The sequence below is a fragment of the Actinophytocola sp. genome, assembly GCF_009379765.1.
Lineage (GTDB): Bacteria > Actinomycetota > Actinomycetes > Mycobacteriales > Pseudonocardiaceae > Actinophytocola.
Map to the genome: position 1 here is coordinate 1 of NZ_WHTD01000007.1, position 56,726 is coordinate 56,726.

Annotated in this window: 53 protein-coding genes and 1 riboswitch (1 of these 54 running past the window's edge); of the genes, 27 read left to right on the forward strand and 26 right to left on the reverse strand. The window is 71.2% G+C overall.

The features are described 5' to 3' along the window. Positions 1-640 (reverse strand): DUF6542 domain-containing protein (locus GEV28_RS03220; RefSeq protein ID WP_291408400.1); only part of this gene is annotated, 640 nt, incomplete at its 3' end. A 444-nt stretch (positions 641-1,084) separates the two neighbouring features. Then, positions 1,085-2,086, reverse strand: a complete 1,002-nt coding sequence (locus GEV28_RS03225) for a DNA recombination protein RmuC (RefSeq protein WP_291408402.1) — start codon at positions 2,084-2,086, stop codon at positions 1,085-1,087. A gap of 78 nt (positions 2,087-2,164) precedes the next feature. On the opposite strand from GEV28_RS03225, the gene GEV28_RS03230 reads away from it, so the two are divergent. From GEV28_RS03230 to GEV28_RS03240, 3 genes are all read left to right on the forward strand, one after another. Further along, complete coding sequence (locus GEV28_RS03230) at positions 2,165-2,764, forward strand: class I SAM-dependent methyltransferase (protein WP_291408404.1); 600 nt, start codon at positions 2,165-2,167, stop codon at positions 2,762-2,764. A gap of 48 nt (positions 2,765-2,812) precedes the next feature. Continuing rightward, positions 2,813-3,994 carry an exonuclease SbcCD subunit D gene (locus GEV28_RS03235; protein ID WP_291408406.1) on the forward strand — a complete coding sequence of 394 codons (1,182 nt, stop codon included), beginning with the start codon at positions 2,813-2,815 and terminating at the stop codon, positions 3,992-3,994. Between the two features lie 115 nt (positions 3,995-4,109). Next, positions 4,110-7,037 (forward strand): SMC family ATPase, encoded by a 2,928-nt coding sequence (locus tag GEV28_RS03240; protein WP_291408408.1) that lies wholly within the window; start codon positions 4,110-4,112, stop codon positions 7,035-7,037. Here the strand turns inward: GEV28_RS03240 and GEV28_RS03245 are convergent. The 3 genes from GEV28_RS03245 to GEV28_RS03255 are packed head-to-tail and all read right to left on the reverse strand — an operon-like array spanning position 7,024 to position 9,403. Then, a complete protein-coding gene (locus GEV28_RS03245) occupies positions 7,024-7,644 on the reverse strand; it encodes a nucleoside/nucleotide kinase family protein (protein ID WP_291408410.1) in 621 nt (206 codons plus the stop codon). The two genes, GEV28_RS03240 and GEV28_RS03245, sit on opposite strands and share 14 nt — an antisense overlap. Further along, positions 7,641-8,492, reverse strand: coding sequence for a PfkB family carbohydrate kinase (locus tag GEV28_RS03250; protein WP_291408412.1), 852 nt, complete (start codon positions 8,490-8,492; stop codon positions 7,641-7,643). The genes GEV28_RS03245 and GEV28_RS03250 overlap by 4 nt, the downstream gene beginning before the upstream one ends. Beyond that, positions 8,489-9,403, reverse strand: coding sequence for an ABC transporter permease (locus GEV28_RS03255; RefSeq protein WP_291408414.1), 915 nt, complete (start codon positions 9,401-9,403; stop codon positions 8,489-8,491). Before GEV28_RS03255 ends, GEV28_RS03250 begins: the two co-directional genes overlap by 4 nt. A gap of 114 nt (positions 9,404-9,517) precedes the next feature. Here GEV28_RS03255 and GEV28_RS03260 point away from each other — a divergent pair, with 114 nt between their 5' ends. Next, positions 9,518-10,531, forward strand: a complete 1,014-nt coding sequence (locus tag GEV28_RS03260; RefSeq protein ID WP_291408573.1) for a LacI family DNA-binding transcriptional regulator — start codon at positions 9,518-9,520, stop codon at positions 10,529-10,531. Here the strand turns inward: GEV28_RS03260 and GEV28_RS03265 are convergent. Then, on the reverse strand, positions 10,528-11,397 hold the full coding sequence (locus GEV28_RS03265; protein WP_291408417.1) for an SDR family oxidoreductase: 870 nt from the start codon (positions 11,395-11,397) through the stop codon (positions 10,528-10,530). The genes GEV28_RS03260 and GEV28_RS03265 overlap by 4 nt on opposite strands. Positions 11,398-11,460: 63 nt before the next feature. Here GEV28_RS03265 and GEV28_RS03270 point away from each other — a divergent pair, with 63 nt between their 5' ends. Next, on the forward strand, positions 11,461-11,844 hold the full coding sequence (locus tag GEV28_RS03270; protein ID WP_291408418.1) for a helix-turn-helix domain-containing protein: 384 nt from the start codon (positions 11,461-11,463) through the stop codon (positions 11,842-11,844). A 108-nt stretch (positions 11,845-11,952) separates the two neighbouring features. Here the strand turns inward: GEV28_RS03270 and GEV28_RS03275 are convergent, their stop codons facing one another. Both GEV28_RS03275 and GEV28_RS03280 read right to left on the reverse strand, forming a co-directional pair. Then, the gene (locus GEV28_RS03275) at positions 11,953-13,401 is read right to left on the reverse strand and encodes a DNA-3-methyladenine glycosylase 2 (protein ID WP_291408420.1); all 1,449 of its coding nucleotides are present in this window, start codon (positions 13,399-13,401) and stop codon (positions 11,953-11,955) included. A 189-nt stretch (positions 13,402-13,590) separates the two neighbouring features. Then, positions 13,591-16,806 carry a S8 family serine peptidase gene (locus GEV28_RS03280; protein ID WP_291408422.1) on the reverse strand — a complete coding sequence of 1,072 codons (3,216 nt, stop codon included), beginning with the start codon at positions 16,804-16,806 and terminating at the stop codon, positions 13,591-13,593. Between the two features lie 236 nt (positions 16,807-17,042). Here GEV28_RS03280 and ychF point away from each other — a divergent pair, with 236 nt between their 5' ends. The 3 genes from ychF (at position 17,043) to GEV28_RS03295 (ending at position 20,340) form a co-directional block, all read left to right on the forward strand. Beyond that, entirely contained in the window at positions 17,043-18,125 is a 1,083-nt protein-coding gene (gene ychF / locus GEV28_RS03285; RefSeq protein ID WP_291408424.1) for a redox-regulated ATPase YchF, read from the forward strand. Between the two features lie 297 nt (positions 18,126-18,422). Continuing rightward, positions 18,423-19,628, forward strand: coding sequence for a Fic/DOC family N-terminal domain-containing protein (locus GEV28_RS03290; RefSeq protein WP_291408426.1), 1,206 nt, complete (start codon positions 18,423-18,425; stop codon positions 19,626-19,628). Between the two features lie 37 nt (positions 19,629-19,665). Next, complete coding sequence (locus GEV28_RS03295) at positions 19,666-20,340, forward strand: hypothetical protein (RefSeq protein ID WP_291408428.1); 675 nt, start codon at positions 19,666-19,668, stop codon at positions 20,338-20,340. Between the two features lie 25 nt (positions 20,341-20,365). Here the strand turns inward: GEV28_RS03295 and GEV28_RS03300 are convergent, their stop codons facing one another. The 3 genes from GEV28_RS03300 to GEV28_RS03310 all read right to left on the reverse strand — a co-directional run bounded on the left by GEV28_RS03300 (position 20,366) and on the right by GEV28_RS03310 (position 23,450). Next, a complete protein-coding gene (locus GEV28_RS03300; RefSeq protein ID WP_291408430.1) occupies positions 20,366-20,584 on the reverse strand; it encodes a hypothetical protein in 219 nt (72 codons plus the stop codon). Positions 20,585-20,696: 112 nt separating this feature from the next. Further along, complete coding sequence (locus GEV28_RS03305; RefSeq protein ID WP_291408432.1) at positions 20,697-21,404, reverse strand: NIPSNAP family protein; 708 nt, start codon at positions 21,402-21,404, stop codon at positions 20,697-20,699. A gap of 84 nt (positions 21,405-21,488) precedes the next feature. After that, positions 21,489-23,450, reverse strand: coding sequence for a hypothetical protein (locus tag GEV28_RS03310; RefSeq protein WP_291408434.1), 1,962 nt, complete (start codon positions 23,448-23,450; stop codon positions 21,489-21,491). A 175-nt stretch (positions 23,451-23,625) separates the two neighbouring features. Here GEV28_RS03310 and GEV28_RS03315 point away from each other — a divergent pair, with 175 nt between their 5' ends. The 4 genes from GEV28_RS03315 to GEV28_RS03330 all read left to right on the forward strand — a co-directional run bounded on the left by GEV28_RS03315 (position 23,626) and on the right by GEV28_RS03330 (position 26,046). Then, complete coding sequence (locus GEV28_RS03315; RefSeq protein WP_291408436.1) at positions 23,626-23,967, forward strand: hypothetical protein; 342 nt, start codon at positions 23,626-23,628, stop codon at positions 23,965-23,967. Beyond that, a complete protein-coding gene (locus GEV28_RS03320; protein WP_291408438.1) occupies positions 23,951-24,418 on the forward strand; it encodes a hypothetical protein in 468 nt (155 codons plus the stop codon). The genes GEV28_RS03315 and GEV28_RS03320 overlap by 17 nt, the downstream gene beginning before the upstream one ends. 4 nt (positions 24,419-24,422) lie before the next feature. Continuing rightward, positions 24,423-24,830, forward strand: a complete 408-nt coding sequence (locus GEV28_RS03325) for a hypothetical protein (RefSeq protein ID WP_291408439.1) — start codon at positions 24,423-24,425, stop codon at positions 24,828-24,830. Positions 24,831-24,903: 73 nt separating this feature from the next. Then, positions 24,904-26,046 carry an alkaline phosphatase PhoX gene (locus GEV28_RS03330; protein WP_291408441.1) on the forward strand — a complete coding sequence of 381 codons (1,143 nt, stop codon included), beginning with the start codon at positions 24,904-24,906 and terminating at the stop codon, positions 26,044-26,046. A gap of 13 nt (positions 26,047-26,059) precedes the next feature. Here the strand turns inward: GEV28_RS03330 and GEV28_RS03335 are convergent, their stop codons facing one another. Next, on the reverse strand, positions 26,060-26,365 hold the full coding sequence (locus tag GEV28_RS03335) for a 4a-hydroxytetrahydrobiopterin dehydratase (protein ID WP_291408443.1): 306 nt from the start codon (positions 26,363-26,365) through the stop codon (positions 26,060-26,062). Between the two features lie 44 nt (positions 26,366-26,409). Further along, a riboswitch (TPP riboswitch) is annotated at positions 26,410-26,521 on the forward strand. Here GEV28_RS03335 and GEV28_RS03340 point away from each other — a divergent pair. From GEV28_RS03340 to GEV28_RS03350, 3 genes are all read left to right on the forward strand, one after another. Next, a complete protein-coding gene (locus GEV28_RS03340; protein WP_291408445.1) occupies positions 26,515-27,561 on the forward strand; it encodes a thiamine ABC transporter substrate binding subunit in 1,047 nt (348 codons plus the stop codon). Its footprint overlaps the riboswitch before it by 7 nt. A gap of 189 nt (positions 27,562-27,750) precedes the next feature. Continuing rightward, a complete protein-coding gene (locus tag GEV28_RS03345; protein ID WP_291408575.1) occupies positions 27,751-29,304 on the forward strand; it encodes an iron ABC transporter permease in 1,554 nt (517 codons plus the stop codon). Continuing rightward, complete coding sequence (locus GEV28_RS03350; RefSeq protein WP_291408448.1) at positions 29,304-30,320, forward strand: ABC transporter ATP-binding protein; 1,017 nt, start codon at positions 29,304-29,306, stop codon at positions 30,318-30,320. Before GEV28_RS03345 ends, GEV28_RS03350 begins: the two co-directional genes overlap by 1 nt. Here GEV28_RS03350 and GEV28_RS03355 read toward each other — a convergent pair whose 3' ends face one another. The 3 genes from GEV28_RS03355 to GEV28_RS03365 are packed head-to-tail and all read right to left on the reverse strand — an operon-like array spanning position 30,321 to position 33,288. Continuing rightward, positions 30,321-31,190, reverse strand: coding sequence for an ABC transporter permease subunit (locus tag GEV28_RS03355; RefSeq protein ID WP_291408450.1), 870 nt, complete (start codon positions 31,188-31,190; stop codon positions 30,321-30,323). Beyond that, complete coding sequence (locus tag GEV28_RS03360) at positions 31,187-32,209, reverse strand: ABC transporter ATP-binding protein (protein ID WP_291408451.1); 1,023 nt, start codon at positions 32,207-32,209, stop codon at positions 31,187-31,189. Before GEV28_RS03360 ends, GEV28_RS03355 begins: the two co-directional genes overlap by 4 nt. Positions 32,210-32,223: 14 nt before the next feature. Beyond that, the gene (locus GEV28_RS03365) at positions 32,224-33,288 is read right to left on the reverse strand and encodes an outer membrane lipoprotein carrier protein LolA (RefSeq protein WP_291408453.1); all 1,065 of its coding nucleotides are present in this window, start codon (positions 33,286-33,288) and stop codon (positions 32,224-32,226) included. Between the two features lie 270 nt (positions 33,289-33,558). Here GEV28_RS03365 and GEV28_RS03370 point away from each other — a divergent pair, with 270 nt between their 5' ends. From GEV28_RS03370 to GEV28_RS03380, 3 genes are read left to right on the forward strand one after another with little or no spacing between them, the layout of a single operon-like run. Then, a complete protein-coding gene (locus GEV28_RS03370) occupies positions 33,559-34,275 on the forward strand; it encodes a response regulator transcription factor (protein ID WP_291408455.1) in 717 nt (238 codons plus the stop codon). Then, the gene (locus GEV28_RS03375) at positions 34,272-35,621 is read left to right on the forward strand and encodes a HAMP domain-containing sensor histidine kinase (protein ID WP_291408457.1); all 1,350 of its coding nucleotides are present in this window, start codon (positions 34,272-34,274) and stop codon (positions 35,619-35,621) included. Before GEV28_RS03370 ends, GEV28_RS03375 begins: the two co-directional genes overlap by 4 nt. After that, the gene (locus GEV28_RS03380) at positions 35,603-36,412 is read left to right on the forward strand and encodes an NUDIX domain-containing protein (protein ID WP_291408459.1); all 810 of its coding nucleotides are present in this window, start codon (positions 35,603-35,605) and stop codon (positions 36,410-36,412) included. Before GEV28_RS03375 ends, GEV28_RS03380 begins: the two co-directional genes overlap by 19 nt. On the opposite strand, the gene trpS is transcribed toward GEV28_RS03380, so the two are convergent. From trpS to GEV28_RS03415, 7 genes are all read right to left on the reverse strand, one after another. Then, the gene (gene trpS / locus GEV28_RS03385; protein WP_291408461.1) at positions 36,389-37,366 is read right to left on the reverse strand and encodes a tryptophan--tRNA ligase; all 978 of its coding nucleotides are present in this window, start codon (positions 37,364-37,366) and stop codon (positions 36,389-36,391) included. The genes GEV28_RS03380 and trpS overlap by 24 nt on opposite strands. Before the next feature lie 624 nt (positions 37,367-37,990). Beyond that, entirely contained in the window at positions 37,991-39,337 is a 1,347-nt protein-coding gene (locus GEV28_RS03390; RefSeq protein WP_291408462.1) for a phosphomannomutase/phosphoglucomutase, read from the reverse strand. 28 nt (positions 39,338-39,365) lie between these two features. Then, positions 39,366-40,100, reverse strand: a complete 735-nt coding sequence (locus GEV28_RS03395; RefSeq protein ID WP_291408463.1) for a hypothetical protein — start codon at positions 40,098-40,100, stop codon at positions 39,366-39,368. 364 nt (positions 40,101-40,464) lie between these two features. Beyond that, on the reverse strand, positions 40,465-40,677 hold the full coding sequence (locus tag GEV28_RS03400; protein WP_291408464.1) for a hypothetical protein: 213 nt from the start codon (positions 40,675-40,677) through the stop codon (positions 40,465-40,467). Positions 40,678-41,485: 808 nt separating this feature from the next. Then, positions 41,486-41,830 (reverse strand): hypothetical protein, encoded by a 345-nt coding sequence (locus GEV28_RS03405; RefSeq protein ID WP_291408466.1) that lies wholly within the window; start codon positions 41,828-41,830, stop codon positions 41,486-41,488. A gap of 143 nt (positions 41,831-41,973) precedes the next feature. Then, positions 41,974-42,270 (reverse strand): hypothetical protein, encoded by a 297-nt coding sequence (locus GEV28_RS03410; protein ID WP_291408468.1) that lies wholly within the window; start codon positions 42,268-42,270, stop codon positions 41,974-41,976. A 121-nt stretch (positions 42,271-42,391) separates the two neighbouring features. Further along, complete coding sequence (locus GEV28_RS03415; RefSeq protein ID WP_291408470.1) at positions 42,392-42,784, reverse strand: hypothetical protein; 393 nt, start codon at positions 42,782-42,784, stop codon at positions 42,392-42,394. Between the two features lie 180 nt (positions 42,785-42,964). Between GEV28_RS03415 and GEV28_RS03420 the strand changes: the two genes are divergently transcribed. The 3 genes from GEV28_RS03420 (at position 42,965) to GEV28_RS03430 (ending at position 44,441) form a co-directional block, all read left to right on the forward strand. Beyond that, positions 42,965-43,801 (forward strand): helix-turn-helix transcriptional regulator, encoded by an 837-nt coding sequence (locus GEV28_RS03420; protein WP_291408472.1) that lies wholly within the window; start codon positions 42,965-42,967, stop codon positions 43,799-43,801. Between the two features lie 12 nt (positions 43,802-43,813). Further along, positions 43,814-44,014, forward strand: coding sequence for a DUF397 domain-containing protein (locus GEV28_RS03425; protein WP_291408474.1), 201 nt, complete (start codon positions 43,814-43,816; stop codon positions 44,012-44,014). A 121-nt stretch (positions 44,015-44,135) separates the two neighbouring features. Continuing rightward, positions 44,136-44,441 (forward strand): YciI family protein, encoded by a 306-nt coding sequence (locus GEV28_RS03430; protein ID WP_291408476.1) that lies wholly within the window; start codon positions 44,136-44,138, stop codon positions 44,439-44,441. 182 nt (positions 44,442-44,623) lie between these two features. Here GEV28_RS03430 and GEV28_RS03435 read toward each other — a convergent pair whose 3' ends face one another. From GEV28_RS03435 to GEV28_RS03450, 4 genes are all read right to left on the reverse strand, one after another. Beyond that, positions 44,624-45,748, reverse strand: coding sequence for a methyltransferase domain-containing protein (locus tag GEV28_RS03435; RefSeq protein ID WP_291408478.1), 1,125 nt, complete (start codon positions 45,746-45,748; stop codon positions 44,624-44,626). Then, positions 45,745-46,695: an ATP-grasp ribosomal peptide maturase gene (gene tgmB, locus GEV28_RS03440; protein ID WP_291408480.1), complete on the reverse strand. Its 951-nt coding sequence runs from the start codon at positions 46,693-46,695 to the stop codon at positions 45,745-45,747. Before tgmB ends, GEV28_RS03435 begins: the two co-directional genes overlap by 4 nt. Beyond that, the gene (gene tgmA / locus GEV28_RS03445) at positions 46,695-47,003 is read right to left on the reverse strand and encodes a putative ATP-grasp-modified RiPP (protein ID WP_291408482.1); all 309 of its coding nucleotides are present in this window, start codon (positions 47,001-47,003) and stop codon (positions 46,695-46,697) included. The genes tgmB and tgmA overlap by 1 nt, the downstream gene beginning before the upstream one ends. A gap of 299 nt (positions 47,004-47,302) precedes the next feature. Next, complete coding sequence (locus GEV28_RS03450; RefSeq protein WP_291408484.1) at positions 47,303-47,548, reverse strand: hypothetical protein; 246 nt, start codon at positions 47,546-47,548, stop codon at positions 47,303-47,305. Positions 47,549-48,048: 500 nt separating this feature from the next. Between GEV28_RS03450 and typA the strand changes: the two genes are divergently transcribed. The 6 genes from typA to GEV28_RS03480 form a co-directional block, all read left to right on the forward strand. Beyond that, positions 48,049-49,953 carry a translational GTPase TypA gene (gene typA, locus GEV28_RS03455; protein WP_291408486.1) on the forward strand — a complete coding sequence of 635 codons (1,905 nt, stop codon included), beginning with the start codon at positions 48,049-48,051 and terminating at the stop codon, positions 49,951-49,953. Between the two features lie 93 nt (positions 49,954-50,046). Beyond that, on the forward strand, positions 50,047-51,753 hold the full coding sequence (locus GEV28_RS03460; protein ID WP_291408488.1) for an ABC transporter family substrate-binding protein: 1,707 nt from the start codon (positions 50,047-50,049) through the stop codon (positions 51,751-51,753). Positions 51,754-52,213: 460 nt separating this feature from the next. Continuing rightward, the gene (locus GEV28_RS03465) at positions 52,214-53,932 is read left to right on the forward strand and encodes an ABC transporter substrate-binding protein (RefSeq protein WP_291408490.1); all 1,719 of its coding nucleotides are present in this window, start codon (positions 52,214-52,216) and stop codon (positions 53,930-53,932) included. Positions 53,933-54,029: 97 nt separating this feature from the next. After that, the gene (locus GEV28_RS03470) at positions 54,030-54,962 is read left to right on the forward strand and encodes an ABC transporter permease (RefSeq protein WP_291408493.1); all 933 of its coding nucleotides are present in this window, start codon (positions 54,030-54,032) and stop codon (positions 54,960-54,962) included. 15 nt (positions 54,963-54,977) lie between these two features. Then, entirely contained in the window at positions 54,978-55,934 is a 957-nt protein-coding gene (locus tag GEV28_RS03475) for an ABC transporter permease (protein ID WP_291408495.1), read from the forward strand. A 16-nt stretch (positions 55,935-55,950) separates the two neighbouring features. After that, positions 55,951-56,726, forward strand: partial view of an ABC transporter ATP-binding protein gene (locus GEV28_RS03480; RefSeq protein ID WP_291408497.1) — the 5' portion only. It continues 268 nt past the right edge of the window; 776 of the gene's 1,044 nt are visible here — the first part of the coding sequence; the start codon lies at positions 55,951-55,953; the stop codon falls past the right edge of the window.

Here is a 56,726-nt window from a genome sequence, read left to right on the forward strand (position 1 = left end):
CCCCGGCGGGGCTCCGCGCGGCGGCGTCCGGGTCGGCCTCGGCGCGGCCGCGGGCGTCGGCTCGGGGGTCGGCTCGGGGGTCGGGCTCACCTCGGCCGCGGCGGGCGGGCGGGACGCGGTCCTTGCTCGGACGCTCGCGGCGGCCGGCCGGGGGCTCGCCGCCTCGGGAGCCGCGGGCCGGTCGGTCCGCACCGAGGATGTCGTCGTCGCGGGACGGGCGGTCGGACTTGGCAGCCCGGTTCGCGCGGACCTCCGGGTCGGGATTGCGCTCGTGCCACAGGCGGAAGACACCGATGGCCACCGTTACTCCGGTGGTGAACGCCATCGTCGGAAAGTTGCTCGTCAGCGGCAGCGCCACGGTGAACACGAGCTGCTTGAGCCCACCGCCGGCACCGGTGTCCGGGGCCAGCGCGACGACGGCGCCGATGGCCGTGACCGCGAACACCAGCGGCGGCTGCACCATCGGTCCGAACAGGCTCCGGCGGCGCACCCAGCAGATCGCCGCGACACATCCGACGACGTACGCGCCTTGGTAGATCTTGCCGAGCGAGCCCTGCCGCTGCATGTCGATGATCGCGGCGATCGCCGCCAAACCGAAGGCGAGCAGCACAGCACCCCACCAGGGCAGTCCACGAGACATGCCAAGGATCGGGCGGTCATCCCACGCCGGCTCGGCGTCTTGTGCAGGATCGCTCCGGCGATCGCGGGTCGCGGTCACGGGTGCACACGTTAGTAGGTCGGCGGACCGCGTCGGTCGCCGTTCTCCAAACGACGGCGCCGACTCCACACCAAGATGTGAACCGAGACACAACCCGCCTACTGTCCGCTGCCAAGGACTCAAGACGGCATCAATTGAGTTATGTGAGGTTAACGGTCAGATGACACCTCCGCTCCGGACGTATCGACACTCGTCAGGCCGTTGGGCGATCACACGGAGTACGCGCGGGGTTCGGAAAAATCTCACGGCCTCGGGACTGCGCTGACCGAAGGATCGGCGCCGAACAGCGGCCCCCCGATCGGCCGAACGGACGAACCTTCACAACGGGACCGTGCGCCGCCGCGGTCCGTCGTCGGATCAATCGGCTCAGAACGGCGGCTCCTCGGGGTCGGACGGCTCGACGAACGGCTCGATGGACGACTCCGCCGGCACCAGCTCGCGCGGTGCCGCCGAGCCGTTGAGGACGACCTCCTCGGACCGGCGCACGGCCGCGATCGGCGTGGGGCTCCCCGCGGCGTCGGACAGCGGACCCACGGCGGTGGCGAACTGGGTGAGCGCGTCGAGCTCCCGCCGCCGCGCCTGCAGGAACCGCTGCAGATGCGTGCTCGACACGTTGACCGCGTCGACCGCGCCCTCGGCCGCCCGGTGCGCGGCCGCCGCGTGCGCCCGCACCGCCTCGATGTCCTCGACCAGCACCCGCTCGCTCGCGGCGAGCATGGCCGCCGACGCGATGACCGCGAAGCCCGTCGGGCCGCACACGAACACCCGGCGGTCGAGCAGCCAGCGCAGCAGGTCGGGGTCGGTGTCCATGGCCGCGACGACGGCCGCGTCCGACGGCACGAACATGACCGTGCCGTAGATCGCGTCGGCCCAGCGCTGGTAGCCCTTGCCGGCGAGTTCGGTGGCGCGCGAGCGGATGTTGCGCACGTGCACCCGCAGCGCGTCGAACCGCTCGTCGGCGTCGTCGGTCTCGACCGCCTCGACCCACGCGCCGATGCTCATCTTGGCGTCGACCGGCACCCGGCGGCCGTCGCCGACGAGCAACAGCATGTCCGGGCGGACCGAGCCGCCGCCCGCGACATCGGTCTGGACGGTGAAGTGCAGGCCCTCGCGTAAGCCGAGCGATCGCGCGCTCTCCACCAGCACCTGTTCGCCCAGCTCGCCGCGGCCGTGGATGGACGCGAACGTGACCTCGTAGCGGCGCAGCGCCGCGGCGTGTGCGTCGGTGCGGTCGCGCTCCTGCTGCACGGCTGAGACCGCCTCGTCCAGCCGGCGCTGGCTGTCGGCGTAGAGCCGCCGGAACAGGGTGAGGCCGGCGACGATCACCAGCACCAGAACGACGGCGACGGTGCCGAACACAGCGGCCACCGGATGTCCCCTCTCTCGCAGCGAAACGCGGTCGGGAGAATCATGGGCCAGCCCACCGACAGTTTCGGGGAGGACGCCGTGACCAGCTGGGACGTCGCCGGTTTCGAGGAGCTGTACGCGTCGGTCGGTGAAGATCTGGACCAGGTGCCGTGGGCGCGGATGGGCCCGAACCCGACCCTCGTCGAGTGGCTGGACACCCGACCAGCCCCGCCCGGCCGGGCACTCGTGATCGCGTGCGGGCTCGGTGACGACGCCGAGGAGCTGGCCAGGCGCGGCCACCGGGTCACCGCGTTCGACCTCTCCGAGACCGCGATCGGCTGGTGCCGCAAGCGGTTTCCGCAGTCCGATGTGGACTACCAGGTGGCCGACCTGCTCGACCCGCCGGCGCAGTGGGCCGGCGCGTTCGACCTGGTGGTGGAGCTCTACACGATCCAGTCGCTCCCGCTGGGGACGCGCCCGCAGGCGGTGGCCGCGGTCGCGGCGCCGGTGGCCGCGGGCGGCGCGCTGTTCGTCCGGTGCTTCGCCCGACCCGACGACGCGCCCGTCGACGTGCGACCGTGGCCGGTGAGCCGGGCAGAGCTGGGCTGGTTCACCGGGGAGGGGCTGACCGAGGTGTCGCTCGCGGAGGACGTCACCGAGTCCGGCACGCGCTTCTTCGTCGGGGTCTACCGGCGGTAGCCGCGTGGCTCCCCCATTTCGCCGGCCGGCGGCCCTAGCTTGGCGGGCATGCGGGTGCTGCACACCTCCGACTGGCACGTGGGGCGCATGTTCCACGGCCGCGATCTGCTTGCCGACCAGGAGTCCGTGCTCGGTGGCATGGCCGATCTGGTCGAGGACGAGCGGATCGACGTCGTCGTGGTGTCCGGCGACCTCTACGACCGCGCGGTGCCCTCCGGTGAGGCGGTACTGGCGTGCACCCGGATCCTCGACCGGATCCGCACCGCCGGCGCCCGGCTGGTGATCACCCCGGGCAACCACGACTCGGCACCGCGGCTCGGGGTGTACGCCGACTTCGCCGCGGTCGGCGGGTTGCACCTGCGCACCCGGATCGCCGAGCTCGACCGGCCGGTGCTGCTCGACGACGAGCACGGGCCCGTCGCGCTGTACGGGATCCCCTACCTCGAGCCGGAGCCGGCGCGGCACTCGATGGGCGTCGACGCACCCGGGCACGCGGGCGTGCTCACCGAGGCGATGCACCGGATCAGGGCCGACCTCACCGGGCGGGGCGAGGGCGTGCGGTCGGTGGTGCTGGCGCACGCGTTCGTGACCGGCGGGGCGCCGAGCGCGTCGGAGCGGACCATCGCGGTCGGTGGCGTGGAGCAGGTGTCGAGCGCGGTGTTCGACGGTGTCGACTATGTGGCGCTGGGGCATCTGCACGGGCCGCAGCGGCTGGCCGAGCACCTGCGGTACTCGGGGAGCCCGGTGGCGTACTCGTTCTCCGAGGCGCGGCACCACAAGTCGGTGTGGCTGCTGGAGCTGGACGCGCACGGCCTCGCCGGCGTCGAGCGGCGGACGCTGCCGGTGCCGCGCGCGCTGGCGGCGGTCTCCGGCACGTTGGAGTCGTTGCTGGTCGCGCCGGAGCACGCGGGGTTGGCCGACCACTACCTGTCGGTGGAGCTGACCGACCGGGTGCGGCCGACGGACGCGCTGCGCCGGCTGCAGGCGCGGTTCCCGCACGCGGTGCACCTGGACTGGCGGCCGGACGGTGGCGTGGCCGGGGCGTCGTTGCGGTACGCGAGGACCGTGCGCGGACACTCGGACCACGACGTGGCCTGCCAGTTCGTCGACGACTGCCGCGGCTCGCAGCCGTCCGACGGCGAGCGCGCCCTGCTGCGCGAGGCGCTCGCCGCGGTGGCCAACGAGGAGCGCGCCGAGCTCGCCAACCAGCGCGGGAGCTCCGCCGCGTGAGCGGGAGCGACGGAGCGTGCGCCGTCCGGACTGACGAGCGGCGCAGCGAGCGAGTGAGCAGCGCAGGAGGGAACACGGCGGGTAGCGGAGGAGCGGATCGAACCGTGGGCACAGCGTGAGACTGCATCGGTTGGAGCTCACCGCTTTCGGGCCGTACCCCGATCATGAGGTCGTCGACTTCGACGCGCTCGGGGCGGCCGGGCTCTTCCTTCTGCACGGCGATACCGGGGCCGGCAAGACCACGTTGCTCGACGCCGTGGCGTTCGCGTTGTTCGGCGCCGTGCCGGGGGTGCGGGACCAGGCCAAGCGGCTGCGGTGCGACTACGCCGACTCGGCTGTGCTGACCGAGGTGCGGTTGGAGCTTTCCGTGCGTGGGCACCGCTTGCGGCTCGTGCGCGGCCCGGAGTACTCGCGGCCCAAGAAGCGGGGCGGCGGCGAGACGAAGCAGCAGGCGAGGGCGTCGCTCACCTGGGTGGGCACGGCGCCGAGCGGGTCCGCGCCGGACGGGTTGACCAGGATCGACGAGGTCGGTCGCACGATCGAGCGGCTGCTCGGGATGAGCAAGGACCAGTTCTTCCAGGTGGTGCTGCTGCCGCAGGGCGAGTTCGCCAAGTTCCTGTGCGCGGACACGGGCGACCGGGAGAAGCTGCTCGAGAAGCTCTTCGGCACGCAGCACTTCGCGTTGGTTGAGCAGTGGTTCCGGGACCGTCGGGTCGAGGCCGGCCGGGTGCTGGACGGCAAGCGGCGCGCCGAGGTCGAGCTGCTGGCCCGGCTCGCGCAGGTCGTCGGGTCGGACGCCCCCGACGCTCCGGACGAGGCCTGGCTGGCCGGGCTGGTGGCGCGAACCGCTCGCGACGCGGGCGACGCGGTGACCCGGGAGTTGGAGGTTTCCACGGCCAGGGACCGTTGCGAGAGCGGGTATCTGGCGCTGCGGACGCTGGCCGAGCGGGTCCGCCGGGCGCGGTCCGCGCGCGAGGGGCTGGCCGCGCTCGATGCCGAGGCGCGGATACGGGACGCGTGGGCGAAGGAGCTGGCGGCGGCCCGGCGTGCGGCGGTCGTGGTGCCGGCGGGGCGGGAGCTGGACCGGGTCGTCGGGTTGGCGCGGCAGGCCGAGCACGCGGTGGCGGTGCGGCTCGCGGAGGTGCCCGACGAGTACCGGGACGCGGCCGCGGGACCGTTGCGTGAGGAGGCCGGGGCGCTCGCGGGGCTCGTCGACGAGGCGGTGCGGCAGGAGTCCGATCGGGACCTCGCCGCCGAGCTGACGCGGCGCGGCACCGGGGCCGAGCGGGACGTGCTGGCGTTGACGGAGCGGCTTTCCGTGCTGCCGCGGGAGATCGAGGACGCTCGGGCGCGGGTCGCGGACGCGGCCCGGGCCGTCGCCGAGCTGCCGGCGCTGCTGTCCACGAGGGATGAGCTGGCCGCGCTCGCGAAGGACGCGGGCAAGCTGCCCGCGGCCGCCGTGGCCGTGCGGACGCTCACCGAGCGGCACGCGGCCGCGGTCGACACGCATCAGACGGCCCGGGAGGAGCTGCTCGACACCCGGCAGCGGCGCCTGGACGGCATGGCCGCCGAGCTCGCCACCGCGCTCGAGGACGGCGCGCCCTGCCCGGTGTGCGGGTCGGCCGAGCACCCCGCGCCGGCCCGCGGCACACCCACGCGGGTCACCGCCGGGGACGAGCGAGCGGCGGTGCGGCGGGAGCAGGACGCGCAGACCGCGCGCGACTCGGCCAAGGACGAGCTGACGATGGCCGAGCGGTTCCTGGCCGCACTCGAGGACCGGCTCGGCGACGCCGGCGACGTGCGCGCGGCGCTCGCCGAGGCACGCGTCGCGTACGACGACGCACGGGAGCGAACCGAGGCGCACGGTCGGCTGCGGGACGGGGTGCGTGCGCTCGAAGCCGAGGCCGAGCAAGCGCGGGACCGGTTGCGTGAGGCGGAGAGGAAGGCCGGCGGGTACGAGCACGAGCGGACCGCGCTCGAGGCGCGGATCGCCGAGCGGGCCGACCGGCTCGAAGCCGCCCGCGGCGCGCATCCCGATGTCGCGGCCCGGCGGCGGCACCTGCTCGAGGTCGCCGACGCGCTCGAGTCGCTCGCGTCGGCCGGCACGCGGTGGGAGGCCGCCGCCACCCGGGTCGAGGAGCAGCGCGCGACGCTCGCCGAAGCCGTTGGGAGCGCCGGGTTCGAGGACATCGAGGAGGCTCGGGAGGCGGCCAGGGACGACCGGACGATCGCCCGGTTGGAGCAGCGGTTGTCCGACGCGCAAGCCCGGGAGGCCGGGTTGCGGCAGGTGCTCGCGGACCCCGAGCTCGACGGCATCGACCCGGGTCAGGACGTCGAGCTGAGGGCCGCTGCCGACGCGTTCACGTCGGTGCAGGACGAGGTCGAGGAGGCGGTCGCGCGGTCCCGCGCGGCCGGCCAGGTGCGCAAGGCCGTCGCGGAGCTGGCCGAGCGGTTGCGCGCGGTGTGGCTGGAGCTCGCGCCGGCGGCGGCCGAGTACGCGGAGCTCGACGCGCTCACCGACGTCGTCAACGGGCGCGGGCAGAACTCCCGGAAGATGTCGCTGCGCGCGTACGTGCTGGCCGCGCGGCTGGAGGAGGTCGCGGTCGCGGGCACCGCCCGGCTGCGGCGGATGAGCGGGGACCGGTTCTCGTTCGTGCACAGCGATGCCGCCGGGCAGCGGGGCAAGCGCGGCGGGCTCTGGCTCGACGTGCTCGACGACTACTCCGGCCAGGTCCGCTCCGCCAAGACCCTGTCCGGTGGCGAGACCTTCCTCGCGTCGCTGGCGTTGGCACTCGGGCTCGCGGACGTGGTCGCGGCCGAGACCGGCGGGGCGCTGCTCGACACGCTGTTCGTCGACGAGGGCTTCGGCATGCTCGACGCCGACACGCTCGACGAGGTGATGAACACCCTCGACGAGCTGCGCGCGGGCGGCCGGGTCGTCGGCCTCGTGTCGCATGTGGAGGAACTGCGGCAGCGCATCCCGACCCGGCTGCGGGTGCACAAGTCCCGCACCGGGTCGACCGTCGAGCTCATCTCGGCGTGACGGGGACGACGAGGTCGGCGGCGGCACTGGTGGCGTTGATCAGGACCGCGTTGCGCTCGTCGGAGCCGAAGGTCCGCTCCCGGGCCTGCTCGAGCGTGCGGCCGAACGCGCGGTGCCGGTCGATCAGCCACTGGTGGCGATCGTCCTCGGGTGCGGCCAGGAACCACACCTCGTCGAGCAGGTCACGCACGGAGCTCCAGGGCGGGTCCGGCAGCAGCAGGTAGTTCCCCTCGGTCACGACCAGCCGGATCTCCGGCGGCACGGGCGCCGCGCCGGCGATCGGTTCCTCCAGGTCACGGCGGAAGCTCGGGGCGTAGACGGTCTCGCCGGGCGGCCGAGATCGCAGGCGGCGCAACAGGTTCACGTAGCCGGCCGCGTCGAAGGTGTCCGGGGCGCCCTTGCGTTCGGTACGCCCCAGCCGGGTCAGCTCGACCTGTGCCAGGTGGAACCCGTCCATGCCGATGTGGATCGACGCCGGCCCGAGCGCGGCCACCAACTCCTCGGCCAGCGTCGACTTGCCGGCGGCCGGCGCACCGCAGATGCCCAGCAACGCCCGGTCCCGGTCCATGAGCGCGGCCGCCCGCGCCACCAGGTCGGCAAAGATCATGAGACCAGCCGGCGCATCGGGATCACCCAGGACCGCACGCCCTCGTGGCTGATGCGCACCGCCGCCGCCCGGTTCGCGAACTCGATCACCGCCGGCACGTCCGCCGCCGTCGGCACGCGGCCCAGCCGCGCCACCGCGAGTGCCGCCGCGCCGTGCCACACGTCGCCCGCGCCCACCGTGTCGCGGGCCTCGGCCCGCGGCACCACGACCTCGCCGCTCTCCGACCCGACGGTCCAGCGCACCGGATCGGGCCCGGCCGTGCGGATCACGACCGGGTTGGTCAGCTCGCGGGGCGACCGGAACGCCGACGAGCACGCGCAGACGTCCACAAGGGACAGCAGGTCGGCCAGCACCGGCTTCCAGCTCCCCGCGTCCAGCACCACCGGGATGCCCAGCGCACGAGCGGCGGCGGCGGCGCGCTTCGCCAGCTCCGGGTGGTGGCCGTCGAGCAGCACAGCACCCGCGCCGGTGAGGTCGACGTCGGCCACCGCCGCCACGCCCGCCGCGTTGTGCGACACCACGGTCCGCTCGCCGTCGGACTCACGCACGGACACCGCGCTCACCGCGGGCGGCGCCACCCGGTACGGCAGCACGTCGGTGACCTCGACCCCGCAGGCCGTCAGGTCGCCGAACGCCAGCCGGGCCAACGGATGCGAGCCGAGCACGGTGGCCAGCCGGGCCACCCCGCCGAGCGCGGCGACGGCCACCGCCGCGTTGGCCGCGGGCCCGCCGGCCGCGAGCTCCACCGAGCCGGACTGCACCTTCTCGCCGGGCGCCGGCAACGACTCGACCCGCTGCACCAGGTCCACCGTGCACAGTCCGACCGCGACGACGGCCGTCCCACTCATCGTTGCCTCCCCTGGGAGAACCGGTCCACCGCGACCGCGGCGAGCAGCAGCACGCCGATGGCCACGTCCTGGTAGAGGGTGTCGACGCCCACCTGGGTCAGACCGGTCCGCAGTACCGCGACGACGAGCGCGCCCACCACCGTGCCGAGAACGCTGACCCGGCCGCCGAACGGGCTCGTGCCGCCGATGACGACCGCGACGATCGAGTCGAGGTTGCCGAGCTGGAAGGCGTTCGGGTCGGCGATGGGCACCCGGCCGAGAGCCTGCCACGCGGCGATCCCGTAGATCACCCCGGCCACCACGTACCGCGAGAGCACCCGTTGACCGGTCCCCCACGCCGTTCTGGTCAGCGCGAACCAGAGGCCGACGGCCAGCGCGAGCAGCACGCCCATGCCGTAGGTGAGCTCGACCCGGCCGAGCAGGTACTTCGTCGTACCGAGGAAGCCGAGCGCGTCGTCGACGACCGGGAACGTCCGGCCCTGCGCGTAGATCCGGCTCACCGCGGTGACGATCACGAGCATGCCGAACGTGACGACGAACGGTGGCAGCCGCGGCCACGTGACGAGCCCGCCGGCCACCGCACCGACCGCGGCCGCGGCGAGGACGCCGACCAGCAACGCCAGCACGCCGGGCGTGCCGGTGAGCGCGAGCTCGGCGATGAGGAGCGTGCCGAGCACCGCGACGGCCGCGTTGGCCAGGTCGATGCCGCCCGCGCGGACGATCAGCAGCTGACCGAGCGCGAGCGTCCCGGTCACCAGCGACTGCTGGACCACCACGGACAGGTTGTCGATGTCGAGGAACGAGCCGATCGCGAGCCCGAACGCCAGCACGAGGACGACCAGCGCGACCACCGGGCCGAATGCCCGGTATGCCGAGAACGGGGCCCGGGCCGACGAGTCACGTCGTCCCATGTGGACCTCCACGGCGCGGCGGTTTGCGGGGAAGCTATTGATCTCTGTACCGTGACGCAACCGTTTGCGCAAACGCTTGCGTCCGTACCGATTCAGGAGCTTTTCGTGATCACCATGCGGGACGTCGCCCGGCTGGCGGGCGTGTCCATCACGACGGTCTCGCACGTCGTCAACTCGACGAGGTCGGTCGCGCCGGAGACCAAGGCGAAGGTGCTGGGCGCGATCGAGCACACCGGTTACACGGGCGACGCTATCGCGCGGTCACTGGTGACCGGTGGGACCCGGTCCCTCGGCGTGGCGATCTCCCTCGGCGCCAACCCGTACTCCGCCGAGCTGCTGCGGGCCATCGAGCACGAGACCACGCGTGCGGGCTACGCGCTGGTGCTCGCGGACACGCACGACGAGCCGGATGCCGAGCAGTCGGCGGTCCGCACGCTCCGGTCGAGGCGGGTCGACGGCCTGGTGCTCACGCCGTCGCCGCGGGTGTCCGGGACGGTGCTGCCGCGGCTGCGCGACCTGGGGATCCCGATCGTGCTGCTGGACCGGCTGACGACGAGCCAGGACATCGACCAGGTGGGGCCGGAGAACGTGTACGCGACCTCCGGGCTGGTGCGGCATCTCGCCGACCTCGGGCACCGGCGGATCGGCATGATCAGCGGCGCGCCCGGCCTCGCGACGACATCCGAACGGGTGCTCGGCTACCGGCTCGGCCTGGGCCGGTCGCGGCTCACCTGGGACGAGTCGCTCGTCGTGTCCGGTGAGGGCGCGCTCCGCGGGCTGCTGGCGGTCGAGTCGCCGCCGACGGCGGTGATCGCCGGCGACAACACGGTGCTGACCGGCGTGCTGCACGAGTGCCGCCGGCGCGGGCTGCGGGTCGGGACGGACCTCGCGGTCGTGGGCTACGACGAGGTCGAGTGGGCGGACCTGCTGGACCCGCCGGTCACGACGGTGGCACAACCGGTCGCGGAGATGGGGCGGACGGCGGTGCGGATGCTGCTGGACCGGATCGCCGACCCGGCGCGGCCGCCGGTGACCAAGCGCCTGCCGACGACGTTCATCCACCGCGGCTCGTGCGGCTGCCCGCCGGCCGGCCACCCCGGTGTCGGGGCGGCCGGCGAGGCGTCCTAGGACGCGAGGGTCGCGGCGATCGTGTCGGCGAGCGGGGTCGTCGGGCGGCCGAGCAGCCGGGAGAGGTCGCCCGGCGTGCCGGCCAGCTTGCCCCGGCTGATGGCGTCGTCGACGTCCACGAGGATGTCGGCGAAACCCTCCGGCACCCCGGCACCCACCAGGATCCGCTTGTGCTGGGCGGGCGAGACGGAGGTGTGGACGACCTCCTTGCCGGCCTGCCGGGACACCTCGGCGGCGAACTCGTCGTGGGTCCACGCCTGGTCCCCGCCCAGCTCGTAGGCCTTGTTCACATGGCCGTCCGCGCGCAGGACCACGGCGGCCGCGGCGGCGAAGTCGGTGCGCGGCGCGGTGGCGAGCCGGCTCCCCGGCGCGACGCTGGTGAGGACGGCGCCGCGCTCGAGGATGCCGTCGAGGTCCGCGGTGAGCCCGGGCGCGTCGGTGTACCAGTTGTTGCGCAGAAACGTGTGGGGCAGGCCGGAGTCGAGGATCAGCCGCTCGGTCGCGCGGTGGTCGTCGGCGAGCCGGAAGTCGGCCTCGGGCCCGCCGAACACACCGGTGTAGGCGAGCTGTGCCACGCCGGCGGTCTTGGCCGCGTCGATCACCGCGGCGTGCTGGGCGGCGCGCCGGCCGATGTCGGTGCCGGAGATCAGCAGCACCCGGTCCTCGGGCGCGAACGCCCCGGCGAACGTGTCGGGCCGGTCGTAGTCGGCGACCTGCAGCCCCACCCCCTGCTCGGCGAGGTCGGCGGCCTTCTCCTTGCTGCGCGCGACGGCCGTGATGTCGCCCGCGGGCACGCCGGCGGCCAGCAGGTCCGCGATGACCAAGCGGCCGAGCTGCCCGGTTGCCCCTGTGATGACGATGCTCATGAGCTCACGCTATGACTAGTACATCCAATTCCGTAAGTACCCACTTCGAAGTAAGGTACTGGCATGGACGTCAGGTCTGCGGCCAAGTCGCCGGATGTCAACCGCGCGGAGTGCCCGTCCCGGCTGGTGCTCGAGCACGTCACCAGCCGCTGGGGCGTGCTCGTGCTGGCCGCGCTGCTGGGGCGCTCGTTCCGGTTCAGCGAGCTGCGTCGCCACGTCGGGGGCGTGAGCGAGAAGATGCTCGCGCAGACCCTCCAGACCCTGGAACGCGACGGCATCGTCCACCGCGACGCCAAGCCGGTCATCCCGCCGCGGGTCGACTACTCGCTCACGCCCATGGGCGAGGAGGTCGCCGAGCAGGTCTGGGCCCTCACCAAGTGGGTCGAGAAGAGGCTGGACGACGTCTTCGCGGCCCGCGACGCCTACGACGAGGCCCGCGCCTCCTGACCCCGGGGCGAAGTCGCGGGTTCCGGGCGTTGGACTCGCGGGTCCTCAGCGTTGGACTCGCGGGTTCCGGGCGTTGGACTCGCGGGTCCTGAGCGTTGGACTCGCGGGTCAGCCGGCGCGCCACAGGTGCAGGCCGGCGTAGGAGCGCCACGGTCGCCAGGCGTCGGCGTGCGCGAGCAGCTCGTCCGGTGTGGACGGTAGGCCGAGCGCCTCGGCGCCCTTGCGCATTGCGACGTCCCCGGTCAGCAGCACGTCCGGCGCGCCGAGCACACGCATCAGGACGTAGCCGGCCGTCCACGGCCCGACCCCGGCGAACTCCTGCAGCGTGAGGGAGAGCTCGTCCGGGTCGGACCCCACGTGGACGTCCAGCTCACCCGCGGCCAGCGCGGCGTTGACGGTGAGCATCGTGTCGATGCGCCTGCGCGGCCCGGTGAGCACCTCGGCACCGCGTTCGGCGATCGCCGCTGGGGTCGGGAACAGCGTGGTGAGCGCGCCGTCCGGGGTGGGCAGCGGATCGCCGAGCGCCGCGGCCAGCGAGCCGAGGGCGGTCCGCGCGGCGGCCACGGTGATCTGCTGCCCGACCAACGCCCGGGTGACGATCTCCGCGCCGTCGACGCTGCCCGGCAGCCGGATCCCGGGCGTCGCGGCGACCGAGGCCGCCAGCGCCGGGTCCGCGCCGAGCACCTCCGACACCGCGTTCGGGTCGGCGTCGAGGTCGAACAGCCGGCGCAGCCTGGAGACCGCGCTGCCGAGGTCCCGCATGTCGGTGAGCTCGAGCGTGCAGTCGATGTGCCCGTCGGCCGGCCGCAACCGTGCGATGCCGGTGCCGTGCGGCAACCGCAACGTCCGCGCGTAGTGACCGTCCTCGACGGTCTCGACCCCAGGAACTGCCCGGGCGGCCAGGAACGCGAACAGCCCGTCGGCGTCGAACGGCGTCCGGTACGGCAGCCGCAGCGTCACCTTCCCCGCCGCGGGCCCGGGCGGGCGGGACCGTCGCTTGGCCGCCACCCGCAGCCCCGACGGCGTGGTGGCGAACACCGCGCGGATCGTGTCGTTGAACTGCCGCACGCTCGCGAAGCCCGCCGCGAACGCGATGTCGGCGAACCCGAGGTCGGTCGTCTCGATGAGCAACCGAGCGGAGTGCGCGCGGTGCGCCCTGGCGAGCGCCAGCGGCCCGGCACCGAGCTCGGCGGTGAGCACCCGGGTCAGATGCCGCTCCGAGTAACCCACCCGGCGGGCGAGCCCCGGCACCCCCTCGCGCTCCACCACGCCGTCGGTGATCAGCCGCATCGCCCGGCCGGCGAGGTCGGCCCGCAGGTTCCACTCCGGCGAGCCCGGCACCGAGTCCGGCAGGCACCGCCGGCACGCCCGGAAACCGGCCTGCTGCGCGGCCGCCGCGGTGGGGAAGAACAGCATGTTCTGCCGCTTGGGTGTGATGGCGGGGCAGGACGGCCGGCAGTAGATCCGCGTGGTCCGCACGGCCACGATGAACTGGCCGTCGAACCGGGCGTCCCGGGACGCGGACGCCCGGTAGCCCTGCTCCTCGTCGATTCGCACGTAACCCATGCTGCCAGCGCCGACGGCGACCGGCTCGCGGAATTCGGACGCGGCGATGCCCGCGGGTTCTGGGCGTTGGACTCGCGAGTCGCGAGCGTTGGACTCGCGGGTTCTGGGCGTTGGACTCGCGGGGTGGGGCATGGAAAGGCCGCCCTCGGCGGACCGGGGACGGCCTTTTCCGTACCGGAGTTACGAGGTGACCGACTGGACCACGACGTCACCGCTGCCGACGAGCGCACCGGTGTTCGTCCGGACCTGCACGTTGCCGTACAGCACGCGACCGGCCGCCGGCACCACGCCCGGCGTGACCGTGCCGGGGACCGTCCAGGTCGCACCGGCCGGGCGCTCCTGGTCGGTGTCCGTCAGCTCGATCGAGCCGAACGACGGGCCGCCGAACACGTCCACGTACTCGTAGGTGGTCGTGCCGGCCGGCACCGCGAACGCGTCGACCAGGGCGACCCAGGTGCCCGCGGCCGGGTTGGCCACGGCGACCTCTTCCTCCGAGTCGCCGTCCGCGCTGACCGCCGCCAGGACACAGGTCCCGCTCGTGCAGTTGAACAGGACCAGGTCGAGGTCCGCACCGAGGTCGGACGTGCTACCGATCTTGACCCGCAACGAGGTCGCGCTGGCCGTCACCGCGATCGGGAACTGCTGCTGCGCCCCGTCCTCGATGGACGGCGTGTCGATCCTGGCGCTGCCCAGCGGGGTGCCGACCGCGTGGCCGGTGAACGGACCGAACGCGTTGGTCAGCGTGTACTCGCGCGCGATCGGCTGACCGACCGTGCCCGACGCGATCGTGTCCGGGTTCGGCGACACCGTGGCACCCAGCACCGACGCGGTCAGGGTGTACGGCGCGAACGCCGTGTCCGACGTACGCCGCGCCTCGACCACGATCTCCCACACGCCGGGCAGCGGGTTGGTGACCGTGCGGCTGAGCGGGTCGCCCGTCGGGCAGCCGTTGCCGGGAACCGGCGGGTTGTAGCAGCTGATCGTCTGGCTGTCGTCGATCGCGGCGCCGTACGGGTGGTACCGCAGGAACCGGACCTGCCCGGCGCCCGGGGTGGTGCCGCCGCCCTGCAGGTCGACGAGCAGCGCCGGGGTGTTGGCCGGCACCCGCAGGAAGTAGCTCACCGTGTCGTTGCGCCCGACCTTGCCGCCGTGCCGGATCTGGTAGCCGTTGGCCGCGGTGAAGTCCTCGGCCGCGATCACCGTGTTCATCGTCTGGAACTCGATGCCCGTGGACATCGGGCTGTCGAAGTTCAGGATCGCCGAGTGGATCCCGGCGGTCCGCGCGTTCACCCCCACCCGGAGCTTGACCGCGCTGCCCTTGCGCAGCGTGATCCGGTTCGTCGAGCCGGTGAACGTGCCGTCGTTGCCCATCCAGCTCAGGTTGTAGGTGATCGGGTGGTCCGGGCCGCTGGTCCGGGTGAACGTGTACTCGCGGGTGTAGCGGTCGCCCTTCTGCACGCCCTCCCGGTCGAAGATGCCGACGCCGACGCCCGGGGTGGCGAGGAAGTCCGACAGGACCGTGTGGACCTCGACCGAGGAGGTGATGTCGACCGTCGCGATGTTCGCCTTCAGCGCCTTCCAGGCCTTCTTCGTGTCGATGAGGCCGTTGCCCTGCTCGTAGGCCTGGTAGTCGCGGAGGAACCGGGCCGTCGAGTTGAGCGCGGAGCGCAGCTGCGCCGGGGTGTGCGACACGCCCTTCTGGATCGCGGCGCTCACCAGCAGCGTGGCGGCGCCGGCGGCCTGCGGCGAGGCCATCGAGGTGCCCTGCAGCATGGCGTAGCCCGGCGGGAGGTCGTAGGTGCCGGCGACCGGCGCACCCGCCAACCAGGTCGGGATCGACGAGATCGCCGAGCCAGGCGCGACGATGTTCGGCTTGAACCCGCCGTCCTCGCGCGGGCCACGCGCCGAGAACGGGTGCAGGTTGTCCCACTCTGCGGTGTTCGAGCCGTAGTTGACCTGCCACGACTCCTTGGTGATGTAGGACCCGACGCTCATCACCTTGTCGGCGTTCGTCGGCTGGCTCACCGTGTTGACGCCGGTGCCGTCGTTGCCCGCGGAGATGAACAACTGCACGCCGTAGGTGTCGATCAGCTCGTTGTAGAGGTGCTCGCGGACGGTGTTGCCGTCGTTGACGAGGTCCAGGCCGCCGATCGACATGTTGACCACGTCGACGCCCGCGTCGCGGACGGCGTAGATCATGCCCTCGTCCAGGGCGTGTGCGGTACAGCCGGCGACGAACAGGCACCCGCGGACCGACACCAGCTTGGCGCCGGGGGCGGCGCCGCTCATCTTGCCGCCGAACAGCTTGTTGCCCGCGACGATGCCGGCGACGTGCGAGCCGTGCTCACCGGAGACGATGCCGATGTTGACCGACTCGGTCGACGGGCTCGTCTGGACGACGAACGGCATCGACTCGGCGACCGGGGTGGCCGGGTCGTCCGTGCCGAACGTGCCGATGTCCTGCTTGACCTTGTAGTCGGTCATCGGCTCGTCGTCGGCGAAGGTCTTGTTCTGGTTCGTGTCCACCCAGACGGTGCTGGTGGCCGGGTCCCACAGCACGCCGAACGTGCCGATGCTGCCGGCCGGGTTGCCGTCCCGGTTCACGTCGTTGCCGAGCTCGCCACCCAGACGCGGGTCGCGCTCGTCGAACAAGCCGTAGCGGTAGCCGCTCGGCTGGCCCGGTGCGGGGCTCGACATGTCGATCCACGTCGGGTCGTCGTCGTTGTTGACGCCGTCGGTGAACCCGGGGTCGGTGTAGGTGACCCAGTCGACGATCTTGCGCTCACCGGTGCTGGTGGTGTTCAGCGACGGGTGGTTGAGGTCGATGCCGGTGTCGACGATGCCCACGGTCACCCCGCGACCGTCGAACTTCGGGTTGTCGTTGACGAAGTCCGCGGCGTTGGTGTCGCCCGTCGGCAGGTACGGGTTGATGCGCGGGGTGTTCTTGCCCGGCGCAGGCTGCGGCGACGGGTCCTGGATGCCCTCCGGACGCGGGTTGTCCAGCTTGATCGTGCGGTCGACGTTGAGCGCGTCGACGCCGGACAGCTTCGCCATCTTGTCGACCTTGGCGATCGGCACCTCGGCCCGGACGTAGCCCAGGTCGTCGGCGCGGTACTTGATCTTCGCGCCCTCCGCCTCGAGCTTGTCGACGGTGCCCGCGTCGGCCATCACCTGGATCTCGACGGTGCTCTTGCCGTCGCGCGCGGCCTGGACGAGCAGGTCCCGGTCCTGCTTTCCGAGCTCCGTGCCGATGGTCGGCGCCTTCGGCGGTGCCGCCGCCGGGGCGGCACCCGCGCTCGCCGGCAGCGCGGCCAGCGAGATGCCGACCACCGCCGCGGTGAACGCCGCGCCGAGGCCGGTCCTTCTGCTTCGCCGGCGCGAGTCACGTTGGGTCATCCCACGTCCTTCTTCGTAGAGCGGAGCGAGCGTGCACAAGTCCAGAGGTGCTCACGGAGTGTTGTTGAGGCAAGCCAAAGAAACTAGCGTCCGAACGGGCTAATCCTGCCCTCTGGCGTGCAACAACAGGACATTCCGTGTTGTATGTCGCTCCGCGTAGCCCGTTCGCTACCCACAATCGGGGTAGAGCGTTGGTGCGCGCAGGTGGTCGAACGGCGGTCCGTAGACTTACCCCAGTGAGTTTGACCCTCGGGATCGTCGGATTGCCCAACGTCGGCAAGTCCACCCTCTTCAACGCCCTGACCAGTAACAACGTGCTCGCGGCAAACTACCCGTTCGCCACGATCGAACCCAATGTCGGGGTCGTCGCGCTGCCCGAGCCGCGGCTCGGCGTGCTGTCCACGATGTTCGAGAGCGCCCGCGTGGTCCCCGCCACGGTGTCCTTCGTGGACATCGCGGGGCTGGTCCGCGGCGCCTCGGAGGGGCAGGGGCGAGGCAACAAGTTCCTCGCCAACATCCGCGAGGCGGACGCGATCTGCCAGGTGATCCGCGTGTTCGACGATCCCAACGTGGTGCATGTGGACGGACGGGTCGACCCGTCCGGCGACATCGAGACGATCAACACCGAGCTGATCCTCGCCGACCTGCAGACGCTGGAGAAGGCGTTGCCGCGGCTGGAGAAGGATGCGCGCACCCGCAAGGAGGCGCGCCCGGCGCTGGAGGCGGCCAAGCAGGCCGCGGCGGTGCTCGACGCGGGACGGACGCTCTTCGCCGCACAGTCCGAAGTGGATGGTGGGCTGCTGCGCGAGCTCAGCCTGCTGACGACCAAGCCGTTCCTGTACGTCTTCAACTGCGACGAGGCCGTCCTGTCCGACGCCGGCCGCCGCGCCGCGCTGGCCGAGCTCGTCGCACCGGCCGACGCGGTGTTCCTCGACGCCAAGGTCGAGGAGGAGCTGCTGGAGCTGGACGACGAGGAGTCGGTCCGCGAGCTGCTGGAGTCGATCGGCCAGGAGGAGCCCGGCCTGCACTCGCTGGCCAGGGCCGGCTTCCACACGCTGGGCCTGCAGACCTACCTGACCGCGGGCCCCAAGGAGTCCCGCGCCTGGACGATCTACAAAGGATGGACCGCCCCGCAGGCCGCTGGCGTCATCCACACCGACTTCGAGCGCGGCTTCATCAAGGCCGAGGTGGTCTCCTACACCGACCTGGTCGACGCGGGCTCGATGGCCGCGGCGAAGGCGGCGGGCAAGGTCCGCATCGAGGGCAAGGACTACCTGATGGCCGACGGCGACGTGGTCGACTTCCGCTTCAACGTCTGAGTCGGGCCGTCCGCGCAGGTCAGCCGCCGTCTCGGCACTCGTGTGACATGCGGGCCATGGCCGGTTCAACAAAGTGACATGGTCCGGACCGTCATCGCAAGGAACCTTCGGATGACAGACATGCGCCCAAAGTCAACAGTCCGCACGCACCCAGGTCGCGATGTCAGTCATCTGGTACTTGTGTGACATGCAAGCCACGAGAGGCCCCCGGCTCAGGCCGGCAGGACTGCATCTCACTGAGGTCGATGATGTCAGTCAAGCAGCCAGTAACTAACAACGTGCGCTACAGTGCAACGCATGGACCTCGCGTCGTTTACCGACGACTCGCCCGGATCGCTCGTTCCGGTCAGCGGCACCGACTTACGACGAGGAGAGTGGGAACACTTCGCGTTTGTTCCATACCCGCTGCCGGCTGAGTCGCCCAACTTGACCGGAGCGACTTATCGCGCCGTCGCCGACGCCCGGGCAGCCCTGGCCGCATTGGACAGCACCGCGCGGCGCTTGCCAAACCCTCGCCTTTTCCGCCGGCCGTCACTGCAGGCCGAGGCACAGAGCACCTCTGCTCTGGAAGGAACTTACGCCCCCTTGGCCGAAGTTCTGATAGCCGACCGGGAAAAACCTCCGAATATCGAGATGCGAGAGATTCTGAACTATGTCTCGATGGCCGACAGTGCATTTCGGTGGATTGAAGAAGGGCGACCGCTCACGGTAAGCATGCTGAGCGAACTGCAGGCAACCCTGGTTCGCGGAACGCACAGCGAGAACTCGTCGTCCGGCACCGTGCGGGACCATCTGGTTGTCGTCGGACAAAGAGCGGGCGCAAGTCCACCCGAATTTCCTGTTCAGTCCGCACGGTTTGTCCCTCCGCCAGCCGGAAACGATCTTCGTGCCAACCTCCAGGATCTCCTCGACTGGATGGGCCGCAAGGAGACCGGCCAGGAGATCGACCCGGTCGTCGCCGCCGCACTCGCACACTATCAGTTCGAAACGCTTCATCCATTCAACGACGGAAACGGTCGAATTGGTCGCCTCCTGATTGTCATGCACCTTCAACAGAAAGGAGTGCTACTGGAGCCGACCTTGACGGTTTCACCTTGGTTCGAATCGCGGCGAAGTGACTACTACGACCGACTCCTCTCGGTTAGCACGAGGGGCGACTGGGACGCCTACGTTCGCTTCTTCGCGAGAGGCCTGGAAGCATCCGCTCAGACAACCCATGATCGCATGATCGCCCTGGTAGATGTCCAGTCTTCGATGAAAGACACGGTGCGTGAATCCGCGCTCAGAGCCGACACCGCTCATGCCCTGGTCGACTTTGCTGTTGCCAATGTCTCTTTTACTGTTCGGCAGGTTGAGCGAGATCTGGGCGTGTCGTACGGTCGGGCCAACGGACTGGTCAACCAGTTGGTGCAACTTGGCATAATCGAGCATCTCGGGGCGAGCGGCGGTGGGTCGAGGCGCTTCTTCGCACCCGCCGTGTACCGAGTTCTGGTAGGGGACTAGACCGGGCTGGGCCGTCGGGCATCGGGTGGGAGACGTCGTGGTTGGTCTGGTGTCGTTCCTCTCGGCGATGGTGCCGGCGGTCGTCCTGCTGGTGCTCGGGATCCCGTTCCCGATCGTGGTGGTGGCGCTGGTCGCCGGCGGTGTCACCGGGCTGCTCATCGCGGGCTCCACCCGCGCCGGCGAGCGGCGGGACACCGACCGGATCCAGATCGCGGCCGTGACCCTGGCCGACTGGGCGCATCGCAACGACGGCCGGTCGGAGACCGACCCGGACGCGCTGCGGGACGGCGCGTGGGAGCTGCCGGCCACATCGTGGTTCTACGGCACGGTGCTGGCCGTCGGGCGCCGGGAGGGCTTCGAGGTGGGCGTCACGTGTTTCCTCGAGGCCACCAGCGAGGGCGCGCCCACCCGGCACACCGGACACCTCGTGCACCTGCCGGAGCCGGTGCCGGAGCTGCGGCTGAGCCGAGCCCAGCTGCGCCGGATCCGCCGTGGAAGGACCGGCGAACCGATCCCCGACCTGGTCCGCGAGCGGCTGGCCGCGGTGCCGCCGGACACGGAGTCGCTGGACGTCGCCGACCAGGTCCTGTTCCTCGTCCGGCCCCGCTGGCCCGAGTTCGCCCCACCCGACGAGCACGTCGACGCGGCGGTGGCCGTCGCGGCCGCGCTCGGGCATGAACGCGGCCGCGACGCCAGCACCACGCGACGGTGACGACTGCCCCGGTCGGCGTCCTTCCTCAGTGGACGGCGCGGACGGGCTCCGTCGGGGTCGGGGCCATGCCGGCGGCGACGAGCGCGGCGGCCCGGATCGCGTCGTGCAGCTGCCAGATCGACTGCGGTGGCAGGTAGAAGCCCTCGCCGGGGGGCGGAAGCACCGCGACACGTCCGTCGGAGACGGTGACCACCAGGCTGCGCTGCCGGTCCAGGCCATCGACCACCGGAACATCCCAGATCATTTGCGGCTCCATTGTGCCACCTCCGAAGTGCGCTGTGACGCTCTGAGGGTCGCCGGGAGGCCGGTCAGTGTTACGGGTCGCCGGCACGCGTCACTCTGCGTCCGGCGGTCACTCAGCGCAGGAGGGAGCGTGCGGTGGGCGCCAGGTGGAGCTGCTCGGGCCCGCGCGCGAGGTGCTTGGTGAGCAGCGGCAGCAGGTCGTGCGTCCACCGGGTCGACCGGCCGAGCGTGCGGATGTGCTCGTGGTGCGCGTCCTGGTCGGCGAACGCGGCGACCCACGCGAACACGTTCTCGCCGGTGCGGATCGGCAGCGCGGGGAAGTTGTTCTCGGCCGGGTCGGTGCGCAGGCACGCGAGCGGCGGGGCGCCGGTGTCGGCGAGCAGCGGCGCCACCTCGCGGACGAAGAGGCCGGCGAACTCGTCCCCCGCGTGCGGGGACAGGTGGTAGAGCGTGACGGTCACGAGCGAGGACGGCTCGGCGTCCGACCGGGTCGCGGGCAGGTCGAAGCCGGTCTCCGGAGTGGCCGGGCGCAGCAGCAGGACGTCGTCCGAGTCGATCATCGTGGCGTTGGCCGTGTTCCGGTGCTCCTGCCAGACCGGTCCGCCGTAGAAGGCGCCGAGGGCCTCGGCCCGGGTCGCCATGTCGGGGAATCCCCTGAACCACACGAACCGGTCGCCGTCGTCCAGGTCCCGGAACTGCCCGTACACCCGCATGCCGACGGCTTCCTGCGGCTCGACGAGCTCGCGGTCGAAGAGGTCGATCAGCACGTCCCGCCGGCCCGGACGCAGCGTGTACTGCCGGAGCTCGAGAACCTCGGTCATCGCGGCGCCGCTCCTCTTCTGCGGTGGGAGACTCGGGTGAGCGACACCCTATTCGGGGAGACCGACAAGAACGCGTGCGGAGGGTCAGCCCGTCGGGATGGCCACGCAGGGCGCGCGGCCGCAGACGTCGACCACCTCGCCGGTCTCCAGGAAGTGCGCGGCCTGCGCGCGGGCGGCCGGCGTGTTGCCGGTGTCGCCGTGCGGGTCGTGGCCCTGGGTCGGCGGCAGGTTGCCCTGCGGCGGGGTCGGCGTGCCGCTGTCCCAGACCACCAGCGCCGAGCCGCGGAACGGGAAGCGCGGCACCGCGCGCAGGTCCCACTGCGGCTCGACGGCCGGGTCACGGCCCGGCGCGAGGGTCGGCCGCATGACGTGAATCCCCAGCGTGCGGGCCTCGACCTCGGTCGCGATGTTGGCCACCTGGTGGTCGCCGAACGCTTGGTGCAGCAGCACGCGCTTCACCGGTGTGCCGGGCAGCGGGTCGCGGGTGATGTGCCGGACGTAGCCGTTGCCCTCGCCGCGGTCCCACAGCATCTGCATCAGCGCGAAGCCGAGCTGCTGGTCGAGCCGGTCCGGGTAGGACGCGTCCATGATCGGCGCCAGCAGCTGGAACGGCGCGGCCCGGTTGAGCAGCGTCGAGAAGTTGGTCGCCGGCACGATCAGCACCGACCGGGTGAAGTCCTGCGCCAGCGCGGTGAGCGCGGTGCCCTGGATCCCGCCGAGACTCGCGCCCGCGTAGCCCAGTCCCGCGCCCGCGTCGAGCAGGCCGGCGAACTCGGGCAGCGCCGCGAACCCGTCCGGATGGATCATGGCGCGGCCCAGGAACATCATGTTCAGGTACGCCTGCTGCATCCGGTCCGGCAGCGACGGGAAGCCGGACAGCTCGCCGAGCACGCTCACGACGTACGGCACGTCCTCGGTCGACATGCCGAGCCAGCTCGCCCCGCACGGCAGCGAGTTGCTCTCGTTCGCCACCGCGCCGAGCCCGTCGACCGCCGTGTGGTTGCCGAAGAGGCCGTGCCCCCACAGCAGCGGCCTCGCCGGGCCGCCGGTCGCCGTACTGCGCGGGATGTCGCACTGGAACGTGGCCTGGTAGGTCCCGGTCGGCTCGGGCAGGCCGTCCGGCCCGTAGGTCATCCGCGAGCCGGGTCCGCCGTCCGGGCGGTCGAGGTACTTCGGCACCTCGATCGTGCCGACGATCTTGCGCGTGAACGCGGGGTCCTGCTCCGGCGTCGGGTTCGTCACGCTGCCGATCGTGATCTTCGGCGGCGCGTCGCCGAGCGCGCCGAACGCCTCGTCCCGCACGTGCAGCGCGCGACCGGTGATGTTCTCCGTGCTGGCGACGGTGAAGTCCCAGGCGAGGTTCAGGTCGTCGAGCCGGACGCCGGAGAGCCACAGCTGGACGAGCGCGGGCCGCAGCGTCAGCCACCGGTGGAACAGGGCGGGGTCGCGCGGCGGCAGCCAGCGGAGCATCGACCGGAACGCCGGCGACGCGGCGACCTTCTGGCCGTCCGAGTCCCGCAGATCGCGCAGACCCACGATGTACCGGTGGCCCTCGACGAGGTTGCGAGCCGGCCGGATGATCAGCGCCTGCCGGTCGGGGTCGGTGGCTCGTGAGTCCAGCTCGACCCAGTACGGGTGCCGCTTGCCGGTGTTCGCGTCGATCAGCACGACCGGCGCGTCGCGGCGCAGCGAGCGGCCGATGTCGGTGATCGGCGCGGCGCCGGTCCGGCCGAGATCGATGCCGGGCACCGACGCGAGCAGCATCGAGCCGGGCGAGAAGCCGTCGTTGCGGTTCCACTCGGCCGGGTCGATCGGGACGCCGGCGACGTTGCGCGGCATCATCTCCGGCGTGAGGTTCACCCGGCGGCCGGTCGGCATCGACCGGTCGGGCACGGTGAAGTAGTCGTTGGGGAAGGGCAGCAGGCACTCGGCCGTGCCGATCGGGTCGCACCCGGCCCGCGGTGGCGCGGCGGCGTGCGCGGACGGCACCGCGACGAGCGCGCAGAGCAACACGACGACCAGCGCGGGCACCATCGATCGCTTCATGGCTCTCCCCAGATCAGCGCAAAACGGGCTACCGCCGAACGTGGCACGCGTCACGTTCACCCGCTAGATCCGAACGGGCCAATCGGTGCCGCGCCACCCGCACGCGCGTCCGGGACCTCGGGGCCGAACGGAGCAACCCGTTGGGCCGGAAGGAACGTCGCGCTGTGCGGGTGCCGTGCGGATGTTTGGATTCGAGGAGTACACCCGGCTCTACCCCGAGTCGTGGTCCACGCCGCTGGTCCGCTGGCTGATGTCGACCGTGCCGACGTCGATGATCTTCGACGACCACGATGTGCGGGACGACTGGAACACCTCGCAGACCTGGCGGGACGAGATCTCCAGGACGGACTGGTGGCAGGACCGCGAGCGGGGCGCGCTCGCCACGTACTGGATCTACCAGCACATCGGCGACCTCGCGCCCGAGGACCTCGATGCGGACGAGGTCTACGACAAGGTGCTCGCCGCCGGCCGCGAGGGCGACGCCGCCGACGTGAGCGAGCTTGCGAGCGACCATTGACACAGGGCGACCGCGAGCGGCGTCACCGAGCCGGCGAGGGGATGTCGGCCGCGTCCTGTCCGGCGACGTGCACCACGTCTACACCGCCCGGGCCACGTTCCCGGAACCGGTCAACGCCGCGGTGTTCCAGCTGACCTGCTCGCCGGTGCACAACAAGGTCCAGAGGTCCATGCGCCCGCTGTTCGTCATGGCGTGGTGGCGCCCGCTCGCGGCGGTGCTGCGCCGGCTGATGTTCCGCTCGCCGCACATCGACCCGCTGCCGGTGGAGTGGCGCACGGTGTCCGGCCCGTACTTCGGCAACGCGATCGCGACGCTGCGGACGAACGGCCGCAAGGCCGAGATGGTCGTGGAGCGCGCCGAGCCCGGGCCGCGGCTGGTCCCGCTGACCACCGTGGCCCTGACCGACCGCCGACCCTCGGGCCGCCGGGGCGGTGACCGCGGGCCAGAATGATCACATGACCCAGCCCTTCGGCTACCAGGCGCCGCCTCCCGCCGGCCGGCTCGTGGTCGACAGCGCCTACGGAGCGGGCGCGTTCATGCTGGCCCGCACCGGGCCGAAGATCGAGGTCGACGGCCGGCCGATCCGCGCGAAGTGGGGCCAGTGGCCGCTCGACCTGCCGGCCGGCAGCTACCACGTGCGGGTCAGCACGCGCTACCTCGGCGAGTTCGGCCCGGCCGAGCACGCGGTCACGGTCCACCCGGGGCAGCACGTCGTCCTGTACTACCGCGCGCCCGCGGCCATGGGCATGCGCGGCTCGATCGGGTTCACCCCGCAGAAGACCCGCGGCCTGGGCCTGGTGACGGTCCTCTCCGTGCTCGCCCTCGTGCTGGCGTTGGTGGTCGCGGCGCTGCTCCTGTCCTGAGCGTTCGCTGGGCCGTTCGGCCTACGTCGGTGGTCGCTGTTCGGACATGGCCGATCACGTTACGTTGCAGGGCATGGAGCGACGCGGCTTTCTTCGGGTGTCGGTGGTCGGGGCGGCAGCGGCGGCGTTCGGTGGCGCCTCGTGGTTGGAGGCGTTCTCGGCGACGGCCGATCCGGGTGACGGACCCTACGGTCCCCTCCTTCCCGCCGACGGGAACGGACTGGCGCTCCCCCAAGGTTTCACCGGCCGGGTCGTGGCGCGCACCGGCGAGCGGGTCGGGGACGCGGCCTACCGGTGGCACCTCGCCCCGGACGGCGGCGCCTGCTTCGCCGACGGCGCCGGGTGGGTATACGTGTCCAACAGCGAGGTGCCGCTGCTGGGCGGCGCCGGCGCGATCCGGTTCGGACCCGACGGGTCCGTTGTGGACGCGTACCGGATCCTCGACGGCACGGACGTGAACTGCGCCGGAGGGGCGACGCCGTGGCAGACCTGGCTCTCCTGCGAGGAGGTCGACCGCGGCGAGGTGTACGAGACCGACCCGTTCGGCGTCGCGGCGCCGGTCGTGCGGCCCGCGATGGGCGTGTTCAAGCACGAGGCGTGCGCGGTCGACGCCGACCGGCAGGTGGTCTACCTGACCGAGGACGTGCCGGACGGCGGCCTCTACCGGTTCACCCCGGCGACGTGGCCGGACCTGTCCGCCGGCCGGCTGGAGATCATGGTCGGCCCACCGGAGCTGACCGAGGGCCCGGTGACCTGGGCGGAGGTGCCCGACCCGGCCGCGGGCGACGAGGCCACCCGCTACCAGGTCGACGGCGCGAAGCCGTTCGACGGCGGCGAGGGCTGCTACTACGCGGGCGGCACGTGCTGGTTCACCACCAAGGGCGACAACCGCGTGTGGCACCACGACGCGGCGGCGGGCACGCTGGGCCTGACCTACGCGGCCGACGCCCCACTGTCCGGAGTGGACAACGTGACCGGCGCGGCGAGCGGCGACCTGTTCGTGGCCGAGGACGGCGGGAACCTGGAAATCTGCCTGATCACCCCCGATGGCGTGGTGGCCCCGTTCGTCCGGGTCGACGGCCACGACGACTCGGAGATCACCGGCCCGGCCTTCAGCCCGGACGGCGCGCGCCTGTACTTCTCCTCCCAGCGCGGCACGTCCGGGCTGCCCACCAGCGGCATGACCTTCGAGGTCACCGGCCCCTTCCGGAGCTGACGCCGGCTGATGCCTACGCGGGCGGCGGCGCGATCGCGTCGATGACGCCGTCGATCTCCTCGGCCAGGGACACGTCGGAGGCGGTGATGCCTCCCTCGGAGTGGGTCGTGCAGCGGAACGTCAACGTCCGCCAGCGGATGTCGATGTCCGGGTGGTGGTTGTTGTTCTCGGCGATCTCCGCCACCCGGTTCACCACCTGGATGGCCTGCGGGAAGCTCGTCAGCTCGACCGAGCGCGCAAGCGCACCCTCGTCCAGCCGCCAGTCGGTGAGGCGGCCGAGCGCCTTTCCCTTGTCTTCGTCTCTGAGCAACTCGGGCATACCACCATGGTGGCCCCTCCCCGCCCGAGCCGCACCGGTAGGCTCGTCGTTCTCACGGGAGTCCGGTGCCGCCGGGCTGAGAGGAGGGCGCGGAGCCCTCGACCGTCGAACCTGATCCGGGTCATGCCGGCGCAGGGAGGAGGATCGACATGCACAAGCTCCCCGCAGTTCTGCTGGCGGCCGCTCTGGCGGCGTCGCTCACCGGGTGCTCGCTCACCAACGACGACGACGACGGCGGCGACGCGAGGAAGGTCGTGCTGGTCACGCACGACTCGTTCGCCGCCCGCAAGGAGCTGCTCGACGAGTTCAAGCGCGAGACAGGCATCACGATCGACGTCCGCAAGGTCGGCGACGCGGGTGCGCTGACCAACCAGCTGGTGCTCACCAAGGACAGCCCGATCGGCGACCTCGCCTACGGGATCGACACGACGTTCGCCTCGCGCGCGCTCGACGAGGACGTGTTCGCCGAGTACCGCAGCCCCGAGGCCGGCGAAGGCCCGCAGCGTTACGCCATCGACGACACCGGCCGGCTGACCGCGGTCGACGTCGGCGACGTGTGCGTCAACATCGACCCGGCCGCGCTCGCCATCAGGGGCCTGCCGGAGCCGACGACCTACGCCGACCTCACCAAGCAGGAGTACCGGGACATGCTGGTGGTCGAGGACCCGGCCACGTCCTCCCCCGGCCTCGCCTTCCTGCTGGGCACGATCGCCGCGCTCGGCGAGGACGGCTGGCGGGAGTACTGGATGGCGCTGAAGGGCAACGGGATGCAGGTGGTCAGCGGCTGGGAGGAGGCCTACACCCAGCAGTTCTCCGGCTCGTCCGGCAAGGGCCCGCGGCCGATCGTGGTGTCCTACGCGTCGTCCCCGTCCGCCGAGATCGGCGACGACGGCAAGCCCCGAACCAAGGCCATGCTCGACACCTGCTTCCGCCAGGTCGAGTACGCCGGCGTGCTCAGCGGCGCCGCGCACGCCGACGACGCGAGGAAGGTGCTGGACTTCCTGCTGTCGGAGAAGTTCCAGGCCGAGGTGCCGGACCAGATGTACGTCTACCCGGCGCGGGAGGGCGTGCAGCTGCCCGAGGCCTGGCAGCAGGCGGCGCCGCTGCCGGAGAAGTCCGCCTCGCTGCCGCCGGCCGAGGTGGCCAAGAACCGGGAGCGGTGGATCGACGAGTGGCGCGGTCTCGTCCAGGGCTAGGGCGTGTCTGACGGATCTCGGTCGATGCGATTCGTGAACCAGGTGGCTCCTGGCAAGGCGGAGGAAGGGCCTCGTACTGGACGTACTTGGCCCTTCCGACAACGCCGTGACACAGACAGGGACCGCGCTTGGCGCGAATCGCGCGGCCATGGACCCGTCAGACACGCCCTCGCGCCTGCGCTGGTTGCGCTGGTACCGCTGGGGTTCCTCGCGGTCTTCTTCGTGTGGCCGGTGGTCGCGATCCTGCGCCTGGGCCTCGCCGAGGGCGGCGTGGTCGACGTGCTCGCGCGGGCGGAAACCTGGCAGCTGGTCGGGTTCACGGTCGGGCAGGCGGCGGCGTCGACCGCGCTGGCGCTGGTCGCCGGGCTGCCGGTGGCGTTCCTGCTGGCGCGGACGTCGTTTCGGGGCCTGGGTCTCGTACGCGTGGTGATCCTGGTGCCGTTCGTGCTGCCGACGGTGGTGGTCGGGCTCGCGTTCCGCACGCTGCTGCCCGACGGCGGGGTGTTCACGATCGTGCTGGCCAACGCGTTCTTCAACGTGGCGGTGGTGGCGCGCACGGTCGCCGGGCTGTGGTCGCACCTCGACCGGCGCGCGACCGATGCGGCGCGGTCGCTGGGCGCGTCCCCCGCGCGGGCGTTCACCTCGGTGACGCTGCCCGCGCTGGCGCCGGCGGTCGGCTCGGCCGCGGCGGTCGTGTTCCTGTTCTGTGCCACGAGCTTCGGGGTGGTGCTGATCCTCGGCGGGGCGCGGTTCCGGACCCTGGAGACCGAGATCTACCTGCGCACGGTCGAGCTGCTGGACCTGTCCGGCGCGGCCGCGCTGTCGTTGCTGCAGGTCGTCGCGGTGGTCGCGGCGCTGACCGTCGGGGCGCTGGCCCGGCGCCGCCGCGAGACGGCGCTGCGGCTGCGCGGTCGTGCGTCGGTGGCCCGCCGGCCGAGCGGCGGTCTCGAGTGGACGGTCACCGCGGTCGCGGCCGCGGTGGTCGCCTTGCTCCTGCTGCCGGTGACGGTGCTGGTCGGGCGGTCCTTCGCCGGCGGGCTCGCCGGCTACCGGGCGTTGACCGGCACGGGGTACGCCGGCTCGCTGCAGGTGTCCGGTGTGGAGGCGGCGCTGAACTCGGTGCGCGCGGCGACGGACGCGACGGTGCTGGCGGTGACGCTCGGGACGCTGGCGAGCGTGGTGCTGGTGTCGCTGTCGCGCGGCCGGGTGCGGCGCGGCGTCGTCGAGACGATGGACACCGCGCTGATGCTGCCGCTCGGGGTGTCCGCGGTGACGGTGGGCTTCGGCTACCTGGTGACGTTGGACCTGTTGCCTGGCGACCTCCGGACGTCCGCGGCGCTGGTGCCGCTGGCGCAGGCGCTGGTGGTGACGCCGCTGGTGATCCGGATGCTGCTGCCGGTGCTGCGCTCGATCGACGTCCGGCTGCGCCAGGCGGCGGCCTCGCTGGGCGCGTCGCCGGGGCGGGTGTGGCGCGAGGTCGACGTGCCGCTGGCCGGCCGGTCGCTGCTGACCGCGTTCGCGTTCGGCTACGTGGTGGCGCTGGGCGAGTTCGGCGCGACGAGCTTCCTCGCGCGCCCGGACACCGCGACGCTGCCGGTGGCGATCGCGCGGCTGCTGTCGCGGCCGGGTGAGCTGAACAACCAGATGGCCTACGCCGCCTGCACGTTGCTCATCGTGGTGACCGTCGCGGCGGTCGCGCTGGTGGAGTCGGTGCCGGGCCGGTCCGGGGTTGGGGAGTTCTGATGGCTGGGTCGACCACGCGACTGTCGGTGCACGGCCTGACGGTCCGCTACGGCGAGCTGACCGCGGTGTCCAAGGTGGACCTGTCGGTCGCGGACGGCGAGGTGCTCGCCCTGCTGGGCCCGTCCGGCTGCGGGAAGTCGACCCTGCTGCGGGCGGTGGCCGGGCTCGAGCCGGCGGCCGGGCGGGTGTGCTGGGACGGCGGGGACCTGGCCGGGGTGCCGGTGCACAAGCGCGAGTTCGGCCTGGTCTTCCAGGACGGCCAGCTGTTCCCGCACCGCGATGTCGCCGGGAACGTGGCGTTCGGCCTGCGGATGCGCCACCTCGGCCGGTCCCCGGAGCGGGTGGCCGAGCTGCTGGAGCTGGTCGGGCTGGCCGGCTACGAGACCCGCAAGGTGACCGAGCTCTCCGGCGGCGAGCAGCAACGCGTGGCGCTGGCGCGAGCGTTGGCCCCGCGCCCTCGGCTCCTGCTGCTGGACGAGCCGCTGTCCGCGCTGGACCGGGCGCTGCGCGAGCAGTTGGCGATGGACCTCGCGCGGGTGTTGCGCCTGGCCGGCAGCACCGCGCTGGTGGTGACCCACGACCACGACGAGGCGTTCACCCTGGCCGACCGGGTGGCGGTGATGCGGGCGGGGCGGATCTACCAGGTGGGCCCGCCGACGGAGGTCTGGCGCCGGCCGGTGGACGACGAGACGGCCCGGTTCCTGGGCTGCGGGCTGATCATCCCCGCGACCGTCCACGAGGGACGGGCGAGCTGCGAGCTGGGCGAGGTGGCCCTGCCGTGGGCCCCGGACGGTGCGGCGCGGCTGGGCCTGCGGCCCACCGCGTTGCGGCCCGCCACCTCGGGCATCGAGGGCAAGGTGCTGCAACGGGTCCACCGCCGCGACCACGTCCGCCTGCAGGTCCGGCTCGAGAGCGGCCTGGTGGTCGACGCCGTGGCCGGTGTGCTCGACACCCCGGACGACGAGGTCACGCTCGCGCTGGACCGGGACGGCATCGCCCTGGTCGGCCGGCCCTGATCAGCCGTCCCGGGTGACCAGCCGGGCGAGGGCCAACGAGTAGCCGATCACGACGTAGCAGGCGGCGCGGAGCAGACCGTCGGTGATGGCGTCGGTGGGCATGGGGTCGCGGGCCACGTCGGCGAGGGCCTCCCAGCCGTTGGTGATCAGGACCGGGTGCAGCCAGTCCAGCGAGGAGATCGCGCCGAGCACGGTGAACACGATGATGCCGCCGAGCGTCGTGGCCAGCACCACCAGCGGGTGGTCGGTGCACGCCGAGATCGCGAGCGCGACCGCGGCGACCGCCCACATCTGGATGGTGACGAGCAGCGCCAGCAGCGCGACCCGGCCGAGCGCCTGCCCGAACGGCAGCGTCGTGCCGGACATCGTCAGCATGCCGTCGCCGCCGAGGATCGTCATCCCCGCGACCACCCCGACCACCGCCAGCACGGTGACCGCCAGCAGGCAGAGCACCGCGACACCGAAGGCCTTCACCGCGAGCAGCCGGGCCCGGCCGACCGGCGCCAGCAGCAGGTTGCGCAGGCCGCCCGTGGCCGCCTCGCCCGCGAGGGTGTCGGCCGACCACATCGTGCCGAGCATCGGCAGCAGCATGACCACCGACAGCAGCAGCGTGAACACCGGCAGGATCATCCCGTTGTCGGCGACGATCGAGGCCACGCCCTGGAACTCCTGGCCCGGTCCGGCCGGCGCGGCGGTGGAGGCCACCGAGATACCGATGCCGGCGACCACCGGCACCAGGGCGACCAGCCCCAGCGCGATCAACGTGCGCGGGCGGCGCAGCATGAACCGCAGCTCGGCCCGCAGCAGCCGCGAGATCGGCGCCGTCGTCCTGGTCACGGCCCGGGCCACGGGCACGGCGACGGCGGTCATCGGGACTCCTCGGCCAGGAGCTCGCGGTGGTCCACGTCGGACAGGCGGGCCTCGGTGGACTCGGCCTCCGTCAGCCGGGCGAACAGGTCCTCCAGGCCGGTGCGCTGGCGGCGGACCTCGTGGACCGCCACGTCGGCCCGGACGAGGGTCGCGACGACCTCCGGGGCCGTGGTCGCGGTGAGGTCCACGTGCACGCCGTCGGGGGTGGCCCTGGCGGGCACCCGGTTGTCGCGCAAGGCGTTCACCGCGACGGTGACGTCCGGGGTGGCGACCAGCAGGCCGGCGTCGCCGGCCTCCAGCAGCTCGGTGAGCTCGCCCTGCGCCACGACCGATCCCTGGTGCAGCACGGCGACGTGCGTGCAGGTGGCCTCCACCTCGGTCAGGAGGTGCGAGGACACCAGCACCGTGGTGCCGGACGCGTGGAGGTCGGCGATGACCGCGCGGACCTCCCGGGTGCCGGCCGGGTCGAGCCCGTTGGTCGGCTCGTCGAGCACCACGAGCTTGCGCGGCAGCAGGAGCGCGGCGGCCAGGCCCAGGCGCTGCTTCATGCCCAGCGAGTAGCCGCGGTAGCGGCGACCGGCCGCGGCGGCGAGCCCGACCCGCTCCAGCGCGGCGGCGACCGCGCGGGCGATGTCGCGGGTGGCCAGGTGCGGCTCGGCGGCCGCGCAGCGCATGAGGTTCTCCCGACCGGACAGGAACGGGTGGAAGCCCGGACTCTCGACCAGCGCGCCCACCTCGGGCAGCGCATAGCCGAGGCCGCCGGGGAGCTGGTGGCCGAGCAGCTCGACCGCACCGGCGGTGGGCGTGACCAGGCCGAGCAGCATCCGGATCGTGGTGGTCTTGCCGGAGCCGTTGGGCCCCAACATGCCCAGCACCGACCCGACCGGCACGTCGAGGTCGACGTGGTCGACCGCGACCGTCCGGCCGTACACCTTGCGCAGGTTGCGCGTGCGGGCGGCCAGCCGGGCGGGAGCCCCCGCGGCGGTCGCCGCGGGGGCCTCCGGATCCCCGATCACCATGCCGGTCACGGTAGTCACTTGCCGAGTGCCTCGGTGAGCACCTGCTGCGGCACGGCGCCGATCGCCACCCGGCCGTCCTCGGTGATCAGTGCGGTACCGACCTTGGCGCTGATGACCCAGCCGGTGCCGAAGTCGCCGTGCACCTGCTTGGCGAACCGGCTCAGCAGCGCGGTCGCGTCGCCGTTGCCGCTGCCGCCCGACATGGCCAGCGCACCCTCCGGCAGCTTGCCGGTGAGCACCGTGTCCCAACCCTCGCCCACGGTCTGGCCGTCGAGCTGGGAGAACAGCTCGTCCGGGGACTGGCCCTTGAACTCCTCGTTCGGGTCGTGCTCGGTGACCGTGGCACCCGCGGGCGGGCTGAACCGGAACAGGTTCGCGTCCTGCGGGCCGTCGCTGAACTCGGTGAAGCCGACCTCGAGCGCCGGGTCGGCCTGGCCGTTGGCCAGCACCTCGAGCCGCAGCGGCACCCGGGTCTCGGAGTCGACCGACACGCGGATCTCGCGCAGCAGCGTGCGCTCGGTGGGCTTGGGCGCGAGCACCAGCTGGTAGACCGGCCGGCCGGCGACGCGGGCGGTGCCGTCGACGTCGACCGTGCTGTCCGCCCGCATCGCGTTGACCAGGTCGCGGGCGGCGGTGGCCGGGTCGGCGAACTTGCCCTCGAGCGGGGTCGCCTTGTCCTGGTCCGCGCCGTGCGGCACCTTCTGGACGGTCTTGTCCTGGGAGCTCCAGACCCACACCGTCGAGCCGTCGTCGACGACCGTGGTCTCGCCGCCGCGGCCGGGTATCGAGATCCGGCCCCGACCCTCACCGTCGGCGAAGACCCGGACGGCGTCGCCGCCGCCCATGGACGTCGGCAGGCCCGGGATGGGCAGGCCGAGGTTGTTCCGCAGCTCGACGGAGCCACCGAGCGCCGGCACCTCGGTGCTCAGCACCGACTCGACCAGAGCGTCCGCACTGATCGGCGGCAACGCGGGCGGCGCCTCTCCGGCCCCGGCCGGCGACGCCAGCAGCACCAGGCCGGCCACGCCCGCGGCGGTACCCACCGCCGCGAACGACAGCGCGGTCTTCTTGGAATTCATCACGCACCCCTTTGGTCAGCTCCATGACGTTCCCGTGACAGTCACATTGCCTCACCGCGACTGAGATGACGCTGAGAGTGGTTCCCGCAGCCGTGAGCGAGAGTGCCGGAGCGTTCGCCGTCTGGACGTAGGAGCAGCACAGGCGCGCCAGCGCCGAAGCAGCGCACGGAGGAAGACGGCGAGTAGCGGAGAAGCGAAGCGAACCACTCAACACTGAGAGACTGCTGAGAGCCGGCGCATCGTGTCCCTCGTTAGCGGCATGCTGGGCGCATGAAGCCGCGGGTGCTGGTGGTGGACGACGAGCTCGGTGTGCGTAGGGCGCTGCAGCGCGGGCTGGGGGCCGAGGGCATGGAGGTCGTCGTCGCGGGGGACGGGCCGTCCGCGCTGGACATCGCCCGCACCGGGGCGTTCGACGTGATCCTGCTCGACATCATGTTGCCGGGGCTCTCCGGCTACCGGGTGCTCCAGGCGCTGCGCGCCGAGGGGGTGAGCACCCCGGTGCTGCTGGTGTCGGCCAAGGACGGCGAGATCGACCAGGCCGACGGCCTCGACCTGGGGGCGGACGGCTACCTGGTGAAGCCGTTCTCGTTCGTGGTGCTCGTCGCGCAGGTGCGTGCGGTGCTGCGGCGCGGCGTGGGCGACGGGGCCGAGCGTCGGCTGCGGGTGGGCGAGCTGCTGGTCGACCGGGCGATGCGTGAGGTGCGGTTCGCCGGGGTGGTCGTGCCGCTCTCGCCGCGGGAGTTCGCGGTGCTCGAGGTGCTGGCCAGCCGCGCGGGCGCGGTCGTCACGAAGGACGAGCTCCTGCGCACCGTGTGGGGCGACGAGCTCGCCGCCACGCGCAACGCGGTCGAGGTGTACGTCGGATATCTGCGCCGGAAGTTGGCCGCGGCGGGCGCGGGTGGGATCGTGCGTACCGTGCGTGGACACGGATATGTGGCGTCGAGCACTGAGCTGGACGCGGTGCTGGAACCCGGGCGCGGCCGTTGAGGGGTGCGCTCGGGCGGATCGTCGGGCGACTGTGGCTGCGGCGGACACTGCGGTTCCGGATAACGAGCGTCGCGACCGTGGTGACCCTGGTCGTGCTGCTGCTGCTCGCCGTCCAGACGAGCCGGGGCATCGGGCCGCTGCTGGTCGACTCCGCGGACGAGCAGCTGCAGACCATCCTCGACGAGGCGGTCTCGCACGTGCGCGCCGGCACCGAGCCGGACGACAGCGCGGTCGGCGTGCGGGCACGGGTGCTGGACACCGCCGGCACGCCGGTCGACGGCGGCCCGCCACCACCGCTCGACCCGGGGGACATCCGCACGCTCAAGGCGGGCACGCCGATGCTCGACCAGAGCGAGAACCCGCCGCTGCGCTGGCTGGGCACTGTCGCGTCCGCGCCGGACGGGTCGCAGCGGCTGGTGGTCGTCGGCACCACGCTCACCGGGTACGTCGCCGCCCAGCACAGCGCGCTGAACTGGCTCGTGGTGGCGGCGATCATCGGCTCGGCGGCGGCGGGCGTCGCGACCTGGCTCGCGGTGCGCTCCTCGCTGCGGCCGGTCGAGCGGCTGCGCGGCGCGGCGACCAGGCTCCCCCCCGGCCGCCGGCTGCCGCTGCCGACCGCGCACGACGAGCTGCGCTCGCTGGCCGCCGCGTTGAACGGGCTGCTGGCCAGGCGGGACGACGCGAGCGAGCGGCTGCGCCGGTTCACCGGGGACGCGGCGCACGAGCTGCGCTCGCCGGTGGCGTCGATCCGGGTGCAGGCCGAGGTGGCGGTGGTCAACCCCGATCCCGACTTCGCGCACGAGGTGCTGACGGAGGTCGTGCACGAGTCCGAGCGACTGTCCACCTTGGTCGAGGGCCTGCTGACGCTGGCCCGCTCGGACGCCGGTGAGCTGCCGCCCGCCGAGCCGGTCGACGTCGTGACCGCGGCCAGGGAGGCGGTCGACCGGCAGCGCGACGGCGGCCCGGTGGTCGCGGTGACCACGCCGAGTGGCGCGTGCTGGGTGCAGGCCGCGCCGGCCGAGGTGGACCTGGTGCTGGACAACCTGCTGCGCAACGCCGTCCGGCACGCGCGGGCGCAGGTCACGGTCACCGTGCTGCCGCGCGCGTCGACGGTGTGGCTGCTGGTGGACGACGACGGGCACGGGGTGGCGCAGGAGCACCGGGAGCGGGTGTTCGACCGGTTCTACCGGGTGCAGGACGACCGGGCCCGGACCTCGGGCGGCTCGGGGCTGGGGCTCGCGCTGGTGGCGGAGGTCGTGCGGCGCCGGGGCGGGTCGGTGGCCGTCGGCGAGTCGCCGGAGGGCGGCGCCAGGTTCCAGGTGCGCTGGTGGGCGCTCACGACGTGACCCTGCTGCGCACCACCCTGCTGGTCGACGCCCCGCACCGGGTGGTGTCGGCGACGTTGACCGAGCGCACGCTGTTCGGCGGCACCGGCGTGCTCGCGCCCGGCGACGAGATCGCCGTGTCCCGCGGCCGGTTCCGGGTCGCCGAGACCACTGTGGACGGGCTGCGGCTCGTGCTCGTGGCCGGGCCGCCGGCCACCTTCGAGCTGCGGGTCCGGCTCGCGCCCACCGCCGCCGGGACACTGGTGACGGCCACCGCCGCGGCGCGGGCGGCGTGGCCCGGCATCGCGTTGCGCCGGCCGCTGCTCGGGCTCCTCACCTCCACCGTGGACCGGATCGGGGCCCGGGCGGAGGCGTTGGCGCTGGCGAAGGTCGTGGTCGGCACCGCGATCGTCCGCGGGCGTACGGTGCTCGCCCAGCAGCGCGCCTACCCGGCCGCGGCCGCCGGCCGCTGGGAGCTGCCCGGCGGCCGGGTCGAGCCCGCCGAGTCCGATGTGGACGCCGCGCGCAGGGAGTGCGCCGAGGAGCTCGGCGTCGACGTCCGGGTCGGCGCGGCGATCGGGCCGGACGTCGCGCTGTCCGAGGACATGCTGCTGCGCGTGTACCGCGCCGAGCTCACCGAGCCCGGCGCGGTACCGCACCCGCACGACCACCAGGCGCTGCGCTGGCTCACCGCGGGCCGGTTGGGCACCGTCGAGTGGCTGCCGGCCGACCGGGTCCTGCTCCCGGCCCTGCGCCGGCTCATCCAGCCGGCCGGCCGGCCCGCTCGGTCAACCCACACCTGCCAGCCGTAGCGCGGTCGCCAGCCGGTGCGCGCCGCGGTCGGTGGCGACCATGGCGCCCCGCTTGCGGATCCGGTCCAGCTCCGTGGTGTCCTCGAGCAGCCCACGCATCCGCTCGCGCAAGGGGCGCAGCTCGTCGATCACCGCCTCGGTGACGGCCTTCTTGACCTCGCCGTACGCGCTGAACCCGGCCGCCACGGCGCGCACCGGCTGCCCCGTGCACGCGGCCAGGATCTCGAGCAGGTTGGCGAGCCCCGGCTGCTCGTCCGGCCGGTACTCCAGCCGCCCGAGCCCGTCGGTGACCGCGCGTCGCACCTTGCGTGCCAGCAGGTCCGGGTCGTCCATGACGAACAGCACGCCGGCCGAGTCGCGCGCCGACTTGTCCATCTTGCGCGACGGGTCGGACAGGTCCCGCACCCGCGCGGCGGCCGGCGGCGTCACCGCCTCGGGCACGACGAACGCCTCGCCGTACGCGCCGTTGAACCGCCGGGCGAGCGCGCGCGCCAACTCGACGTGCTGCGCCTGGTCGTCGCCGACCGGCACCTCGTCGGCGCCCTGCAGCAGGATGTCCGCGGCCATGAGCACCGGATAGGTGAACAGCCCCACCCGCACCGGCGTGGCCGCGAGCTCCCTGGCGGCGCTCTTCTCCTTGAACTGCGTCATCCTGGCCGCCTCGCCGAACGAGCACGAACACTCCAGCACCCACGTCAGCGGCCCGAGCTGGGGCAGCAGGTCGGACTGCACGAAGACCTGCTCCGGCTCGATCCCGGCCGCGACCAGCAGCGCGAGCATCTCCCGGGACCGGGCCCGCAGACGTTGCGGGTGGTAGGGCGTGGTCATGCCGTGCAGGTCGCTGACGAAGTACAGGTCGCCGGGGCGACCCTCGCGCGCCCACCGGCGGATGGCGCCGAGGTAGTTGCCGAGAGTGGCGGGCCCGGACGGGGTGATCGCGGACAGGCGGGGCATCGGTCTCTCCTTCGCGGTCTTCCGCCCGCGCGTGGAGGCCCCGGACACAACGAAGGCCGCCCGTGCGGGCGGCCTGTGGTCTCAATGCGTGCGCGTCACAGCCGCCGGTCGGCGGCCCACCAGTTGAGACTCGTGACGTTGCGCATGTGACCAGTCTAGGGCCACGTGCACGGACGGGAATCGGCCGGTCGGGTCGGCCCCCGCACACGAACGGGCGACCCGCGACCAACCGGCCGATGGGACGGCCCGGTCGTGGCCGGCGTGCAACACGATGGCCCCCTGATCCGCCTGATCCAGGCGTTCCTCGTGCTCGCTGCCCTACTCCTACGAGGAGGAGTTCCGGCCGAGCACGGGCTGCGCCGGGGTCGGCAAGTTCCAGGCCGAGGCCACCGCGGCCGTCGCGATCGCACTGGCCGGCCTTCGCGGTCTTCCGCCCGCGCGTGGAGGCCCGGACACAACGAAGGCCGCCCGTGCGGGCGGCCTGTGGTCTCAACGTTCGCGCGTCACAGCCGCCGGTCGTTTGTTGTGCGGTGGGCATGGTGCGGATTGCGGTGATGCTGACCTGCACGGATCAGGCGACAGGCGAGTGCCGACCTGTCAGGTCAGGTCGGCGTGCTCGCTGGATTAGGCGCCAAGCAGTGCCAGTACGGCGTCGCGGACGTGGGTCATGCTGGGCTCGTCGGGCGCCTCGACGTTGAGCCGGAGTAGGGGTTCGGTGTTCGAGGGGCGCAAGTTGAACCAGGCGCCGTCGGGCAGGGTGATGGTGAGGCCGTCGAGCCGGTCAGCGGTGGCACCGCCGGAGGTGAAGTGGGCTTCCACCCGGCTCAGGGTGGCGGGAACGTCCGTGATGGTGCGGTTGATCTCCCCGGACGCGGCGTAGCGCACGTATCGGGCGGACAGCGTGGACAGCGGCTCCTCAGTTTCGCCGAGGGCGGCAAGCACATGCAGTGCGGCCAGCATGCCGGTGTCCGCGCGCCAGAACTCGCGGAAGTAGTAGTGGCCGGAGTGCTCGCCGCCGAATACCGCGTTCTGCTCGGCCATCACGCCCTTGATGAAGGAGTGCCCGACCCGCGCCCGGACCGGCGTGCCACCGTGCTCGGAGACGATCTCTGCCGCCGCCTTGCTGGTGATCACGTTGTAGACGATCGCCGAGCCCGGGTGACGCTCCAGCTCGCGGGTGGCGATCAGCCCGATGATCGCGCTCGGGGACACCGGGTCGCCGTGCTCGTCGACGAAGAAACACCGGTCGGCGTCGCCGTCGAAGGCCAGCCCGATGTCGGCTTGGTGCTCGCGCACGGCGGCGCACAGGTCGACCAGGTTGGCCGGCTCCAGCGGGTTGGTCTCGTGGTTGGGGAACGTGCCATCCAGCTCGAAGTACAGCGGCACGATCTCGAACGATGGGTGGGTGAGCACGGCCGGCGCTGTGTGGCCAGCCATGCCGTTGCCGGCGTCGACCACGATTCTCAGCGGCCGGCCACCGGTCAGGTCGACCAGCGTGTGGAGGTAGTCGGCGTACGGCTGGAGCATGTCCTCGGTCCGCGTGGTGCCGGACGGCCCGTCGTAAGCGGGCAAACCCGACTCCAGCAGATCGCGGATCTCTGCCAGACCGGTGTCCTGGCCAACTGGGGCCGCGCCTGCCCGGCAGAGCTTGATTCCGTTGTAGCCGGCCGGGTTGTGGCTCGCGGTGATCATCGCACCGGGCACGTCGAGCGTGCCGGAAGCGAAGTACAGCAAGTCGGTGGACGCCAGGCCGATCAACGTCACGTCGCTGCCCCGGCTGTTGGCCCCGGCCGCGAACGCGTTGGCCAACTCGGGGGACGACTGGCGCATGTCCTGCCCGATTGTGATCTTGTCCGTGCCGGTGATGTGCGCGAACGCGGCACCGATCTCCCGCGCCAGGTCGGCGTCGAGCTGGTCGGGGACAGTACCGCGAATGTCGTATGCCTTGATCAGGCCGGTCAGGTCCCGCATGAACCGTTCGTCCTCCACGTGTGGGCGCTCAGGTGAGCCGGGTGCACAGCACACCCTTGGAATCGGTGTCATCCAACACCAGAGGCCGCACGGGCAACCCGGCCACGGCGTCCACCACGGCCGATATTCGCTCGGGCGGCACCAGAGCGAATAGGCACCCCCCATGCCCGGAACCGGTGAGTTTGGCCCCGTAGGCGCCTGCCGTCATGCACGCGGCCACGCACCGGTCGATCAGCGGGGTGGAGCACTTCATGTAGTGGCGCAGCAACTCCTGGCCCCGGTTGATCAGGTCCCCCAGTTGGGGAGGTCGATGGGCGGCGCCGCCGTGGCGGCGGTGACCTCTTCGACGATCAGCGGGGCCTGGTCGCGGTAGGCGATGATGCACGGCTCCCGCGGCCAGCCGCTCGCGCTTGTTCACCAGCACGCGCGCCGTCGCCCGCCGTTCCCGGGTGTCGATCAGCACGACCGACGTGCCGAGGGTCGCGGCGAGGTGCTTCGTGGTCGGCGGGGTGGACGCCTCGATACGGCGCAGCCCGCCGTACGCGCAGGCCAGGAAGTCCATCCAGCCCGCGCCGGAGCCGACACTTCGCTCAGCCTGGTAGGCAAGCTCGGTGAGGCGCTGCACGCCGGGCACCGCGCCCTCGGCCGCCGTCAGCAGGGCCGCCGACGCGGCCACCGTGACCGCCGCGCTCGACGACACCCCGGCGCCGACCGGCGCGTCCGTCCGGCTCAGCAGCTCTCCCCCGCCGCCGCGCGTCAGCACGAGGCCCGGCGCACGCCTGGAGGTATTCCAGGGTGTCGCCGCCCAGCTTGCCCAGCTCGCCCACCGCCACCGTGCGCCGCGCATTGAGCGGGGCGCCAGCCACCAGACGTACCTGCCGGCTGCGATGGTCGACGATCGCCGTGACCTCGGTGCGCAGACCGATCGCCGCGACCACGGACGGCCCGCCGATCATCCAGTCCAGGCTTTCCCCGGCCAGGCAGGTCCGGGCCGGCACGGTGGCACTGGCTGCTCTGGTGTCACCCATCGGCGCTCACCCGCCGCGTCTCCGGTAGCGGTTGGGTGCAGGTGCGGCATGCCTCGGACAGCGACCAGTCGGCCTGGGCATGCGCGGCCCGGTAGGCGCTCATCTGCGCGCCGCGTGTGCCGGGTCATCGACGTAAACGCAGCAGCACATCTTCATCCGGCCTCGGAAGTCGACGCTCGCGCTGGTGGCGGTCATCCAGCACGGTTCCTGGCGCTGCGTGGCCAGCAGCGGCAGGCCGGTGACCGTGCCGCCGCGGTTGTTGTAGGTGCCGAGGATGTTCGGCCCGATGACCTCGATGTTTGCCTCGCCCACCCGAGAGACAAGGGCAAGGCCCTGCCGGACACTGCGCTCCTCCCACGACCAGCTCGGTACTCCCGCCCGGCTGGCCATGTGCGCAGCGCCGCAAACGTGGGCGGGGTTTCGGCATGGCGGGGGTAGCGGGTCACCCGCAGATAGCGCACCCCGGATTCCAGCAGCCGCAACAACATCGGCTCCCGAAGGACGTCGCCGTTGCTGTAGATGGCCGGCTTGGCGTGCGGCAACACCTGGCGCACGTGCTCAAGCTCGGCGAACACCCGGGGATTGAGCAGCGGTTCGTTGTAGTTGTGGTTGGCCAACCAACCGGCGTAGCCCAGTGACGCCAGCTCGGCCACGATCTTCGTGAACAGCGACCAGCCCATCAGTTCCTGTTCGCGCCGCACAGGCCGCTCCCCATTGGGACACCAGCCGCAAGTGCGGTTACACCGGCGACTGGTCTCCAGCTCGATATAGCGTGGCAACGCCACGGCCCGGTCAACGTCGACCATCTAGACCTCGTTTGTCCTTGTATCGCCACGGAACTCTGTCCCGCAACAGGAGACACACCCCGCATCGCACGTCCCCTACCAAGCGATGCACACACTCACGAGACGCGGTGCGGGGAGCTCCCCGCCCGCCGCGACCGGATCGATCAGCTTGGTGCCGCGCGGTTGACGGGTCGAGGTTGATCTCCGCGGTGGACTCGCCGATCACGAGCGCGATGGTGCCCGAAGCATGTGGATTCACCAGGAACCTGATCTCGGCATCACGTCCGACCGTCATGTTGATCGCGGCCTCGACGTCATGGCGTCCCGTATCCAGTTCATTGGGCGCCTGACGCGATGGGCACCCCGTACAACGCGACCTTGGCTTGCTGCGTGGCATAGCTCAACTGGTCCGCCGCCCGGTCGGCATCGGCCGCCGCACGCTCGACGGCTCGCACCGTCACGTCCACCGCGGTGGCGTTCGCGGCCGTCTCATCCGCAGCCGCCCGCAACGAGGCCGCCACCTCGGGGATTCCCGCCTCCTCCGCCACGCGTGCCAGATCCCGTGCCCGGCCCACCGCATCGTTCGCTCGCCGGTCCGCGATATCGGCACGCACGCACACCGCGTCCGCCACAGCGACACGGTCCAGCCCGGCCAGCACACCGGGCAGCTGGTCGTACAACGCCTCCACATGTCTGCGTCCCATGTGGATCTCGCAGTATCCGTCGCCGACGCGAAGCCACGCCCAAGCGGCTTGTTCTGATCGGCTCGCCGAGAGCTCGATCGCGTCCCGGTCGTCCAGAGTGATGGCCAGAGAACTGATACTCACCCGGCCACCCTCGCCCCGACCAGATGGTCCACTTCGGCGGCCGCCACGGCGGCCCGCTCACTCCTGCCGATCCGCTCACGCAACCGCCGCGCACCCTCCGCCGCCACGACAGCCAGCCGGTCCAGACTGCCCACGTCGGCGATATCCAAGACCAAGTCCGGCCCGACCTGACCGAAGTGGATCGCCGCGCCGTCCCCGCCATCCGGATCCATCGCCAGCGTGATCTCCACACCGCCATGCACGCCGACGTTGGCATACACCAAAGCCGGGTCTTTCCTGGCACGTATTTCCATAGCCATCTCCTCCTGCTCGAATCGGTATTGGATTGGCGCCCGGCGCCGAAGTCGAGGTCGCGGCATCGGGCGCCACGTCAGGTGCGGCGGCGCCGATGGTCATGGCCGTCGCGCGCGATGCTCACCAGGGCCCCCGATCATCGCGATTAAGGGGACGAATGGTGACCGGCCGTCGCAGATCCAACGGGAGACCGCAACCAGGAGGAGCGGTCATCGGATTGGACTCACGCACGGTGCCGGGCTCAGGCCAGGTGAGCGCCTCGCGCAGCACGCGGTTCATGGGGCCGGCCGTCATCCTCGTGATGTGGACCGGCTGGAACACGTCGCGACAGGGGAGCGCGCGGTAGGCGGTGGCCGTCCTCGCGTCCTTCACAATCACCACGTCCGCACATGTCCGCCAAAAGAAGGCGTGCGCCACCAGTTCGGGACCTGCGTCGTCCCCGCCAAACCGGTACTGAGTCCAGCCGAGCTCACGCAGGCGCTCCAACCAGAACGTCTGGTCGATCGCGATCACCTCCATGGGGCCGGTGGGGCGCTGGGCGGTCTCCGTCGAATCCCCGCCCGCGTCGCTCGCACCCCACCGACAACAGGAACTTACACCGGAATTTCTGGTTGAGATTGACGAGAATGTGATTTGCATCCGATCGGAGTACTGGGGTGCACGTTGAGTCAGCGCGGACGGCAGAATGCCCCCATGACGCACGCGAATCCCGGGCCCGTGGTCCAGCGGATCTTGCTCGGCGCCCAACTGAGTGCTGCCCGTGAGGCCCGAGGCATGTCCACCACCGATGCCACCAAGGCGCTCGGCTGGTATGCCGGCAAGCTCTCCAAGATCGAAGCGGGCGACGTCCCGACGAACGACAAGGACCTCGCGAAGGCGGTCCGCGTGTTCGAGATCCCGCCCGAGCAGGCCGGGCCGCTACAGCGTCTCGCTGCCGAAGCACGCCGCAAGCTGCCGCCCAGCCGGGTGCCGGAGTGGGCGGCCAAGTACGTGCACCTTGTCGCGGCCGCAACCGAGCTGAAGCTGTGGAACGGTGACACCTTCCCCGGGACCGTTCAGACGGCCGACTACGCCCGCGCCACCCTGGCCCACGCCGTGACGGTGTCCGCGGCCGACGTCGATCGAATGGCCGAGGAGCGCGTCAGGAGAGTCGATCGACTGAAGGCCCCCAACGCTCCCCGGCTGTGGCTCGTGGTGGGCGAGGAAGCGCTCCATCGCGAGATAGGCGGACCGGAGACACTGCGCGGCCAGCTTGAACGCGTGCGCGAGTTGGTAGAGCTACCGAACGTGAACGTGCAGGTCATCCCCTTCGACGGCGGCGCGCACTCCTCCCACGGCGTGTCGTTCTCGATCGTCAACCTGATCGAGGGGCGACAGGGGATCGTCTACGTAGGTGGCCTGACCGGGTCTGACTACCTCGGACGCGAGCACGTCCGGGTCTACAACCTGGCGTTCGACAACCTGCGCGCGGCGGCGTTGAGCCAGCAGCGGACAATGGACATGATCAACCGTCGAATCACAGAGTTGTAGGGAGGTGCGGGCATGCACACCCCGATCCCCTCGAATGCGGGATGGCGAAGGTCGTCGCTGAGCGACGGCGGCGAGAACTGCGTGGAGCTGTCGCACGGAGAGGACTGGGCGGCAGCCCGAGACAGCAAGAACAAGAATCGGCTGTTGCCGCTGACCCCGGCGGCGTTCACCGCGTTCCGCGGCGCGGTGAAGACCGGCCGTCTCGACCACTGAGTCCGGCTGGGAGGCCCCGGCCGACTGTGGCCGGGGGCTGACCAACGGGACGTCCCGCACTCGGGCGACAAAGCCGTCACGCCCCTTCCCACCAGGGAAAAAAGAGGGCTACCGTCGAGGCATGTACGTCGTGCACACCACCTACACGGCGCCACTCGAGGAGATCGACTACCTGTTGCCGGATCACGCCGAGTGGCTAACCAGGCACTACCTGGCAGGTCATTTCCTGGCCTCCGGCCGGTGCACCGCCCGCACCGGCGACGTGATCATCGCGACGGCGATGTCCCGCGAGCGGTTGACCGTCATCCTCGCCACCGACCCGTACGTGGCCAACCATCTCGCGCGTTACGACGTGGTGGAGTTCCAGGCCGGCCGGACCGCGCCCGCACTGATCCGCTACAACGAGGCCGTCGCGCCGACGACCTGACGAGCGGCCCGTTAGGCGGCCCTCATCGAGGCCTTAGTCAAGTTCGCTCTTGGGCTCATTTCGCGAAGGTCAGTGTTCCACTGCTCAGCAGTGGTCACACTGACTGACCGTATCGCGGGCACTCACATGCCCCGGGGGCGCCTCGGGGTTCGCGCATCAACACACCTGCTGGTGACGCCGTGTCAGGTGCCGAGGCGTCCAAGTATGGGGCCGTCCGGGCTGTCGAGCCACACGCGTTGCTCGTCGGTGGTGACGGTGAGGCCGAGGCGGTCCCAAGTGGGTCGATCGTGGGTGTTCCAGGTCTGGATGGCGTGCTCGACGGCGTCCCACAGCCGGGTGGGTCCGGCCTGCGTGACCGCACGTGGGTGAGTGTCGGTGGTGTCGATCTCGGCCCATGATCCGTCGTGGGCGGACACGCGGGCGGCGACCGGGCGGTAGTTGTCGTCGAGGCGGTAGCCGACGTCGATGGGTGTACCGAGGGTCAGGCACGTCAGAAACCAGGGGACGGGCTGTTCCCAGGCGACGGCGGGGAGGTTGGTCGTGCTCCGCTCAGGCGTACCGCTGGCGCGGTCGGCGGCGGTCGGCGGGTCCGGCTGGTTGGGGTGGCGCATGTCCATGAACCACGCCTGTCCGGCGTCGAACCGGCCTTCGGCGACGTGCCCCCGTTTACGGAGCAGCACGAGGTTCCCGGCGGCGGGGTTGAGCTTGACGTCGGCGAGCACGGTGCCGTCGTCGACGAGCTGGTCCAGCCACGCGGCGGGAATGTGGGTGATGGCGACGGTGGCGATGATCCGGTCGAATGGGGCGTGGTTCGGGATGCCACTGATCCCGTCGCCGGTGCGCAGTGCGGGCCGGTAGCCCAGCGACGCCAGCCGCTGTCGTGCGGCTTCGGTGTAGTCGATGTCGATGCTGAACACCTGCTCATCGCTGAGCCCGGCGCACAACAGCGCCGTGTTGTAGCCGGTGCCGGTGCCGATCTCCAGCACCCGGTCGTCGTCGCGGACGTCGAGCAGTTCGAGCATCCGCGTCATCAGTCCGGGCGTCGACGACGAGGACACGCCCCGACCGTCGGTGTCGACGTCAGTGAACAGTCCGGCGTTGCTGTACACCTTGGCCAGCGCCTCGTCGTCGCCGTCGACCAGGATCTGTTGCCAGGAGCCGGTGCTGTCCTGCTCGAAGTAGTCGGGCACGAACACGTGGCGTGGGGTTGCGCGGAACGCGGCCTGCCAGCGCGGCGAGGACAGCTTGCCTTTCGCGGTCAGCTCGTCGGCCAACCGGGCGAGCAGCACTTCCCAATCGAGGCTCACGGCGTCCCCTTCGCGAGCAGATCGGCGAGTTGTGCCGTGATCGGTGCGCCCGTCACGTCTTCCAGCCATCCGTACTGCCCTCCGGCGTTCAGTTCGAGGAAGGTCCAGCCATCCGGGCCGATCACGAAGTCGAGTGCACCGTAGGCCAAACCCATATCCTTCATCAGTCCGCGCACCCCCGCGGCGACCGACTCGGGCGGCTGGATCAGCTCGTAGCGCAGGTTGTCGTAGTCGGTGCGCCAGTCGACATAGCCCGCGGCGGTCTTGGCGTGGATCGCTACGGTGGTGATCTCGTCGCCGACGACGATCATGCGCGCCTCGTGCGATTTCGACACCCACCGCTGGAACAGGTGTGTGGTCGCCTCGATGCCACGCAGGTCGCCGACATCGTCCGCGTCCAGTACGCGCGTGTAGGCGAGCTTTCGCCCGCCGTTCTCCACGATCGAGTTCGAGCCGAGCACCTTCGTAACGGTCTTGTCGCGTCCGGCGAACTGGCGCACCGCCACGGGATCGTTGGTGATCATCGTGTCCGCCACGCGGAGCCCGTGCCGATGGGCGAGCGCGAGCTGGACCGGCTTGTACGCGGCGTCGGCCAGCCGTGCCGGGTGGTTGATCCACAGCACCGGCAGCGAGGTCAGCACGCCGCCGAGCCCGTATTTCGCTTCGATGTTCGCGAACCCGCGTTCGGCCGGGCTCAGCTCGGCCGGGAATGTGTACGCCTTCGGGGAACGGAACCACGCGGCGGTGATGCCATCGAGGTCGACCGTGCGGTACGGGGTGCGAAGCTGCCCCGACCACCTGCCCCCGGTCAGCTCAGCCGACACGCTGAGCTGACCGGGGAACCACGCGGTATCGACGCGATGCACGACGGTGTCCCGCTCCTGCAGGACACGCACCATCGCATCCGCGCTCGGGTCGCGTTCGTCCGCGAGGATCAGAACGGACATCAGACCTGGAACGGCTCGTCAGGAACGAAGTCGTAGCTGAAGTCCTCCGAGGGGCCTTCGTCGCCATCATTGTTGGTCTTGTTCTTCACCGTGGGCGGGCCGGCCTCGATCAGCGGACGCCCCGAGGCATCCACCGACATCTGCGTGCGGTGGTCGTAGCGAACGGTCCGCGTCACATCGGCCGTGATCGGCGGCTGTACCTGCATGCCCCGCAGCACCCACGGGCGCAATCCGGCGTGCGACGGTTCGTCGTCGCTGGTCCGGTCGAACGGTGCGCCCAGCGGGAACTGTGCGCTGTGCGAGGCCACCGGGTCAGCGGCGAACCGGTCAAGAACTGCTGTCGACATCTCGACTCCCTTTCACGTCACGCAATCACATTGTCGTTCACATTGTCGTTCTCGGATCTCGGGCGTCTGGACCCACACACGCGGGTCGGTCACTGATCAACTCCTCTCGGTGACTACTCGACACTTACACGATCCGTTTCCGGACGTATACGGACTCCACCGGCGTTAGCCGGTTGGCCTAGCGGGCGGCACGTCATTGCGGTCTTCGGTCAGCTCCGTGTACCTCGGGCAGCGTGCGCGCCCAGCTGCGATGTCTGTCTTCAACGTTGGAGCGCCGCACGCCGACCATCGGATGGTCTGGTGCAGGTACTCCACTCGTCACCGCCCGTGGGCACGGCGTGGAGCAGGCTGGAGAGGAAGCCGGGCCGCGAGCGATACGGGGCGGGCGATGATGGCAAGGCGCGCAGGCCGTCGAGCACCCGTTCCAGCAGGTACGGATCGACGGGCGGTACGCGCTTGATTCGCTCCGGGATGTTGTCGAGCGCGGTCGGCCAGGTCGCTGTCATTGCCGCGCTCGTTCGCGTTGCTCGGTGTCAATGCCTAGACGGTTGATTCCAAGGGGTCAGTGATCGTAGGCGGTCAGCGATCAGTGCTCCGATTTGTCGTTGTGCCAGATCGCGGCGGTCAGGGCGAGCACCCGCTGCAGGTCAACGCCCTTGGCCGTCCGACGCAGCAAGGTTGGTCTTGATCGTCATGCTTAACAGCCTTAAGAGCGAATGCCGCCTTCGCGCGCTTCAGGGCGAGCACCGGGCACCGCTTGCACCGGGAGGACGACCGGCAGCACTTCTTCTTCACCTTGCCGGCCTTCATCCACTTGGCGACCTTGCCGGCCGGCGTCCTGTGCTTGCCCAACGTCCACTCCAACGACGACAAATTTAGGTTAGGTTAACCTACGAAATCGCCCGCGCACATCCCGCGCCGTGGACCAGCCGGTATCCTTGAGCCTGTCGCGATCAACGTCTGCGCGGCGCCATGAGCCCAAGCCATGAGTCAGGAGCACACGCGCGTGCCTGCCACCGATACCGGGGCGCCTGCGATCGCCAGGACAGACCTCCGCAACGTCGCGATCGTCGCGCACGTCGACCACGGCAAGACCACGCTCGTCGACGCGATGCTGCGCCAGTCGGGGGCCTTCTCCGCCCGCGCCGAGCCGGTGGACCGGATCATGGACTCCGGCGAGCTGGAACGTGAGAAGGGCATCACGATCCTCGCCAAGAACACCGCCGTGCACCGGCAGACGCCCGACGGCCCGATCACCATCAACGTGATCGACACCCCGGGCCACGCGGACTTCGGCGGCGAGGTCGAGCGCGGTCTGTCCATGGTGGACGGCGTGCTGCTCCTCGTCGACGCGAGCGAGGGCCCGCTGCCCCAGACCCGCTTCGTCCTGCGCAAGACCCTCGCCGCCGGGCTGCCGGTCGTGCTCGTGGTCAACAAGGTCGACCGGCAGGACGCGCGCATCGCGGAGGTCGTCTCCGAGACCCACGACCTCCTCCTCGACCTCGCCACCGAGCTGGACGAGATCGACGCCACCATCCTCGACCTGCCGGTGGTCTACGCCTCCGCGCGCGCCGGCCGGGCGAGCCTCAACGCGCCCGCGGACGGCGGCCAGCCCGACAGCGACGACCTCGACCCGCTGTTCACGACGCTCCTCGAGCACGTCCCGCCGCCCTCCGGCGACCCAGAGGCCCCGCTCCGCGCCCTGGTCACCAACCTCGACGCGTCCAGCTTCCTCGGCCGCATCGCGCTGTGCCGGGTGCACGCCGGCACCATCCGCAAGGGCCAGACCGTCGGCTGGTGCCGCGCGGACGGCAGCGTCACCAACGTCCGGATCACCGAGCTCCTGCTCACCGAGGCGCTCGAGCGCGTCCCGGCCTCCCGCGCCGAGGCCGGCGACATCGTGGCCATCGCCGGCATCCCCGACATCACCATCGGCGACACGCTCGCCGACCCCGAGGACCCCGAGCCGCTGCCGCGCATCCACATCGACGAGCCCGCGATCTCGGTCACCCTCGGCGTCAACACCTCGCCGCTGGCCGGCCGGGGCGGCGGCACCAAGCTCACCGCCCGGCTGCTCAGGAGCCGGCTCGACGCCGAGCTCGTCGGCAACGTGTCGGTCCGGGTCCTGCCCACCGAGCGACCCGACACCTGGGAGGTCCAGGGCCGGGGCGAGCTGGCGCTGGCCATCCTCGTCGAGACCATGCGCCGGGAGGGATTCGAGCTCACCGTCGGCCGGCCCGAGGTCGTCACCCGCACCGTCGACGGCACCCTCTGCGAGCCGTTCGAGCGGCTCACCGTCGACGCTCCCGAGGAGTATCTCGGCGCCATCACCCAGCTCCTCGCCGGGCGCAAGGGCCGGCTCGAGCACATGGGCGGGCACGGGACCGGCCGGGTCAAGGTCGAGTACGTCGTGCCCAGCCGCGGGCTCATCGGGTTCCGCACCGACTTCCTCACCGAGACCCGCGGCACCGGCATCGCCAACGCGATCTTCGAGGGCTACTTCCCGTGGGCGGGCCACATCCGCGGCCGGCACTCCGGCTCGCTGGTCGCCGACCGCACGGGCGCGGTGACGGGCTACGCCATGATGCAGCTCGCCGACCGGGGCACGTTCTTCGTCGAGCCGGGCGCGCAGGTCTACCAGGGCATGGTGGTCGGCGAGAACCCGCGCGCCGAGGACCTCGACGTCAACGTCACGCGGGAGAAGAAGCTGACGAACATGCGCTCCTCCACCGGCGACGAGCTCGAACGGCTCGCCCGGCCGCGCAAGCTCGTGCTCGAGGAGGCGCTGGAGTTCTGCGCCCAGGACGAGTGCGTCGAGGTCGCGCCGGAGGTCGTGCGCATCCGCAAGGTCGTCCTCGACAGCGTCCAGCGCGCCCGCGAGCGCTCGCGGGCCAAGTCGCGGGACGCCTGAGGGAACCGCCACCAGGGCCCGCACGTCACCTGAACGGTGGCTTGCGGGGGCGGTCTGAGAGGGTCGAGCCAGCACCAAGGGGAGGTGACCGGCGTGACACCGAAGGCTCGATGGCTGTCGCCGCTGGTCGGCGTCCTGGTGATCGGAACGGTGCTGGCCGGCTGCACGCCCGCGCCCCGCCTGGTCGACACCCCGGTGACCAGCCCGGTGCCGGACACGGTCGACACCGGCGAGGTCGTGATCGGGGTGAGCACCCTCGCCGGCGGCTACAACCCGCACGACGTCGCCGACCAGTCGGCCATCACCACGGCGCTCGCCAACGTCCTGCTTCCCTCGGTGTTCCGGCCCGGTCCGGACGGCGTCCCGCAGCTGGACCGCACGGTGCTGAGCTCGGCGGGCGTCACCAGCGCCGACCCGTACACCGTCACCTACCAGATCCGCTCCGACGCCTCCTGGTCGGACGCCGCGCCGCTGGCCGCCGAGGACTTCGTCTACCTGTGGCAGCAGATCACCGGCAACCCGGGCGCGATCGACGCGGCCGGCTACCGGCTCATCACCGACATCAACGCCCGCGACGCGGGCAAGGTCGTCGAGGTCGTGTTCGACCAGCCCTACCCCGGCTGGCGCTCCTTGTTCTCCGGCCTGCTGCCCGCGCACCTGCTCAAGGACGCCCCTGGCGGCTGGGCCGGCGCGCTGCAGAGCAACTTCCCGGCCACCGCGGGCCCGTACGCCATCAAGACCCTGGACACCGACCGCGGCGAGGTCGTCCTCGAGCGCAACGACCGGTACTGGGAGGAGCCGGCCACGCTCGACCGGATCATCCTGCGCCGCGCCGACCAGACCGGCATCGTCGAGGCGCTCGACGCCGGCCACGACCAGGTCGCGCTCGCCAGGACCGACTCGGTGGGCACCAACCTGCTCACCGACCTCGCCCCCGCCGTCACCACCAAGTCGGTGCCCCGCCCGTCGGTCACCACGCTCACGCTGCGGCCGGACCGGCCGCGGCTCACCGACCTCGCCGTCCGCCAGGCCGTCGTCGCGTCGCTCGACCGGGACCAGCTGATCACCGTCGGCACCGGCAACGGCCCGGCCGGCGCGTTGCGGGCCGACGCCCAGGTGCTCGCGCCGAGCTCGCCCGGCTACGCCAGGACCATCCCCGCCACGCCCGCCGCCGCCACCGCGGCGCAGCTGCTCGGCGGCGCCGGCTACGTCAAGACCTCCGCAGGCTGGACCAAGGACGGCCGGCCGCTGCGCCTCGTCATCGGCGCGCCCGAGGAGCGCGAGGGCGCCCAGCGGATCGCCGAGGACGTCGCCCGCCAGCTCACCGCGGCCGGCATCGGCGCCGAGGTCGTCGAGCCGCCGGCCGACCAGCTCTACGCCCAGCTGTACGCGACGGACGCCGGCTCGGACGGCAACGACGGGGACGGGGACGGCCAGGGCGATGCCGTGGACCTCGCGGTGATCAGCCAGCCGGTCGGCGGCGACCAGGCCACCGTCCTCGCCACCAACTTCGGCTGCACCGTTCCCGAGGACGGCGGGCAGCCGGTGCCGGCCAACCCGCTCGGCTTCTGCGACCCCGGCCTCCAGGCGACCATGGACGCCGCGCTGACCGGCGCACTCTCCGTGACGGACGCGCTCGCCGCGGTCGAGCCCGCGCTGTGGCGGGCCGCCGTCTCGGTGCCGTTGTTCCAGGAGGCGGACACGCTCGCCGTCCGCCCTGAGGTGTCCGGCGTGACCGTCGGCCCACCGCTCGTTGGTCCGTTCGCCGGGGCCGCGTCCTGGCGACGCTCCGCCACTTGAGGGCAGCTCTGCGTCCAATCGCGACTGCCGGCCGGGTGCGCAAACGAAAGGTTCCGGACATCTCGGAGACACCGGGCGGCTACCGGCGCCACCCGCCGAAAGGAGGTTCTCACCTGCGTTTAGTACCGTGCGGTAACCATTGAGTCGCGTCCCGCCACCACCGTGTCACCCTTTGGTCACGATCGGGCGCATGTGCGTGACGGCGGTTGTTGGAGTTCCTACCGTCCTGCAACGGTGCGTCGGCAATTTGGTTCCGTCGCGTCACAAGATCACCATGTGGGTGCTGACCAGACCGAGGTCAACGACGACGCGCGCAAGTAGACGAAACCGTGAATCGGACGGAGCATTCCCCGACCCGCCCCCGGCTTCGCGGTTTATCCCAGCTACGTGCACGATGTGTCACGACAACATAGGGCGCACGCCCGTCAAGTGCGTGCTCGCTCACGGAGGAACTGACTTGATGAGGAACAAAGCATTGTGGCTACGGGCCGCCGCAGGCCTCACGGCCGCGACGCTCGTGCTCACGGCGTGCTCCCAGAAGGAGAACACCGGCTCCGGCAACAACGGTGGTGACGGTGACAACGCGAAGCCGTCCTCCGGTTGGCCGGAGACCCCCGAGCCCGAGATCAAGGAAGGAAAGGTCGGCGGTACGTTCCGGTTCGGCATCTCCGAGCCGACCGCGATCGACCCTTACAACGCGCAGGAGTCCGAGGGCATCCTGGTCACCCAGAACCTCTTCACGGGACTGATCAAGGTCGAGCCCGACGGCACGCCCGAGCCCGGCGTGGCCGAGAAGTGGGAGAACAACGACGACTGCACCGAGTGGACCTTCGACCTGAAGACGGGCACGAAGTTCCACAACGGCGAGGAGGTCACCTCGGCGTCGTTCAAGCGAGGCTGGGAGCGCACCGCCGCCAAGGCATCCGCCTCCGAGGTCGCCTACCACCTGGCGGGCATCAAGGGCTTCGACGAGATGCAGGCCGGCACCGCGAACACGATGTCCGGTGTGGACGCCTCCGACCCGGCCAAGCTGGTGGTGACGCTGGCGGAGCCGAACTGTGAGTTCTTCCTCCGGACCAACCACCCGGTGTACAGCCCGGTGCCGGAGTCGGCCGGTGCCCCGGCCGCGGGCAACCCCTACGTCGACGCGCCGATCGGCAACGGGCCGTTCATGATGGACGGCAAGTGGGAGCACGACAAGGGCATCAAGCTCAAGCGCTTCGCCGACTACGGCGCGGGTGACGCGGCGTACCTCGAGACCGTCGAGATCACCATCACCGCCAACGGCAGCGACGACGAGTACGCCGGTTACCAGAACGGCACGTTCGACTGGGCCCGCATGCCGACGCCGGTCCTTTCCCAGGCTCGCTCCACCTACGAGCCGAAGGGTCAGTGGATCACCCGCAACACCAACGGCATGAACTACCTGCTGGTGATGGACACGAAGAAGCCGACGGACACCCCGGAGGCACGCAAGGCGATCTCCATGGCGATCGACCGTGACTCGATCATCAACAGCATCTTCCAGGGTTCGCAGACCCCGGCGACGTCGTTCGTGCCGCCGGTGTTCACGGATGGCTTCCAGGACGGTGTCTGTACCGCGTGCAAGTACGACCTCGACGAGGCGAAGAAGCTCGCCAAGGAGGCCGGGCTGACCGAGGGCACCGAGCTGAACATGCAGTTCAACGTCGACGCCGGCCACGACGAGTGGATGGCGGCGATCAAGGACCAGCTCGAGACCAACCTCGGACTGAAGATCAACATGACCTCGGTTCCGTTCACCGACCTGCTGGACAACGAGCGTCAGCCGAGCTCCACCGGCCTGTACCGGTCGGCGTGGGGCGCGGACTACCCGACCCCGGAGAACTTCCTGACGCCGCTGCTGGCGACCTCCGCGATCGGCGCTGCCAGCCCGAACGACCCGGCGACGGGTGACAACAAGGGCCGCTACAGCAACAAGGAGTTCGACGACCTGCTGGCCGAGGCCAAGTCCAACCCGGACGAGGCCGAGCGGATCAAGCTGTACCAGCAGGCCGAGAAGATCGCGATCGGTGACGACCTGGCGAACATTCCGCTGTGGAACCGCACCCAGCACCGTCTCGCGAACACGGACAAGTACATCAACATGCGCATGGACTTCAACGAGAACCCCGACCTGTCGGTCATCAGCATCAAGTGAACTGAGTAACCGTGGTGGCCGCGGCCCGCTCGCCGGGCCGCGGCCATCGCTACGGTCGACCTGAAATTCTTCGATCCGAGGAAGCCGGCACCATCCAATGGGGAAGTTCGTAATACGCAGGCTCGCCCAGGCCGTACTGGTAGTGATCGCGGCGACGCTCCTGCTGTTCATCGGTCTGTTCGTGCTCGGGGACCCCTTCGCCTCTACAGGCGACAAGGTGGTGCCACCGGAGACGCAGGCGATCCTGCGTGAGAAGTTCGGGCTCGACCAGTCCCTGCCCATGCAGTACCTGACCTACCTGGGAAACCTGTTCACCGGTGACCTGGGTATCGACTTCAACCAGCGCCGCCAGGTCTCGGAGATGATCGGCGACGCCCTGCCGGCCACCGCCCGGCTCGCGCTGGTCGCCATCGTCATCGACGTGCTCATCGGTGTGGTCGCCGGCATCATCGCCGCCGTGTGGCGCTACTCCTTCTGGGACGTGCTCGTCACCATCCTGACCACCCTGGCCATCGGCGTCCCGACCTTCGTGATCGGCGTCTGGCTGCGCCAGACGGTCTCGGGCAACTTCATCTTCCCCGGCGTACCGAGATCGTTCACCGAAGTGGTGCCGTGGTACCAAGAAGTGCTGCTGCCGGCGCTCACCCTGGCCATAGTCGACGCGGCGTTCATCGCCCGCCTGATGCGCGGCTCCATGCTGGAGGTCCTGCGCGCCGACTACATCCGCACCGCACGTGCTAAAGGCCTCGGCGAGCGGACCGTGATCCTCAAACACGCCTTCCGCAACTCGATCATCCCCGTGGTGACGTATGTCGGCATCAGCATCGGCGTCCTCATGGGTGGCGCGCTCATCACCGAAACCCTGTTCCAGTACAACGGTGTCGGGTTCCTGCTGGTGAAGTCGATCAACCAGAACAACAACCCCGTGATCATGGCCATCGTGACGTTCGCGGTGCTGATATACGTGTTCCTCAGCATGATCGTCGACGTCCTGTACGCCTATCTCGATCCACGGATCCGGCTGAGCTGAGTGAGGTAGACACCCGTGACCACCACTCCTGACCCGGCTGACCTGAGCATGCCCGCACAGGCGGTGCTCGTCGAGCCGGTAGAACCCTACGAACCGGTGCCCGAGGGCGACGCACCCAAGGCGCCCTCGCACGGGCAGTTCGCCGACATGTGGCGGCGGTTCCGGCGCAACAGGCTGGCCATGCTCGGTCTGGCCGTCGTCGTGATCCTCATCGCGCTCGCCCTCCTGCAGCCGTTCATCTCGCCGTACGACCCGTACGACCAGAACCTGGTGAACTCGCTGCAGTCACCGGGCGCCGAGCACTGGTTCGGCACCGACGTCCTGGGCCGCGACCTGTTCTCCGGGATGCTCTACGGCCTGCAGCTCGCGCTGCTCGTTGGCCTGTGCACGATGCTCGGCTCGATGCTCCTCGGCGTCACGCTCGGCGCGCTGGCCGGCTACCGGGGCCGGTTCGCCGACGGCCTGATCATGCGCACCACCGACATCTTCCTGGCCTTCCCGTTCCTGGTCGGTGCGATCCTCGTGGTCCGCACGTTCGGCTCGGGGGTCACGCAGGTGATCATCGCGCTGGTGATCCTCGGCTGGCCGACCGCGGCCCGGCTGATGCGCGGCCAGATGCTGGCGCTCCGCGAGGCGGAGTACGTCGAGGCGGCCCGCTCGATCGGCGCGTCGGACAGCCGGATCGTGGTGCGGCACATCCTGCCCAACGCGATCCAGCCGGTGTTCATCTACTCCTTCACCAGCATCGGCGTCGCGGTGGTCGCGATGGCCTCGCTGGCCTATCTCGGCGTGGGCGTGCCACCGGACACCCCGGAGTGGGGCCGGCTGATCAACCAGGGCATCGAGCAGGTCAGGGTGGACGGCAAGGACTTCCTGTGGATCTTCCCGAGCGCCGCGATCTGCCTGACCACCCTGGCCTTCGCGTTCGTGGCCGACGGCCTGCGTGACGCGCTCGACCCGAAGCTGCGATAAGAGGAGAACCCAGAACATGAGCAGCGCTTCGGAGATCGACCTCGAGCGCCCATCCGCGTCCCTGCTCGAGATCCGCGACCTGCGGGTGCACTTCAACACCGACTACGGCGTGGTGAAGGCCGTCGACGGGGTGTCCTGGCACGTCAACGAGGGCGAGACGCTCGCCATCGTGGGTGAGTCCGGCTCCGGGAAGTCGGTGTCCGCGATGACCATCCTCGGCCTCGTGCCGAGCCCGCCAGCGACGTTCCCGAGCGGGGACGTCCTCCTGCGCGGCCGGTCCCTGCTGAAGATGTCCGAGAAGCAGCAGCGGAAGCTTCGCGGCAGCCAGATCGCGATGATCTTCCAGGACCCGTTGACCGCGCTGAACCCGGTGTTCAAGGTCGGGGACCAGATCGCCGAGATGGTGCGCGTGCACCAGGACGTGACCAAACACACCGCGCGCAAGCGTGCGCTGGACCTGCTCGGCGAGGTCGGCATCCCCAACCCCGCCGTGCGCCTTAACCAGTACCCGCACGAGTTCTCCGGCGGTATGCGCCAGCGCGCGATGATCGCGATGGCGCTGGCCAACGACCCGCACGTGCTGCTGGCCGACGAGCCGACCACCGCGCTGGACGTGACCGTGCAGGCGCAGATCATGGCGCTGCTGGTGAAGCTCCAGGAGGACCGCAACACCGCGATCGTGCTGATCACGCACGACCTCGGGGTGGTCGCGAGCCATGCGGACCGGATCAACGTCATGTACGCCGGCAAGATCGTCGAGACCGGCACCGCGGACGAGATCTTCTACGAGCC

Excerpts from the sequence above, each read along its gene's own strand:
- GEV28_RS03325 (WP_291408439.1), top strand. The coding sequence starts at position 24,423 with ATGACCCAGCCCTTCGGCTACCAGGCGCCGCCTCCCGCCGGCCGGCTC.
- GEV28_RS03310 (WP_291408434.1), bottom strand. The coding sequence starts at position 23,450 with ATGAAGCGATCGATGGTGCCCGCGCTGGTCGTCGTGTTGCTCTGCGCG.
- GEV28_RS03245 (WP_291408410.1), bottom strand. The coding sequence starts at position 7,644 with ATGATCTTTGCCGACCTGGTGGCGCGGGCGGCCGCGCTCATGGACCGG.
- GEV28_RS03355 (WP_291408450.1), bottom strand. The coding sequence starts at position 31,190 with ATGACCGCCGTCGCCGTGCCCGTGGCCCGGGCCGTGACCAGGACGACG.
- GEV28_RS03330 (WP_291408441.1), top strand. The coding sequence starts at position 24,904 with ATGGAGCGACGCGGCTTTCTTCGGGTGTCGGTGGTCGGGGCGGCAGCG.
- GEV28_RS03450 (WP_291408484.1), bottom strand. The coding sequence starts at position 47,548 with ATGACAGCGACCTGGCCGACCGCGCTCGACAACATCCCGGAGCGAATC.
- GEV28_RS03290 (WP_291408426.1), top strand. The coding sequence starts at position 18,423 with ATGGACCTCGCGTCGTTTACCGACGACTCGCCCGGATCGCTCGTTCCG.
- GEV28_RS03255 (WP_291408414.1), bottom strand. The coding sequence starts at position 9,403 with ATGGGACGACGTGACTCGTCGGCCCGGGCCCCGTTCTCGGCATACCGG.
- GEV28_RS03235 (WP_291408406.1), top strand. The coding sequence starts at position 2,813 with ATGCGGGTGCTGCACACCTCCGACTGGCACGTGGGGCGCATGTTCCAC.
- GEV28_RS03350 (WP_291408448.1), top strand. The coding sequence starts at position 29,304 with ATGGCTGGGTCGACCACGCGACTGTCGGTGCACGGCCTGACGGTCCGC.
- GEV28_RS03270 (WP_291408418.1), top strand. The coding sequence starts at position 11,461 with ATGGACGTCAGGTCTGCGGCCAAGTCGCCGGATGTCAACCGCGCGGAG.
- GEV28_RS03425 (WP_291408474.1), top strand. The coding sequence starts at position 43,814 with ATGCACACCCCGATCCCCTCGAATGCGGGATGGCGAAGGTCGTCGCTG.
- GEV28_RS03390 (WP_291408462.1), bottom strand. The coding sequence starts at position 39,337 with ATGCGGGACCTGACCGGCCTGATCAAGGCATACGACATTCGCGGTACT.
- GEV28_RS03410 (WP_291408468.1), bottom strand. The coding sequence starts at position 42,270 with ATGGAAATACGTGCCAGGAAAGACCCGGCTTTGGTGTATGCCAACGTC.
- tgmB (WP_291408480.1), bottom strand. The coding sequence starts at position 46,695 with ATGTCCGTTCTGATCCTCGCGGACGAACGCGACCCGAGCGCGGATGCG.
- GEV28_RS03420 (WP_291408472.1), top strand. The coding sequence starts at position 42,965 with ATGACGCACGCGAATCCCGGGCCCGTGGTCCAGCGGATCTTGCTCGGC.
- trpS (WP_291408461.1), bottom strand. The coding sequence starts at position 37,366 with ATGCCCCGCCTGTCCGCGATCACCCCGTCCGGGCCCGCCACTCTCGGC.
- GEV28_RS03340 (WP_291408445.1), top strand. The coding sequence starts at position 26,515 with ATGCACAAGCTCCCCGCAGTTCTGCTGGCGGCCGCTCTGGCGGCGTCG.
- GEV28_RS03305 (WP_291408432.1), bottom strand. The coding sequence starts at position 21,404 with ATGACCGAGGTTCTCGAGCTCCGGCAGTACACGCTGCGTCCGGGCCGG.
- GEV28_RS03470 (WP_291408493.1), top strand. The coding sequence starts at position 54,030 with ATGGGGAAGTTCGTAATACGCAGGCTCGCCCAGGCCGTACTGGTAGTG.
- GEV28_RS03265 (WP_291408417.1), bottom strand. The coding sequence starts at position 11,397 with ATGAGCATCGTCATCACAGGGGCAACCGGGCAGCTCGGCCGCTTGGTC.
- GEV28_RS03365 (WP_291408453.1), bottom strand. The coding sequence starts at position 33,288 with ATGAATTCCAAGAAGACCGCGCTGTCGTTCGCGGCGGTGGGTACCGCC.
- GEV28_RS03280 (WP_291408422.1), bottom strand. The coding sequence starts at position 16,806 with ATGACCCAACGTGACTCGCGCCGGCGAAGCAGAAGGACCGGCCTCGGC.
- GEV28_RS03300 (WP_291408430.1), bottom strand. The coding sequence starts at position 20,584 with ATGATCTGGGATGTTCCGGTGGTCGATGGCCTGGACCGGCAGCGCAGC.
- GEV28_RS03465 (WP_291408490.1), top strand. The coding sequence starts at position 52,214 with ATGAGGAACAAAGCATTGTGGCTACGGGCCGCCGCAGGCCTCACGGCC.
- GEV28_RS03360 (WP_291408451.1), bottom strand. The coding sequence starts at position 32,209 with ATGGTGATCGGGGATCCGGAGGCCCCCGCGGCGACCGCCGCGGGGGCT.
- GEV28_RS03430 (WP_291408476.1), top strand. The coding sequence starts at position 44,136 with ATGTACGTCGTGCACACCACCTACACGGCGCCACTCGAGGAGATCGAC.
- GEV28_RS03250 (WP_291408412.1), bottom strand. The coding sequence starts at position 8,492 with ATGAGTGGGACGGCCGTCGTCGCGGTCGGACTGTGCACGGTGGACCTG.
- GEV28_RS03370 (WP_291408455.1), top strand. The coding sequence starts at position 33,559 with ATGAAGCCGCGGGTGCTGGTGGTGGACGACGAGCTCGGTGTGCGTAGG.
- GEV28_RS03260 (WP_291408573.1), top strand. The coding sequence starts at position 9,518 with ATGCGGGACGTCGCCCGGCTGGCGGGCGTGTCCATCACGACGGTCTCG.
- GEV28_RS03335 (WP_291408443.1), bottom strand. The coding sequence starts at position 26,365 with ATGCCCGAGTTGCTCAGAGACGAAGACAAGGGAAAGGCGCTCGGCCGC.